Here is a 57671-nt window from a genome sequence, read left to right on the forward strand (position 1 = left end):
AACCGAAGCTCGAATCCGTTCCTGGGAAATTCGACCCGAAACCACCGCATCGCAAACCGAACGAATTGCCACCTCAGGATCAACCGGCATTAATATAATATCAGCCCCCGCCTCAACTGCCAACACCGGCGCCTCTTCCGGGCTATACTGATTGGCAATTGCACCCATCACCAACGCATCGGTAACAATCAACCCATTAAATCCGAGCTTTTGACGCAACTGACCCGTTAAAATCGAACGAGAGAGCGTTGCAGGTCGTTGGTCATCCCAAGCCGAAATCAACAAATGAGCGCTCATCACCGCATCAACCCCGTTAGAAATCGCCTCTCGAAAGGGTTGTAATTCCAATTCATCCAATCGTTGAGCAGAATGCGGAATTGTCGGTAATTCTAAATGAGAATCAATCGCCGTGTCACCGTGACCGGGAAAATGTTTGGCTGTGGTCAAAACCGGGTAAGACTGACAACCCTCAATAAAAGCGCTCGCCAACCGACTCACTGTAGCGGGAGTCTCCCCAAACGAACGCACGTTAATCACCGGGTTGTCCGGGTTGTTATTGACATCGACTACCGGAGCCAAAATCCAGTTTAAACCAATCGCCTGGGCTTCTAAAGCGGTAATCTTCCCCATTTGTTGAGCCGCTTCTACAGCCTTCTGAGGTTGAGAACCCGCCAGCGCCCCCAAAGCCATCGGGGGTGGAAACCAAGTCGCTCCCGCAAAGCGTTGACCCACCCCTTCTTCAATATCTGCGGCTAACAGCAACGGGAACTTCGCCCAAGATTGGAGTTGTTGGGTACGAGTTGCAATTTCTACGGCGCTCCCATCGACCAAGAGAACCCCTCCCACGCCCAAGTCCTGCAACCAATGTTGTAACTGTTTGGCGGGAGGTTCCCAAACCGGATAACGAATTTGATGGTCAAACAGATAACCGGAGGCTCGTACCACGACCATCTGGGCCACTTGTTCTGCTAGCGAGAGATTCATTCGAGTTCGGAATTATCAGAGATGTACTGCTCTGAAACATTTTCCAGAGGTTCCCCCTCTTCATCCGATTTGCGGTTTTTGGAAATTTGATTCAGCAGTGCCAACATTTTATCACCTCGCTCCAACGAACGATCTTCAAAAAAGACAACTTCTGGAGTTCGACGCAAACGCACCCGTTGACCCAGAGAGGAGCGAATGTAACCCGTCGCCGCCCGTAAACCTTCCATCGTTTCTTGGCGAGCTTCTTCGGTGCCGTAAATGCTCACAAAGATTTTAACGTGTTGAAGATCACCTGCAACATCGACATCCGTGATACTCACCATACCACTTCCAACCCGATCATCTTTGACTTCTTGCATTAAAATTTGGCTAACCTCCCGTTTAATCAGCGCAGCAACCCGGGAAACGCGACGATCTGTAGGCATGATAATCTTCACCTAAGCTAGACTCTTACCAGTGTAACGTGAGGTCTTCCCCTGTTTGTTCTATCTGGGGAACTCTTTTGTTAGTCTACAGAGTCAAAAGGGTTAATAGATGTTTTCATTATTTCTCAGCCATTACAAATTCTGGCACAGGTCATCTGTTCAAATCGCATGAATTGTGGTTTTATTCTCTCAACAATAATCGGCTTTTTCAAAAAATTTTAATAAGTTGCCAATCCGAATTAAACACCCCTTTAAAAGGTTTTTATCGTCTTCTATGAGGTTTGCCTCAAAAACCCGGTTTTTTGAAAAAACCGGGTTTTTATTCCTCAATCAAATTTCAAATCCATTCATTTAATTCTCAAAATTGCCGGAAACGCTCAAAACTTCAACGAAACTCAATTCATAAGGGAGTTAAGAAACCATTCATAAAACACTCCCAATCGGAGTACAAAATCTGCCGAATTTGAATTCTGAGTAAGTTTCTCATGTCAATTCAATTCCTTGCACTCTCCCTACCTATGGTGCAGGTTGGGATAATCTTTTTCTGCCTGTTCATCATCGGACTCAAACTGATCTTATCCTCCAAAAAGAATATGAATAATCTCAACGATCAATTCTTCTTCTCCTCCAATCCTATAAAAAATTTGGAGTTTTTCAAGTCAATCAAAATCCGACGAACACAGAAAAAAATCTTCGCAATCAGTTTAGCAATTCTTACCTGTATAGCGGTTTTGAATCCTCTAACCAGCCTGAAAGCGGTTGCCGGTTATTCTCAATTTCCCAATAGTTTACAACGACAAATCCCCACAATTCAAGCTGAAAAAAACTGGCCCTGGGAAGGAACAAGTATTCATCCCCTCGTTACTCAAATGCCCCTCGCCGCAGAAACCAGTATAGCAGCAGTCGCCCAATATATTACTCAGCGAGAATCAGATCCTCTTTTGGTGGCTAAAGCTTTCCATGATTATATTGCCACAAAAATTGATTATGATTACGCCGCTTATAAACGCGGATATTATGGTCCGCAAGATGCCCAAACTGTTTTTAGAAATCGCAAAGGAGTTTGTTCGGGATATGCGAGATTAATGAAAGCTTTTGGAGATGCAGCCGGTATAGAAGTTGCTTATATTACTGGAGATTATCGAGATTATACTGGCGGTTTGAGTGGTGAAGGTCATGCCTGGAATGGAGTTAAAATTAATGGTCAATGGTATTTAATGGATGCTACTTGGGATGCGGGATATTTAACCAGTTCGGGGTATGTTAAAGAGTACAGAACTAATTACTTATTTCCGCCTGCGGATGTGATGATAATGACTCATCTTCCGAATGACCCCGCTTGGCAGTTATTATCCCGTCCGATATCGCGTCCTCAATTCTCTCGAATGCCTGCATTACAAACTGACTTTTTTGCAGAAGGATTTCAGTTAATTTCGCCCAAACTTTCTAATATTCGGGTTAGAAATTCTATTGACATTCAGTTAAAAAACTCAAAAAATCGTTGGGTTATGGCGGAAGTTGTACCCCAAGGAAGCAGACAAACGTTTCTCTGTAGTCCTCCCACCCGTCAAACGTCTAATATTCCTTGTTCTTTACCGGGTACTGGAAGCCATGAAATTCGACTTTTTAGCAGTCAAGAACAATATGGAACTTATAAATATTTAGGGACGTTTCGTTTTACAACTTAATCGCCGTTCAAAAACCCTTATTTAAAAACTCGGTTTAACAAAAGTTACCGGGTTTTTTGCATCGGGTTTATTGGGGTTATTTGTGAGTTGTTTAAATTTTGGCTGAACCCGCCCCTACGAGGTTTTTTTTGGGTTGTTTGTGAGGGTGGGGCGGGTTTATTAGAGTTATTGGTGAGTTGTTAAAATTTTGGCTGAACCGGGTTTTTTGCATCGGGTTTATTGGGGTTATTTGTGAGGGTGGGGCGGGTTTATTAGAGTTATTGGTGAGTTGTTAAAATTTTTTGCGGAACCGGGTTTTTTGCATCGGGTTTATTGGGGTTATTTGTGAGGGTGGGGCGGGTTTATTAGAGTTATTGGTGAGTTGTTAAAATTTTTGCTGAACCCGCCCCTACAGGCGTTATATTTTTAAATTATTTTATTCGGGAGTTTCAAAATCAACTTTATCGTAAATTTCTAATAATTCTAATTGAACGGGAACCGAACTGAAAGATAATATTCCATCCGAACTTGTATATTCTAAAAACGTCCATTTTTGCGGTTCAATTCTGGTGTATTGTTCAACTTGCAGGGTATACTGATTAATTAATACATATTCTTGAAAACTGGAAAAAGTTCGATAGGCGGCGAACTTGTCACCCCGATCATAAGCTTCCGTTGATTTTGATAATACTTCCACAATCATCAACGGATTTGTTAATGTATCTCTGCGTCCTTCTGCATATTCAAGCGGGGGAATCATTACCATAATATTGGGATAAGTGTAGATGCGTTTTTCAGGAATCCACAACCGTTGATCGGTGACAAAAACTTCATAGGGTTGTCGTTTTAAAGCAAAGTTTAAATGGGCAAAAAGATTGCCTGCTATTTTATTATGATTGGGAGTTCCGCCGGACGCTTGAATAATTTCTCCGTTAATATATTCGTGACGTTCTTCTGAATTTACCTCAAATTCGAGATATTCGTTAGCTGTATAAGTTCGTTGTTCTAGTGTTTGTGTCATAATTTTAGCTTGACCTTGTGTTATTATAATAGAATAACAAAATTATCAACAAAGAGAGGTAAAATGTCAGACCCCTCAAACTATAGTATTACACTGGAAAATCAGGAAATTGTTGTTCGGTTGAATCGAGAGTTAATTGATGTAGATTCGCTAAGAGCATTTTTAGATTATCTAGAACTTGAATCCATTCGGAAGCGAAGTCAATTAACAGTAGAACAAGCCACCGGATTAGCTGAGGAAATTGATCGGGCGATTTGGGATAGTATTCAATCAAAGTTTACTGAAAATTCGTGATGTCGATTCAGCCTCCGATAATTATTGATACGAATATCTTGTTTTCCTCACTTTTGAGTATTAATTCTCCTTTCACAGAGTTAATTTTCAAATCCGAATACAACTTGTTTGTCTGTGAACTGGTATTGGTTGAACTGTTTAAGCGAAAAGAAAAAATTATTCGGCTCAGTCAATTAACAGAAAATGATATCATTCAAGTCTATCATATTCTATTGAGACGGATTAATCTCTATAAGGAAGATCTCATTACAATAGAAAATCGATCATTGGCTTATGAGTTCTGTCGAGATGTAGATGAAAGTGATACACCTCATGTAGCTCTAACATTGCAACTTCAGGGTTTATTATGGACGGGAGATAAGAAACTTAAAGCCGGATTGAAACAGAAGGGATTTGAAGATTTTTTTGAACCATAGTTATAGATATTTATAATTTAATTGTACTCAACAGAGAAATTTTTACTCCGGTCTTAACAACCAAAACCCGGTGAAAGTCATCCCAGAATCATCCGGTTGAACCAACAAAAAATGCAATCCCTTTGTTAACTGTTTTCGTTCGCTAAACATCTTCGCGGCTTCGGCAACTTCCGCATCTTCAAAGGTTGCCAATACCCAACGATCTACCAACCCCGCTTCTAAAATTAAACCATCAGGAGAACCGGGAATATAATGTAAAGAAATCGGTTTATTTTCCGCCAACCAACGCGCCAATTGCATCGACTGACGCCCGCCATTAATTACAATACCCGGAACCCGAACCGTTGAGGGTATTTTTAAATTAATCGGATACAAAAAATCCGGCATTTCTAAAATGGGAATGGGGCGATCGCTAAACCCGTCTACAATATCTTTTGCGGGTAACGTTGCAAACCGCCAAACCTCCCCCCACAAATTCTCGGGAATGGGAACCGGAGGCGGTTTATCAAGTTCTGCGGGTTTGTAGGGTTCGTTGGTGTACCCTGGAAGTTGGGAATATTCTTGGCTGCGTTGCTGTAACCACTGTTTGAGGGTAGAAGTTCGACGGTTGGGTTCAACCCGAATTCCTAACGCTGTGGCTGCGGTTTCGATTAAACTAAGAGATTGGGGACGAAACACCCAAATCACATCGGGTTTCTCAGCAGTGGTGGCCTGCTGCAACTGTTGGGTTAACCAAGTAGAATTGGCTTGAGACTGGGGACAAAAGGCGAGATATTCAATATTGCGACTGCGATCGCAGATTAACAACTCCCACAGGGGTTGTCCGGTGGTATCTTGGAGAGGACGGCGATAAAAGTCGGCTTGCCAAATCAACATGGGAAATCAGGAATTCAACCCGTAATTGCTGTAACTGTTGAGATCAAAGCTATCATCAATCTCGCTATTCGTAAAAAAATCTATATTTTATTTTTGATACTTCCCCATCTTGGCCGACTGTGGTTAAGATTAATTCATTGTCAATCGATTACGTTTGCTGCGCTATGGATCTGGCTTTATCTAAATTTGGCAATCGTATGTCCCATCTCAGTGGGGTGCGAGCTATTATGAAAGATATTATTGAAACCCTCAGATCGGGTAAGGGGAAGGATTTTATTAATTTAAGTGCGGGTAATCCGGTTATTTTACCCGAAGTTGAACAGTTGTGGCGAGATTGCACCGATCAACTGCTTTCCTGTCCCGAATATGGCGAGGTGATCTGTCGCTACGGTTCGAGTCAAGGCTATCAACCTTTTATCGATGTTATCGTTGAAGATTTTAACTCGCGCTACGGACTGAATCTCAACGATCGCAATATTTTGATTACTCCCGGAAGTCAATCGATTTACTTTTTTGCAGCAAATGCTTTCGGAGGCTACACAGAAGACGGCACGCTCAAAAAGATTGTTTTACCTTTAAGTCCTGATTATACCGGATATGGTAGCGTTAGTTTGTATCCTGAAGCAGTGGTTGCTTATCAACCGAAATTAGAGACTTTTCCTGAGGCGCACCGGTTTAAATATCACCCGGATTTTGAACGATTTGCGGTTGATGAAACGGTGGGTGCAGTTATTTTTTCTCGTCCTTGTAACCCGACGGGAAATGTGATGACTCCCGAGGAAGTTAAACAAATTTCCGCGATGGCTGCTTCTTACAATATACCTGTTTTTATTGACTCCGCTTATGCCCCTCCATTCCCGGCTTTGAATTTTACCGATATGGAACCGGTTTTTGGAGAAAATATCGTTCATTGTATTAGTTTATCGAAGGCGGGACTTCCGGGGGAACGCTTGGGAGTGGCAATTGGAGATGAAGGGATTATTCAGGTTTTACAAGCGTTTCAAACGAATATTTGTATTCATTCTTCTCGCTACGGACAGGCGATCGCGGCGAGGGCAATTGGTTCGGGTATGTTGGCCGATATTTCTGTTGAGGTAATTCGCCCTTATTACCAAAATAAGTTTACCGTTTTAGAGACGACTTTGGATCGCTCAATGCCGAAAAATTTGCCCTGGTATTTGCATCGGGGAGAAGGTGCTATTTTTGCTTGGATATGGTTTGATAATTTACCGATTTCTGATTGGGATTTTTATCAGGAATTGAAGCAAGCGGGTGTAATTTGTGTGCCGGGAAGTTCTTTCTTTCCGGGTTTATCAACAGATTGGCCGCACAAACAGCAGTGTATTCGCATTAGTTTGACGGCGAGCGATGAGGAAATTGAAGAGGGAATGGAACGTTTGGCAGAGGTGACAGAACGAGTTTATCAGGGTGTGATGATTAACGCTTAAAGGAGTAAAAAAAAGTTCGGGGGTAATTGTATAAACTTCCTATGATTCCCGATTTTGAACTGTTGTTAATTGGGTTCTAAAGGCTTGATGTTCTGCTGAGGCTAATCCTGCTTGTAAGGTGGTCAGCACTTGAGGCATTTCTCCGGCTAAAAGTGCCGCAAGGTCTAACCAGAGTCCGGGGAATATTTGACTGCGAATGATTCCATTTTCTGGCATCAACGAGAGATAATCTCCCCCTTCTAATTTAAACCAGTCCAACTGGCGATCGCCAACTTGCCAAACGATATATTCTTTTACACCATTGCGACGATAAGCCCGTTTTTTATCCCTTAAATCAATGGTTGCTGTACTTGCAGAAATTTCGGCTACAAGTTCCGGTGCGCCCTCAATATAACCATCCTCACTCAAGTGAGATTGTCCCCCATATTGGCGATCAATTAACAACACGATATCGGGTTGCGGTTCGTTATCTAAATCGAGTCGCACGGTCGGATTATCGCCCAAACGAAGACCAGGAGTTGCTATTTTATATGTTCCTAACCAAATCATTAAATTAGCATGAGGTTCGGCGTGAGGTTCAAAGCGTAAAGGTGAAGCCATGTAAACAATTCCTTCGATGAGTTCAGCTTTTTTCAGGTGAGGCATAGCGTTATAACGTCGTTCAAACTCTGGGCGGGTTAGAGAATCTCCATTTTCTAGGGGAGGAATGAAATTATTTTTTTTATTGGTCTGGGAAATTGCTCTCATCTTCATAATTTGTAATCAGTAATTAGTAATCGGTTGAACAGATTGAACTCTACTTTCATCTATTATAGAGTAAAATCTCTACCTTGAAAACCCTTAAAAAATGATCAGAAAGCGACGAAAAAGACTCGATTGGTTAACCCTGATTTGTTTGAGTTTATGTTTGAGTGTGGCGGTGACATGGACTCGTTTTTATCCGGCTGAAATCTCTCAAACTACGGTGACGGCTAGCGAAGAAATTAGGGGAGTTTGGATTACCAATGTTAACAGTGGGGTGTTGTTTGTTCCCGGTGGAACTCAACGAGCGCTCGATCAACTTTCCCAGTTAAATTTTAATACAGTTTATCCGGTTTTTTGGAACCGAGGAACAACCTTTTATCGCAGTGCGATCGCCCGACGGGTGACGGGACGTTTTCAAGATATCCTGTTGAATTTCGTACATTTAGGGGAAGATGTTTTCTCGGATATAATCAGCCAAGCACATCAACGAGATTTAAGAGTAATTCCTTGGTTTGAATATGGGTTGATGGCGCCGATCAATTCTCAATTGGTTAAACGTCATCCCGAATGGGTGACTTTACCGCAAAGCTTTAGATTTTCAGCCACTCCCTCTCTAAAGGAATTAGAAAATGCTTTGCTTCCCAATTATCCACCGAGTAATAAAAATGCGGGATGGTTTGGAATTAAAAATGTGTGGTTAAATCCTTTGCATCCTCAAGTTCAGAGATTTATTGAAGATTTAATTATAGAAGTTGTGATCAAATATGATGTCGATGGCATACAATTTGATGATAATTTTGGAATGCCGATAGAATTGGGTTATGATTGGTATACCCGCAAAGTTTATAAAGAAGAACATGGCGGTAAACTTCCCCCAAATAATCCCGCCGATCCCGAATGGATGCGGTGGAGGGCGAATAAAATTACAGCCTTTATGAAAACCCTGCACGATCGCATTAAAGCGGTGAAACCCGACTGTCTGATTTCTTTGGCACCCAACCCCCGAGAATTTGCTTATAATGAATCTCTACAAGACTGGCAAACTTGGGTAAAACAGGGTTTAATTGAGGAGTTAATCTTGCAAGTTTATCGGGATAGCCCGCAAGCGTTTTTGAGCGAATTAGAAGACCCGGCTATTCGAGAAATTCGGGGTAAAATTCCGGTGGGAATTGGGATTTTAAGCGGAACAATGGCACACGCCGTTGATATCGAACAAATTCAACAACAAGTTCAAGTGGTTCGCGATCGCCAATTTCAAGGAGTATCGTTTTTCTACTGGGAAACACTGTGGAGTTATTTTACTCCAGATGCACCCCGAGAACGTCGGAGAGTATTTGAAACGCTATTTTCGCCTTCCCCCTCCTAACGTTCTACCGTTGTTTTATTATGATTGATTCCCCTTCAAAAACTGCTATTTCAATCAAGAATTAGATTGATTTAAGCGTTGTTGCCATTCCGCATCTATTTTATCGGCTTGTTCGAGTTCTTGTTCAACCAAATCCGATTCTGTGGTGTAGGCTAAATTGTTTTGAGTCACCACAGTTTCCGCAGCAAATTGACGAGCATAATTCAATTTTTGCTGTAGAGAATCTTTGGCTTGATTCAACATTCCCACCCGTTCTTGTCGGTGTTGGTTGCGAACTTCAATCCGACGATTCCGCCATTTTATCCAAAGATAACGCAGGAAAGGAACGGTTAAAAACCCAATTCCATAAACCAACAATAGGGGAAAAATAACATCTACAAATCCAACCAATCCACCCAATGCTTGAACAAGACTCCGTTGTTGTAACAAATTCCCCAAAATAATCGCCCCAAAAATATTGACGACTCCCAAACCGGCGGCTAACATAATTTGACCGGAAGTTGCCTCACTAAATTTCCAGAATTGTTCTTTTAAATAACTGGCAATGGGTTGAGGACGAAACTGAGTTGCAGTGGTTTGTAAATCGGGAAAATGGTAAACGATTTGACCTTCGGGGCTAACTTTTGGATAACCGTTAAACCGAGTCAAAACGGGCAACATATAATCTTCATACTCTCGTTGTTGGGGGCTAATTTCATCGAGATAGGGCGCAACTTGTTCGGCAATAATCGCCCCCTGATTGTTGCGAATTAAAGTGGCAATAGTTTTCCAGCGTCGTTCTTCTAAATTCGCGTTAGGATTGCCATCTCCAAACAGAAAAGAAAAGACCGCTTCTAAAAAATTGTACTGATTGTTTTGGCTGTTGGCAGAACGTTGACGTCGGCGATAATAATAATCATCATCCCAATAGAAAAACCAAAACAAATCCGGGCCGAACCAGAAGTGGGGAACAAAGATAAAACCTCCGCCCCCCATATCATTACCGCCGCCGGAATCATCGCCATCTCGACTGGAATTAACCGCAATTACAATCAGGGTAATGCTAAGAAAAATTAGCACAATAGAAGCAATCAGCAAAATTCCAAAGGAAATGCGGATCAGATAAAATAACACCCGCCAAACTTTTTCCCACCATTCTTGTAATTTTAATCGCCAAAATTTATTGCGGAGAATGGTACGAAAATCTTTGGGAAATTGAAACGCAATTTCACCGGACTCGGCGACTTGAAGATGTCCACCTGCATCCGAAGCAAGTGCGAGAAGTTGCTGTTGAGCGAGATTGAGATCAATTCCGGCTTGGGCCGCTACGTCCCCAGTGGTGACGCGATAGCCCAACTGCTCAACCGCTTTCATTATTGAAGGGTTTGGTATCATAGCGCGTTTCTTTCGCCTGCAAGCTATCTATAAATCTACTTCTAGTATAAATTTTTCAGCAAGGCTCAGAAAGAGTGAAGGACGAGGTAACATAGAGAACAGGCTGTTTTAACGGCTCAAGTACAAACTCAAGGGTAATTGAGGGCAAATTTAGGATAAATTAACCAATGGGTTCAATTTGTACTGAGTTCACCCTCGCCTGCTCGCTCAACTCTCAAGCACTGGAGATTTAACCAAATGCCGAGATCCCAACGTAACGACAACTTTATCGATAAAACTTTTACGGTGATGGCGGATATTATCCTTAAAATTCTGCCAACTAACCAAAAATCTAAAGAAGCTTTCGCCTATTATCGTGATGGAATGTCCGCCCAAGGTGACGGCGAATATGCAGAGGCTTTGGATAACTATTATGAAGCCTTAAAACTCGAAGATGACCCGAATGATCGCAGTTACATCCTTTATAATATTGCCTTAATTCATACCAGTAATGGCGAACATGATAAGGCGTTAGACTATTATCATCAGGCGCTCGATCTTAATCCGAGAATGCCGCAAACTTTGAATAATATTGCGGTGATTTATCATTATCGGGCAGAAAGATTAAAAGAGGCGGGAGATGAGGATCAAGCCGAAGAATATTATCGTCAAGCTGCCGAACATTGGATACAAGCGATTCGTCTGGCTCCCAATAATTATATTGAGGCTCAAAACTGGTTGAAAACTACGGGAAGATCGAATCTTGATGTGTACTTCTAAGTTGGATTTTTTGAGGTCAGTGACTTTTAATTCTGTACAATTTTTGCAGTCAGCACTGACTATTTTCGCTTTGATTACTGACTATTTTCTATCTGTATTTAACAATGATTGATCGCGAACAAGTCCGCAAAGTAGCTCATTTAGCTCGGTTGCAAATCACGCCCGAGGAAGAAGAAAAGTTTACCTCGGAGTTGGGCGGAATTTTAGAATATTTTGAACAGCTTAAAGAACTCGATACCGAAAATATTCAGCCAACAACTCGGGCGATTGATGTGAGTAATATTAGCCGAGCCGATGCGTTAAAACCCTATGAAAATCGAGATTCTCTGTTAGGAAGTGCGCCGGAGTCTGATGGGGATTATTTTAAAGTTCCCAAGATTTTAAAAGAAGAATAAAGTTGAGGCGGGTTCGGTTCAGTTATCAGTTTGACAGCGAACAGCGCGAAGTGCGGTCTTAGGGTTTCCCCAAGTGGAGCGCGAACTCGCGACTTGGCGGTTTCCGTCGAGAGCGAAGTTCGTAAGAGAGCAACTTCGCAAGAGAGTGAGCGGTGTTTTCTGGGGTCAGTTATCAGTTAGATTTAAACTTCTGCACTTCTGAATTTATACTGTTCGCTGTTCATACCATTTCTTTCTAATCATACAACTTTTTCTGTTCGCGTAGCGTGCCGTCAGGCATCCCCCCCAGGGGATTGGGGGTTGGGGGGATCAATTAGATCCAGCTTCATAAAGAATTGGTATCACAAGCATCTACTTTCTGACTTGTCAATTGCTCTTTTTTTAGGATAATTGTATGAGTTCTGCATTGGATTATGAAAAGATAGCCCATCTGTATGATTCTTACTTACGTTTTACAGATGATTTGCCTTTTTTTATTCAAGAATGCCAGAAAACAAAAGGTTCTGTACTAGAATTAATGTGCGGAACTGGGCGAATTTCTATTCCTCTTTTAGAAGCAGGTGTTCATTTAACCTGTGTGGATGCTTCCCCCGCAATGTTGGCGATTTTTCGTCAAAAACTAACCGAAAAAAGGCTGAACGCTTCGGTTATACAAGCCGGTGTTACGGCGTTAAAATTCTCCTCACAGTTTGATTTAATCCTGTTACCGTTTCAGAGTTTTCACGAACTCAAATCAAAAACTGAACAACGACAATTTATTGATAAAATTGCAGAATTACTAAATCCTAACGGACGGTTTATCTGCACTTTACATAATCCAGAAGTTCGGCTAAAATCGATAGGTAAAACCGCCACAAATTACGGCCAATTTCCGCGAGTTGATGGGGCGGGTTTTGTTAGTTTATCCGTTGAGTTGAACGCTCAACCGGAAACGGGGATGGTGAGCGGATATCAAACCATTTACGAACTCGATGAAGCCCAGAATAAAGTCGCCGAACATAAACTTCCGGTTCAATTTTCACTCATCGAACTTGATGCTTTTCAAGAACTTTTAAAGTTAACAGGTTTTGGAATAGAGGAGGTTTTTGGAAATTATGATTATTCTCCCTTTATTCGGGAAACCAGTCCCTATATGATTGTTTCCAGTTGCAAGTTAAATGATTAAAAGGAAAATCAACTCTGAATTTCCATCATTTTACTATTGTTTTCTTGAGTTTCAAGAGAATAAAATTGTTGAGTTGTTGGACGAAGTAAAATTAACCGTTCCGGCGCCAGATGAACAAACCAGGGAAACGGACGCTCTTTTAATTTTGCCCATTTTTCCTTAAAAACTTCCGCCTGTAAATGATAATCTGTGGGGCTATTTGGGGGTTGATGTAGTTTCAAATAAAGCGTCATTCGGTGTTGAGTTTCGCTCGTCATCGCCAACCAACAGGGGAAAGTATTGGGATGATTTTTATCTTCTGGAAAGCTAAATTGATGGGCGCGAAAGCCGATATGAGAAAGGGTTTCTGGAATAGGTTCAACGGTTTGTAAAATACATCCCCAGTCTAAAGCCTCAATTTGAGATTGACTTTGAGGTTTATTCGCAGCAATAGCAGGAGAGAAGTTTTTACATCCGGTTAATTCTGCAACTCGTACAACAGAAGGATGTTCAAAGATGTCTTGTTTGTTTCCTTCGGCGATAATTTTACCCCCATCAATAACTAACAAATTTTCACAAACGCGATAGGCTTCTTCTAAGTTGTGCGTGACAAATAATGTAACCCCTTCGTGTTCATCTATCGTGGAAGTCAGAAGTTTTTCGAGTTGATCGCGCAGATGAGTATCCAAAGCAGAAAGGGGTTCATCAAGTAATAACGCTTCCGGTTCACTCGCTAACGCCCTCGCTAACGCCACCCGTTGCTGTTGACCTCCCGAAAGTTCGCGAGGATAGCGATCGCCCATACCCCCCAACTGAACCGAAACAAGCTGTTGTTCAACTCGTTGTTTAATCATTCGAGATGATAACCCTTTGGGTAAACCAAACGCAATATTTTCAGCAATAGTTAAATGGGGAAATAGAGCATAATTTTGGAATAAATAGCCGATATTTCGCTCACAACTCGGTAAATTAATTTTGCGTTCGGAGTCATAAAGTACCCGTCCGTTGAGGATAATTTGACCGCGATCCGGTGTTTCTAAACCCGCAATACACCGCAAAATAAAGCTTTTTCCCGCACCCGAACCGCCCAACAATCCTAACGGTTTTTCGTCGGTACTAAACGACACATCTAAAACAAAATTTTGCAGTTTCTTTTGGATATTAACAATTAATTGCGGTTGGGAAGTTTCGTTAGAACTTGGCAAGGAATTCGAGCGAGAATTTAAAGAACGATGCTTTAATTGTTTTCCTTTTACTTTCCTTCCCGAACTCGCTTCTTCCGACCAATTGACAGCAGTAATAATTCCCAAAGAAATCAATAAAATCACAATAACCCAGGCAAAAGCCTCATCCATTCTGCCGCCTTCTGCCGCAAAAAAGATAGCAACGGGGATGGTTTGAGTGCGTCCGGGAATACTTCCTGCTAACATTAAAGTTGCCCCAAATTCACCCAAAGAACGGGCAAAAGCCAGCATTGTTCCTGAGAATAATCCCGGTTTAGCCAAAGGAAGCATAACCCGTAAAAAAATCGTCAATTCAGAAGCGCCTAAGGTTCTCGCACAAGCTAATAGACTGCTATCAATTTGTTTGAATGCACCCAAAGCCGTTTTATACATCAACGGAAAGGCGACAACGGTTGCAGCAATAACGGTTGCATACCAGGTAAAAATTACCGAAAAATTAACCGTTGCTAGCAGTTTTCCTAATGGGCCGTATCTGCCAAATAAAACTAATAGGAGAAAACCGACAACGGTAGGCGGTAATACAAGAGGAGCGGTTAAAATGCCATCAATTAAACCTTTGCCTTTGCCGTGATAACCGAACATTAAACGGGCGGCAAGTGTGCCTAAAAAGAAAGTAATAATTGTGGCAATAATTGCGGCTCGAAAGGAAATCCAAGCGGGAGAAAGATCGGAAAAAACTTCTTCAAACATTAATCTAGTGATAGGGTTTTCAAACTTATTAAAATCTTACTTTTAGACTTGACCACCTCAACTAATTTGCCAATCCAAAACCGTAGCGTTCAAATACAGATTTGGCAGTGTTACTGGATAAAAAGCTAATAAATCCTTTGGCTGCTTCTGGGTTTTTGCTATCTTTAATAACAGCAACCGGATAGATAATGGGAGAGTGAGAACCGGCGGGCGCTGTGGCGACAATAGACACTTGATCGGAGATTTTGGCATCGGTTGTATAAACCATTCCCGCATCAACATTTCCCCCTTCAACGTAGGTTAAAACTTGACGAACATCTTTCGCAAAAACCAATTTTTGCTGAAGTTTATCGTACATATTCATAGACGTTAGAACTTCTTTAGCATATCTTCCCGCCGGAACACTTTCCGGTTCACCAATGGCAACTTTACCGACTTGACCATTCGTTAAGTCTTGAAAAGTTTTGACGCTTGAATTTCCCCTTTTCGGAACGACTAAAACAATCCCGTTATTCAATAAATCTTTGCGAGTTCCTGATAGTAACAAGCCTTTTTGTTCTAATTCGTTCATTTGTCGGGGAGCGGCAGAAATAAACACATCAACGGGTGCGCCTTGTTCTATTTGTTGTTGCAAAGAACCGGAAGAAGCAAAATTATAAGTTAATTTAACACTGGAATTCTGTTGTTGATAAACGGGTTGAATTGCTTTCATTACGTCGGTTAAACTGGCAGCAGCCGAGACAATCATTTCAGTTTGGGCGGCTTGGGCAACCGGAGAAAATCCCCAGTTAATTTGATTAAAAACGGGGGGAATCAGGGTTAAAATTAAAGCAAAGAAAAAACAGACAATCCCGCCTATTTTTTGGTTTAACTTAAACATTTATTTGTTCCTCTCTTAATTCTTTTAAAATTCATCCAGTTTTCAAGAAAATCTATTTTTCAAGAATCCCAAATCCGTATTGTTCAAACACGGCTTTGGCTTGTTCGCCGGAAAGAAATTGAATAAAATCTTTTGAAACTTCCGGGTTTTTACTGCTTTGAATCACTGCAACTGGATAAATAATCGGAGAATGAGACTCTGCGGGTGCAGTTGCCACGATTTCCACTTGGTCAGAGATTTTGGCGTCGGAACTGTAAACAATTCCCGCATCAACATTCCCGCTTTCAACGTAAGTTAAAACTTGACGGACATCTTTGGCATAAACTTCTTTGGGTTGTAGGGTTTCGAGAAGATTTAGGGATGTTAATACTTCTTGAGCGTATTTTCCGGCCGGAACACTTTCGGGTTCACCGACTGCTATTTTTTCGACTTGCTCTGTGGTTAAATCCTCAAAAGTTTTAACGGTATTTTCGCCTTTGGGAACGATTAAAACCATATCATTTTTAAGTAAATCTTGGCGTGTTCCCGATAACAAAAGTTGTTTTTCTTCTAAGGCGTTCATCTGTTTGGGAGCGGCAGAAATAAACACATCAACGGGTGCGCCTTGTTCGATTTGTTGTTGCAAAGAACCCGAAGAAGCAAGATTATAAGTTAGTTTAACTTGGGGGTTTTCTTGTTCGTAAATGGGTTGAATGGCGTTCATCGCATCGGTGAGACTGGCGGCGGCTGAAACGGTTAATTCGGTTTGTTGGGTTGAACTGACGGGGGAAGCGGTTTGTTGAGGTTCTGTGGTTTCGGGAGTGGTTTGGCTACAACCAACCGCTAACAGTAGCGACAGGACAAAGCCACAGGCTAGGTTAAGGATGCGACGACGGTTCATCAGGTTGCTAGTTTTTTTGACACTTGTACAAAATACTTGACATCCTAACTGAAAAAATTTGGCAATTTTGTATTTTATGATACATAAACTTGATGAAAAACCCGGTTTCTCTGAGAAACCGGGTTTTTAGGGGTTTGCAGTTCCCTAAAAACTGGTGAGGTGTAAACAGGGACGGGTTTACAATAGTTGTTTTTAGGAAATATACATCAATTCAGAACCCGCCCCTACTGGTGAGGCGGTGACGGCTGAGGTGTAAACAGGGACGGGTTTACATGAGTTTTCTCTAGGAAATATACATCAATTTAGAACCCGCCCCTACTGGTGAGGCGGTGACTCTAAAAAATATTCTTTTCAAACCGTTAATTAGGCTACGGAAGCTTTAAAGGGAGTTGATGTATTTTGATAGTAGAGTTCAAATCCTATTTTTCAATCCTCAAAATAGAACTCCGTGTCCATAATCTGAACACGGAGTCTACTTCAATGGAAAATAGCAAAGGTGAAGTTAAGGTTTAAGTGTGATCTGGTAGAGGCGCTGACAGAGGGCAAGAAGAACTAAAGAAATCAGAAGTTTTATTGAGAATGGAGCTAATAAAAACCCCCAACCCAGAATCACACCTCCCGATAAAATCAGCAAAATATGATGAATTTCATCGGAGTCAACAAACTTCACCAAAAAAGTGCCAAGGACAGCGATTAATAAACACAAATAAAGAACAATCACGATAAATAACCTAACTCCAATTTCAAGGTTAGTTAGTCAGAAAATGATGTTGAGTTGCAACCCAATACAACTCCAACCAAAATCGAGGATTGTCCTTTTTAAGTTTGGACATGGGGTCGCGAACGAGGCGGGTTGCATTAATACAAACCACCTCAATTAACCCCATATTTTCAGAAATATCCTTGAATGCGTGTTGTTGAGCCTGCAATTCTCGTCTTCTTTCTTGAGGATAATAAATCCCCAGATAGTAGAATTGTCGGCCCGAACGTTCGAGATAGCATTCAAGGATTTTAACGTGACAGAACTCTAAAACCTTTCCGGCTTCAGGATAGTAATTCTCGACAAGATGAACAAACTCTTGAACGAGATAGTCTCGACTAATCATCATAGGCGTTGATAAGTAAGCCAACTTGGTCTTACATAGGGTAAACACCAAACTTTAGTGCAAGGAGTTTTCAGCTTCTTACATTTGTTTTCAAATGTATTAAATCGATGCTGATAATCCTCATGTTTGGAGACATCATCAGGAGTTTTAACCGTACTCACCGGGCAAAATTCCTGAATTTCTTTACAATATTGTGGCGGAAAATTGGAGATTTTGATGGTACGATGATTCTTGAGTGCAAGTTCTTCCTCTAACTCTTGATCGACCAGAAACTCACTATAGTTAGCCAAGTCGTCCAAGCCTAAGATATTCATCCAAATTTCGGTTGTGACCCAAAAGCCAGCCTTAATAAAGAATTTTTTCCATCGAATTTCCATTGACCCTAACCTTCTCGTTACAAAATCCGATCTCCTTCACTCGGCTGACTGGTACCCTGATTCAATCAGTTATCATGTGATTTCAGAGAAGTTGGCACTGAACCGACATTTTCGAGTGAAGAAAGAACGGAATTTACTCAACTTGACCTGCATTGAAATTAATCCGAACTAAATTCAGATATGAGATAACTGTTGGAAGTCATAGTCGTGGGTAATCACTACAACTTCCAACTGCTGTTTCATCTTTTACTCGCCAATCTTAGACGAGATAAGCTTCTTGATGAGTTCTAATTGTACAATTAGAACGAGGATAAGCTACACACAGCAGAACATATCCTTTGCCCATTTGTTCATCATCCAAGAAGCTTTGATCTTCTTGATCGATCTCACCTTCTTCGATGCGACCAACACAGCTAGAACAAGCACCAGAACGACAGGAGGAAGGTAAATCGATACCAGCTTCTTCAGCCGCATCCCAGATATAAGTATCTTCTGCAACATCAATGGTCACATCCATTTCTGGCGGCTTTTTCTTTTTACCTTTGATCAGACGAACTTGGTAAGTTGCAGTCATAATAATACTCTCCGCAAATAATGAATTCGTTGACAAATTTAGCCGTTCAAGAGCAATAAAATACCCTTGAACCTGGCGAACTTAAACCCTAGCTACAAGACGCAGCAGAAGGGGTACAGTCACCCGCAGCAAAGGATTTACCACAGCCGCAGGTTTCAGTCGCATTCGGGTTCTTAAAAACAAACCCGCTTTGCGTCAAGCTTTCAACAAAGTCAATCACAACCCCGTTCAAAAGTGGCGCACTTTTGGGATCGATATAAATATGAACTTTGTCCTGCTCGAACACGAGATCATCTGGTTTGGGGTTGTTGGTTATATCCAATGAATATTCGTAACCATTACAACCGCCATCAATAACACCCAGACGAATACCTTTTTGAGTTGCAGTGCTGTCCGCACTACCCCGTATAAAAGTTCTTAGCCGAAAAGCCGCTTTTTCTGTCAAAATAACAGTCATCCCAATCTCCTGAACAGTGATGAGGGGAAATTTGTTGAGGTTAGCTCGCCAACTTCTCTAAAGTTGGGTATAAAAGCTCGCGAGCCGATCTCATCTGATGCGATTTACCTTGACCACAAATTTGACAATTTGGATCGTGGTAAGGGCGAAGTTTGCTAAATTTAGCGTTCCCTAAGTCCATCGTTAGGAGTCGTCCTTCGAGCGTTTCTCCTAACCCCGTGATCAGCTTGACCGCTTCCAAAGCCGTCAAACAAGCAAGCGTTCCAGAAACCGCACCCAAAACACCAAATCCCCAACGATCCCAATTCGGTTTTTCAGGAAAGATGCACGACAGACAGGGAGTTTGACGGGGGATAATCGTGGTCAGGTAAGCCTCCATCCCGCTCATCGCCGCTTCGATCATCGGTTTATTCCACAAGACGCAAGCGGCGTTGAGTAAATCCCGTTCGTCAAAGTTGTGAGCGCAACTCAGGGCGATATCAGAGCGTTTGACCAACCCATCGACATTATCGGAGGTAATGAATTCGGGAATCGCCTCAATTTCGACATCGGGATTGATTTGAGAAAGGGTTTCTTTCGCCTTGAGTACCCTCGGTTGACCCACCCAATCGTGGGTCATCAAGATTTGACGGTTCATGTCATCGAGGCGCAAGTCTCCTCCCCGGACCAGGATTAATTTGCCAATCCCGGCAACCGCGAGGTACAGTGCTACCGTTCCCCCCAATCCACCCACGCCTGAAACCAGAGCAGTTGAGGCTTTGAGTTTGGCTTGTCCAGCTTCTCCGAAACCGGGAAGTTGCATTTGCCGCCGATAACGTTCGAGTTCTGTTGGTGTCAGTTCTAATCCGCCCATGATGTTTATGACTCAGTACCGATGTCTTTGGTTAATACAACGTTTTTGGGTGCGTCTTTGAAGACTTTAAAGAGTTTGGTTTCTAGCGGGCTAGAGGTCTTAAAGACTTCATAAGCTTCCTCTAGAGCGAGTTTGTATTTGTCTAGTTTTTCGGCTTCGCTGAGATCGGGAAATGCTTTGTCAATTTCTGTAATTAACAGCGAGAATTGCTTTAAAATGTGAAGGCGATTGACATTGACAAAGGTTTGATCGTAGGGCAACTCAAAGAAGATAAAATATTCTTCGGCATCTCTGAGTTGCTTGAATTCGGCGAAGCTTTTGGGTGTCGAAGTTGTAGTGGTCATTTGAGTTGAGCCTCCCAGGTTTTGAGTTGTTTTTTGAGATCCGAAAGTTCACGAAAGATTTCGTAAGTTTTAGCCGCTTCTTCTGGCAGTTTTTCAAAATCGGTCGGTAAACCTTCTGCCAGATCGTGCAGGTCCATTTTGCTTTGACCCGCTTTGCTATTGAGGCGTTTGATTTTGCTTTTCAATTCCTCAACAGCTTCAGGAGTTGGAATTTCTTGGGTTTGAGTCATTGAATCTAGAGAATATCTTCAGTTACTCAGCGCTACAAGAAACAGGATCGTTTCCGTTTTCAGGTGAGGTTATTTAAGCTTTAGCCGCATCTGAAAAACGCCGACAGCAATCAAGACCGGACTTGACCAGTTTTTCGCCTTGGGTTGCTAATTTTTCCAAGGAATCAAAACCATAACGTTGAGCGTCCCGTAGCGTGCGGTTCACCACAATTAACCGGCCCGTCCAAACCAGCGCCCAGCCAAACCCTTCGTGACTTAAATCAATCACCACTTGGCATAAGTGTCCGGTTTCGGTTTCGACACAAGTCGCCACCGCTCGATAGAAACACAGAATCCGCAGTCGGGTCGCCGGATCGACTTCTCCCTCGACTGAAATTGAGCGTTTCTTTTCTTTGCTGACAATAAACGGAGAGAGAACCAATTCATCAGACCAACTGCGATAGACACCGTAGTGATCTTGAGCGCGAATTTGTTGGACTAAAGCCTGTAAAAAGGGGTTGGATTCAACTATATTCGAGCCGCTTTTTGGAACTGCTGTTTGTGTTGAACTCATGGTGGGTTTGTTCGTTGTTACTAGATTAGGCAAGTTTGGAGACATCCGTACATGAATGTCTATTTTTGTCTGAACTGGGCATCAAGTTTCAACGGATCGGAAGCGAAAAAACGGATTGCCTTGTTCGGCTTGATGCTCGGTTTTATTCTTGTAATTAGAATCAACCTAATCCGTTTTTTATTCCCCAGGAATTAACCTCAAACTCCTAGAATTAACTCGATCCGCTTCCTAACAGATCTAGACAATTGTCAGCAAGGTTGAATACTCCGATCCAGAGATTTATTCGTCGTCGTCTTCAAATCCGGCGTAAGCGAATTTCTCTTCTTCTTGCTGAATGACTTTCCGCAACCAGGGCGGCGGATTGCCATTGAGGGTTTTGACTAATTTATCGAGAATTGCCAAAATTTCCTCTTCCTCTGATTGGGCTTTAACGGGCGTTATTTTTTTACGAATTAAACGCGCCGCCGCACTGCCCCCAATTGCCGAAACATATACAAGAGTACAATCCGATAAAGCCTCGATTTTGGGGACTAGTTTATCCTCGTTCCCATCTTCTTTTAGATTATCATCAAACTCCAGAGTATTCAAATAATTATAACCCTGTTTTGAGACTTCATAAACATCAATTTTTTGCGCCCAACCAAAATGAGCATTGATGTGTATTCGATCCTGAGTCGTGAAAGCAACTTTCATCACATATCTCCTTTAGCTTGCTCTTTTCAACGGAACAGAAAGCCCGAGTATGGGAAAGTCAAAATATTCTCTCGCCCGTTCCAAAGCCTCTTCAATTACCCGTTCACCAACCTCTCCCAGGTGTTCTACCGATTCAAAACGAAAGCGATTCGCATCCCGTAAGAATTCAGAAATCACCAACAGGCGACCACAAAAAACCAAAATCCAGCCGACATCATCCTGACCGAGATTCATAAACACCTCAGCCATTTGACCCGTTTCTTGCTCAAGCCGAGACGCAACCGCCCGATAAAAAGCCGAAATCTTTTGTAGGCTCGGGATATCGTTATCCCCCCCTAAAGTTGAATGACCAATTAAAGATTTCACCAACAATTCATCGGATAAATCCTGATAGGCGATCCGCGTATCTTGAAGCCGAACTTGGGCAACGATCTCTCTGACAAAATAGGAACTGTACAGAGAAGGATTTGAGTAGGAAATCGTGGTCTGAGGAATCATAGTTCTAAGTCTTCCGATTCAGTGTAGGAGGTGAATGATTCGTAATTCTTGTCAGAAACATTGGAGAGAATATAGACTTAATTCAGTCAATTCGGTCGGGGGTTTGTAATTAAAATTCTACCGAATTAAAAGCCCTTTATTTCGGCTTTTAACAATCATTTTAGGATTCTTCAGCTTCGATAAATAGATTGCCCAAATCCATCAAAAACTGAATCGTTCCTCGATAACCAACCAGGCATCGATGACCATTTCCAAAACGGTCAAAAATGGGATAACCCATGCGATAGAGCGGAATATTTTGACGTTCGGCGATTGCTCTCCCGTGAGAATTTGCAATCAACAAGTCTGACCCAACCGCCAAATTTTCAAAATCTTCTAAATCCCCAATCGTTACCGTTTCAACCGGTAAATTTTCCAGAAGTGGAGATTTCGTCGTCGTCACCGCCGCCTGAATTTCCGCACCCATTTCGTGCAGTAACCAACTGGTTTGATACAACAAATCCGGTTCTAAAGCCAAAGAAATCCGCTTGCGACCAAAATAGAAATGCGTATCCAACATGGCATCCTGCAACTGACGCCGCTGACGATTAAACTTCTCCGGCACCTCATAGGGCTGAACAAAATGAGCATCCTGGCGAGAATGAACAATCTTCGACAGCCTCAACACCAAGCGATCCATCGCCTGCAAACCGTTCAAGCGGGGAAACACTTCATAATTGGTGCCGTACTTCTGCTTCAACACCTCCGCCGCCTTCCGCATACTTTCGCCGAGTGCGATCGTAAAAGAAGATTCTCCCAGACGGCGCAAATCCTCCAACGTCGTCCCCCCAGTCGTCACACTGTTGAACCCATCATCGAGATGTCCATCCATCGATCCCGACAAATCCGGTACCATCACAGGCGTCAACCCAAAGGCTTCGACAATCGCCTTCACTTCTTCCACATCACCCGGACCGAGGAGCGAACCCGCCAAAATTGTCACCCTCGCCTTGCAATCGTGATCGCAATTGGGTATAATTTCCTCGGATTCCACCATCGCCCCGTAATAGGTGGAAACAATCTGCTCAACGGTAGCCGCATAACCATCTTGCATCGCCCCCTTGTAGTCGGGAGTCGAAACCGAGATAATCGGCAGCCAGTCTAACTCGGGATGTTGATTGCGGAAGGTTTTCAGGATGCGCTGCATATCATCCCCGCGAGTTTCCGTTAACCCGGTTGTCAACAAACCGATCACATCCGGTTTAGCTTTCTCAACCAAAGTTAAAATCGCAGTCGAAACATTATCCTCACCGCCCAAGATTGTACTGACTTCCGTCATCGCCGTCGTAGACAGAGGAATCGCTTCTCGGAAGTGACGCACTAAAATCACCTTCGCAAAAGCCGTACAACCCTGAGAACCGTGAAAGAGTGGAATCATCCCCTTTAGCCCGAGAAAAGCCAAAGACGCGCCCAAAGGAGAACTTAACTTCAAAGGATTAACCGCCGCCGCCTTTTTCGGCTGAGTAATCATCGTCATCTTAAACACCCCCCATCGAGAGCGATCACTTCTTTTTCACTGTTGGCTATCTCTTGCTCACTGTCCACCATTTCCTGTTCCCCGTTCCCTGTTCCCTGCTCACTGGTAACTGTAAAACTGGTGACTGATGAAGGTTCCCCAATTCCCGCTTCCCAAGGCGCAGGCTGACGGAGTTGTTCCCAAATCGGAGAATAAAGCGCCTCTTCAAGTTCTTTAGCCATCTCAACCATCCCGTCATAACCCGCATAAGCATGATGGCGTTCTTGGTTAATATCAAGGAAAGGAACCCGAGCCTTCAAAGCCGTATACTGGTTACGACCTCCCGCAACCAACATATCCGCCTTAGTTTGCTCAATCACCTTCAGCAATTCTTGGGGACTTCCCTTTTCAATCATGATCCCGTCTTTACCCAACAAGGTTTTGATCCGAGCCTTATCTTCCTCGGTGCTTTTCTTGGTGCTGGTCGCCATCACCTCAATCCCCAAATCCTTCGCCGCCGAGATAATCGACCAACTCTTAACACCCCCGGTATAAAGAACAATCCGCTTACCTTTCAGTCGGGCGCGATAAGGTGCCAATTTTTGATCCAAAGCCGCCGTTTCCGATGCGATCAACTTTTCAACCCGCTGCTTCAACTCGGCATCGCCCAACTTGTCGGCAATATTTCGCAGACAATGGTTCATGTCTTCGATACCGTAGAAAGACTCCTCGATGTAAGGAATGCCGTATTTTTCCTCCATCTTTCGCGCCATATTGATCAACGCTTTCGAGCAGATCATCACGTTCAACTTGGCACGGTGAGCGTAAGAAACCTCTCGGTAGCGAGCATCTCCGGTAATTTTTGACAGTACCCGAATACCCACCTTTTCCAACAACGGGAGAACATTCCACATTTCCCCGGCGACATTGTACTCACCAATGAGATTAATATCGTAAGGTGTGGTATAATCCGGTTCAGACGTACCGACCACATGATCGAGCAACGCTTCTCCGGCCAGTCGGTTCCCCAGATTTTTGCTACCCACGAATCCCGCCGCATGAACCGGAATCACGGGTGTACCGTATTTTTGAGCGGCCGCAGCACAAACCGCATCGAGATCGTCACCAATCAAAGCCGTCACGCAGGTCGAATACACAAACACAGCGGCCGGTTGATGCTGTTTAACGATTTGAGCGATCGCCTGATAGAGTCGCTTTTCACCGCCAAAAATGATATCGTTTTCCGATAAATCGGTAGTAAACCCAGTTTTGTAGGTCACGGGACCCGAAGAAAGACTTCCCCGACTTCCCCAGGAATTTCCTGAACAAGCAATGGGGCCATGAACTAGGTGAGCCGCATCGGTAATCGGTACCAGTGCAATAGAAGCACCGTCAAAAGCACAACCCCCTTGAGCCGCTCCAGGTTGGGCTTGTTGTTTACAGGCTTTTTTATTCGGTTGTCCGGCGTGAGAATGATTGTGTTCGCAACCTGGCTCGTTGACCAGTTCGGTGATTTTGCCTCGGGTAAGTTTCATGGCGGGGCGGTGTAAGTGGTCAGTCAGAGAAAAGGTATTGAGTCCGGCGGGGCGCGAATCTGTTGCGATCGCGGAGTTGATTAATAATCAACAAATATACTTAGAGATATCTTCGCCACACTCCGAAGCAAGGTAGCTCAAAGCCCGAAAACGCGATCGCGACAAACTCGTTATAAAGCGGATTCAATTCGCACTTCGGGCGTTCGGGTGAAACAGTTTGCGTGCCTTTGAGAGCAACCCAAGCGATCAAACGGACAATCACAGGGAATCAGTCGGCACAACAGATGAGCTCATTGCAGCGCTTTTGACTTCGATGCGATCGACCATTCGGCGCAGGGGAGCCAAGCTTTTCCCGTTCGGGTTGGGGGCGAGATACGGGAGCCGGATGGGAATGGGGGTGGGAGTGGGTGATTGTCATAACAAAGACCAGTGTTTTCAGTTATCAGTGACCAATTATCAGTGACCAGTATTTTCAGTTATCAGTTCTTCTGTTATCTGACACCTGAGACCTGACACCTATTGACTGTTCACTGGTGTTGCAGCGCGGTCTTGGGGGTTTCCCCCATGAGCGCGAACTCGCGACTTGGCGGTTTCCGTCGAGAGCGAAGTTCGCAAGAGAGCGACTGCTCAACCCGAAGGGTCACTGGTCACTGGTCACTGTAAATGAGCCTCTACCCCTTGATTTAGCGAACCAAGTCGAAGGAAATATCGGTCTTGGAGGGGATGTTGGTGTTGTAGTCTAGGTCTTCAAAGATGGTATTCACAATCCAGTTAAGCAGGTTAATTGCACCCGAGTAACCGATTGTGGAATAGCGGTGGAGGTGATGACGATCAAAGATCGGATAACCAATGCGAACCAACGGAGTTTTGGTATCACGCCACAGGTACTTACCGTAGGAATTTCCAATGAAGAAATCAACGGGTTCAGTAAACAGCAGTGAGCGTAAATGCCACAGGTCTTTGCCGCCCCAAACAGTACCTTGTTGACCGTGAGGACTAGAAGCCAGCAGTGCTTTCGCTTCTTCTTCAAATTGGTTGTTACTGTTGGTCACCAGAATGTGAACCGGTTCAATACCGAGTTCCAGCATGAACTGCAACATTCCCATCACTAAATCGGGGTCGCCGTAGATAGCCGCACGCTTACCATGAACCCAAGCTTGAGAATCAGTCATGGCGTCAACCGCACGACCCCGCTCGAATTCGAGTTCTTCCGGAATCGGTTTGCCAGTCACTTCCGACAACTGCATCAAGAACTCATCAGTTCCGCGAACGCCCCAAGGACGAGCAACGGCGGTCTTTTGCTTCCATTTCTTCTCGATATATTTCCGAGTTTGAACAGTCGGATAAGCTTGCAGGGCAAAGGTAAATTCAGCGTTGATCGAATCTGCCCCATCTTCTAGAGTTGTACCGCCTTGGTACATCTTGAATTCACCGGTGTTCGGAGAATCGAGATAGAGTTCGTTGTCAGCCAAGATAGTGGCATCAATATCCATCACTTTCAGGATATTTTTCAGTTCCCGCAGGTTGCCCATGTAGGTTTCAAACCCGGGAATGATGTTGATTTTGCCGTTGGTGGTTTCTTTCTTCTTACCTTCGGTGAGGTTAGACAGAATGCTCTTGAGCATATTGTCATAACCTGTAACGTGAGAACCCACAAAGCTCGGAGTATGAGCAAACGGAACCGGTAACTCAGCCGGGATAACTCCATCGGTCTTGGCGTGTCCGATGAAGGAACCCAAGTCATCTCCAATTACCTCTGCCATACAGGTGGTGCAGACGGCAATCATTTTCGGATTGTAGAGGGCGTAGGAGTTTTGTAGACCGTCAACCATGTTCTTCAGACCGCCGAAGACCGCAGCATCTTCGGTCATGGAGCTAGAAACGGCGCTGAAGGGTTCTTTGAAGTGACGGGTAAAGTGAGTCCGGAAGTAGGCCACACAACCTTGAGAACCGTGTACAAAAGGCAGTGTACCTTCAAAACCAACGGCCGCTAAAATCGCACCTAAAGGCTGACAAGCTTTTGCGGGGTTGATGGTCAGGGCTTCACGATTGAAGTTCTTTTCGCGGTATTCCCAGGATTTCGTCCACTCTGCTATTTTTTCAACTTCTTCAGCAGAGGGCATACCTTCGGCATCACGCTTGCGAGCGAATAGCTCTTGGTATTCGGGTTGGTGAAATAACTCAACGTGGTCTTTGATGTTCTCGACGTTCTGAGACATGATATTACTCTCCGTATCTGGGGATTTTACTTGAACTCAATAGGGGTTAGGTTTTAGGGGGTTAGGAGTTAGGGTTTAGGTTTGAGGGGGTTAAAGCATCGACCCACTGCCCAATTCCCAACTCCCAATTCCTGACTCTTATTTTTTCCAGGGAGCGCCAATTAAGCCCCAGGTCGGACTGTTGAGTGCTAAGTCCATGTCACGGGCGAAGATAGCGAACCCGTCATAACCGTGGTAGGGACCAGAGTAATCCCAAGAGTGCATTTGACGGAAGGGTAAGCCCATTTTCTGGAAGACGTACTTCTCTTTAACGCCTGCTGCAACCAGGTCGGGTTTGAGTCCTTCTGCAAATTTCTCGAACTCATATCCGGTTACGTCATCATAGATTACGGTTGCATCTTTGACGTAGTGGGTTGTCCGTTTGTAGTCGTCGTTGTGAGCAAATTCATAGCCTGTACCGACGATTTCCATTCCCAGGTCTTGGAAAGCGGGAACAACGTGGCGAGGACGTAAGCCACCAACCATCAGCATCACTTTCTGACCTTCAAGGCGAGGACGATATTTAGCGATTACATCGTCAGCTTGCTTCTGGTATTGAGCAATTACACGCTCTGCACCTTCTTTGATTTTGTCATCGAAGTTTGCAGCAATGGCTCGCAGAGATTCAGCAATTTTGGTCGGACCGAAGAAGTTGTATTCAAACCAGGGAATACCGTACTTCTCTTCCATGTGACGGCTGATGTAGTTCATCGACCGGTAGCAGTGGATGAGGTTCATTTTGACTTTGGGAGTCATTTTCATCTCATGGAGCGTACCGTCTCCGGACCACTGAGCCACAATCCGCAATCCCATTTCTTCTAACAGGATACGGCTTGCCCAGGCGTCTCCACCGATGTTGTAGTCACCGATGATGGCTACATCATAGGGGGTGGACTCAAATTCTGCGTTTTCGGCGTCGGCTTGGGGGAATACCCAGTCACGAATGATGTCGTTGGCGATGTGGTGTCCTAAGGACTGGGAAACACCCCGGAAGCCTTCGCAACGAACGGGAGCAACGGTTTTACCGATTTCTTTAGATGCTTTACGAGCAACGGCTTCAATGTCGTCTCCGATTAATCCAATCGGACATTCTGACTGAACACTAACACCACCATTGAGGGGGAAGAGTTCTTCGATTTCTTCGATAATTTTGGTGAGTTTCTTGTCACCACCGAACACGATGTCGCGTTCTTGGAAGTCGGAGGTGAAGTTCATGGTACCGAAGGTGTCAACACCTGTGGTACCGATGTAGTAGTTGCGACGACCTGACCAGGAATAATAACCGCAACCGACAGGACCATGAGAAATGTGTACCATGTCCTTGATCGGACCCCAAACCACCCCTTTGGAACCTGCATAGGCACAACCGCGAGCGGTCATTACACCGGGAAGGGATTTGACGTTGGATTTTACGCCGCAATCTGTCTTACCTTCTTCATGGACGTTAAGGTGCTTTTCCCGTTTTTTCTTGGCTTTCTCGGGATAGGCTTCTAGAACGTCCTTAATTAACTGTTTGTTTTCCTCTACAGTTGACATGGTGTTCCTCTGTTGTTGGTGATTAGCGATTTTTGGTAACGGACTTTCCTGCTTCTGTAAGTATTAGAGATTTTTCGGTTTTACAGTTCAGTTAATCCGTGTGCGGGCGGGGCTGACAGTGAACAGTTTTCAGTTTTCAGTTATTACTGGTCACTGGTCACTGTTCACTGTTTACTGTTACTTACTTGCGGGTATTGGTTGCTTTAAGAGATTCTTGCTCTTTAGCATCCGCTTCGATAACTTTCTTGTACTCTTCTTCGGAACCGAGCAGACCGTAGTTGATCAGCAGTTCTTCGAGAGTGTCGTTGTCGATGGGGGTCGGGATGGTCAGTTTGGTGTTTTCTTCGACCTTCTTCGCCAGTGTGCGATATTCTGCTGCTTGTTCGTGGTCGGGAGAATATTGAATAACGGTCATCCGACGCAGTTCTGCTTCTTGTACCTGCTTGGAACGAGGTACGAAGTGAATCATTTGGGTGTTTAACCGTTCTGCCAATTCTTCAATCAGGTCAACTTCACGGTTAACGTTACGGCTGTTACAGATTAAGCCACCTAAGCGTACTCCACCTGTATGAGCATATTTCAGAATGCCTCGGGCGATGTTGTTGGCCGCGTACATTGCCATCATTTCCCCGGAGGTTACGATGTAGATTTCTTGGGCTTTTCCTTCACGGATAGGCATCGCGAAACCACCGCATACAACGTCACCTAGTACGTCGTAGGATACGAAGTCTAGATCTTCGTAAGCACCTTCTTCTTCGAGGAAGTTGATGGAGGTGATAATACCACGACCCGCGCATCCAACTCCAGGCTCGGGACCACCGGATTCTACGCACTTGATGCCTTCAAATCCTTCGAGCAGTACATCTTCGAGTTCTAAGTCTTCTACAGAACCCCGCTCTGCGGCTAAGTGCAGAACTGTGACCTGAGCTTTACAGTTGAGGATCAAACGGGTAGAGTCAGCTTTCGGGTCACAACCAACAATCATAATGCGATTGCCGTTTTGCGCCATTCCCGCCAGGGTGTTCTGAGAAGTAGTGGACTTACCGATACCGCCTTTTCCGTAAAATGCAATTTGTCGCATGGTGTGTTTCTCGCTTTAACTCGACTTAAGTTTGACAGGATCGAAAACGAATTCATCGGAAATTCACCGGATTCTACAAGCCTTAATCTGAGTTGAGATTAATGGCTTTATTAGAGTTCTAGATTGCTGACCGTGATTTCGTTTTTGTAGCTAGACTTTAGAACTGAATGCTTGAGAACGGATTCAAGATTTCGGTGTTGATCCTATATAGGATTTTACTCCGGTTAAATCTTGAGTTTCTGTTGCAAATGTAACTAAAATCTTGAGAGAGATGCACAATTAAAATGTGCTTTTTGCTTGAGTTGAGTAATCGGTAATGAACCGATTGGGGGTTGAAAGGAGGAGTCTGACTTTGGTCTGAGGATTGGGTGGAAATTTTGTTAATTTCTATGAACTTCAAGAAATTACATTCCTTACGAAATCCTTAAACTTAGTGCCGACTCTATCATCGAACCTCCCGGCTGAGAAAGCGACGCTTCGGGCGGCGATCGCTCTCGCCTTTTATCATCATTAAGTAGATACATCAAGGTATAAACCCTAAGAATTTACAATTGCAGAGAAGTCTTAAATTAAAGTAAAATTTCTTCAATTTCAAACTTCTGGGTGTAAACTAAATCAAACCGATTCAACAATAATGTTGGGTGAAACTTGTTGGCGCAATGTGCCTTCTATCGCAATCTTCAACGTTTCGGTACTGCTGGCACAACTGCTACAAGCCCCTTTGAGAATAACTTTGACGTTATCGCCATCTACATCAAACAGTTCTACACTGCCGCCATCTTGAGCTAAAACGGGCTTGATTTGTTCGGTAATAATCTGCTGAATCAAAGTAATTTTTTGCAGATTGGTGAGAACTTTCGGCGGGGCCAAAGTCGCCGTAGCCGAGGCAGCTTGAGAAGCAGAACTTGACGAAATTCCGGCAATTCTCGCTTCGGAAACTTCAATCAAAATATCATCAATATCCGCCAAACAAGACCCGCAACCGCCGCCAGCTTTCACGTAGTTTGTCACTTGTTCCGCCGTCTCCAAATTATTCTCTAAAATAATCCGGCGAATCCGGGGTTCACTAATCCCAAAACAAGAACAAACTAAACGACCGTCATCTTCTTCGTGGGTTTCAATCGGAATCCCTTTGTAAGTATAAATCGCCGCTTCTAACGCTTCCTGTCCCATCACAGAACAGTGCATTTTTTCTTCAGGTAATCCACCCAAATATTCAGCGATTTGACGGTTCGTTAACTGCATGGCTTCTTCAACCTTTTTACCCTTCAGTAATTCAGTTAAAGCCTCAGAAGAAGCGATCGCACTGGCACAACCAAACGTTTGAAATCGAGCATCAGTAATCGTTTGTGTTGCTTCATCAATTTTGAGGTGAAGACGGAGAGCATCCCCACAGGCGATACTACCCACTTCTCCAGTAACAACCTTTTCGCCTTCAGTCGTATCAGTAATGGTTCCTTGATTGCGGGGATTTTGGAAATATTCCATTACTTTTTCGGTGTAGTCCCACATGGCAACCTCTTGTACAGTAATCAGTTATCAGTTATGCAGTGAGAAGGCAAGAGGCAAGAGGCAAGAGGCAAGAGGCAAGAGGCGGGCATTGTTCCCTGTTTCCTGTCCCCTGTCACTTCTTAGGCTAACGCCGTAGCCTTTTCTTGCTCTTGCAACCATTCGGCGTCGTCGCTGTTGAACGGAGACATCGCCCGTAAACGTTCAACCACTTGTGGCATTACCTCTAACACCCGATCAATTTCAGCTTCGGTTGTGTAGCGAGAGAGTGAAAAACGAATTGATCCATGTAGGACACTATAAGGAAGTCCCAAGGCTCGTAAAACGTGAGATGGTTCTAGAGAACCCGAAGTACAAGCCGAACCGGAGGAGGCACAGATGCCAAACTGGTTCAGTGATAAGAGTATCGCTTCTCCCTCGATATACTTAAAGCCAATATTGGTGGTGTTGGGTAAACGTTTTGTGGGATGGCCGTTAACAACAGTATTGGGAATGCGGCTGAGGATACCTTTTTCCAGGCGATCGCGAAGGCGCTTCTCTTGTTCAATCTCAGCCAAATGCGCTTCGGCCAATTCCGCCGCCTTGCCGAGAGCAACAATTCCCGGAACATTTTCCGTACCGCCCCGACGACCCCGTTCTTGGTGTCCGCCAATCATAAACGGACGGAAGCGAACACCGCGACGAACATAGAGCGCTCCAATGCCTTTCGGTGCGTGGATTTTATGACCCGATAAGGTCAACATATCGATGGTGCTGGTTTTCATGTTGAGGGGGACTTTACCCACCGCCTGCACCGCATCGACATGAAAGATCGCGCCTTTTTCTTTAACGATCCGGCCAATTTCCTCAATGGGGAAAATCACACCGGTTTCGTTGTTGGCATACATGACGCTGACAACAGCAGTATTGCCGGTCAGAGCCGCTTCGAGTTCGTGTAAGTCAATTAAACCTTGATCGTCAACGGAAAGATAAGTAACGCTGTAGCCTTCTTTCTCCAAGCGCTTGCACAAATTCAGAACCGCCGGATGTTCAACAACAGTAGTGATAATGTGCCGTTTGTTGGGTTGGGCGGTCAGAGCGGCGCGAATGGCTGCATTATCTCCTTCGGTACCACAACTGGTAAAAACAATTTCAGAATCTTCTGCCCCCAAAAGGGAAGCAACTTGAAGTCTGGCTTGTTTAACCGCCCGTCCGACTTGTCCTCCGAAGGTGTGCATACTGGAGGGATTTCCGAAATAGGTGGTCAAGTAAGGGAGCATGGCCTCAATGACCGCTGGATCAACTTGGGTTGTGGCGTTGTTGTCAAGATAAATACAGTCTTTCATTACCCTCTCCGTGGTGACAGTGAGCCGTTTTTTCTCGTGCCGTTATCCGTTTTTTCGTTTAGTATCCGTTTTCAGGGAGTTATCAATCGGTGTTGATCGGCTGTGGTCTTTGGGTAAGTCCAGGCTCGATCGCAATAGATAGGGTATAAGCCATAACTCGACTCCTGATAACGATAGGTAACGGCACTGTACGGCATGAGATCATTCAAGATGGGGGTGGAGATCGAAAACAAGGTCGCCGGGTATTTTTTTCGGGTTAACTCCGACCGTCCCCCCTGTTATTAGTTCTTTACCGTTTCTGCCTTTTCGATGTACTGCTCGTAGAAATCTAGAGCAACTTTATCAATCGTGTCGTAAGCTTCAAAGGTTTCAATTCCGGCTTCGAGCAACTCTTTTTTGGGGCAATCGCCAATCTTAGAAACCAGTACCCCTTTACAGTCAGCGATGGTTTTAATGATATTCTCTAGGGTTGCGTCTTCGCCGTATCCACCTTGACAGAAATGATCAATTTTGCGGTGTCCGACAAAAGTAGCTTGGGTGCCATCTACTTCATAAATTTGGAACTCTTTAGCATGGCCGAAGTGCTGGTTAACTAACCCGCTGCCTTTTGTGGCGACCGCAACCAAAATCTTGGGTTGATCTTTGGCGGGTTGCTTTTTGGCGTTTTGTTGCTCTTTGGCTGCTTTGAGTTGTTCGCGGAAAGTCTCAATGCCGGCGTGAACTTCCTGGCGTTGTTCGAGGTTGTATTCCTCGGGCATTTCCATGAATTTATCTTTGGTAAATTCTTGGCTGCGGTCTTCTCCGAGAAGTCCAACGGCATCGGCGCGACATTGACGACAGTGGCGCATCAACTTCAGACCATCTGCACAGTTGTCTTGCAGAGTTTTCAGTTCTTTCGGTGTCGGTCCCCGCTGTCCGGTTAATCCGAAGTGGGTGCCGTGTTCGGGAGCGGAAATCAAGGGCATAATATTGTGGAGGAATGCCCCTTTGGAACGAACGACTTCGTGAACTTCTTGGAGGTGTTCGTCGTTGATTCCCGGAATCATTACCGAGTTAACTTTGCAGAGGATATCGGCTTCTCTGAGGGCGTCTAATCCTTCCATTTGACGTTCGTGGAGGATTCTGACCCCTTCAATGCCCCGATAGCGACGGCGGCGGTAGTGAACCCAAGGATAAATCTTTTCGCCGATTTCCGGGTCAACCATGTTGATGGTGATGGTGACGTGATCGATATTTAATGCTTTAATGCGATCGATGTAATCGGGTAGCATTAATCCGTTGGTAGACAAGCAGAGTTTGATATCTGGGGCTTTGTCTGCGATGAGTTCAAAGGTGCGGAAGGTTTTTTCCGGGTTCGCCAACGGATCGCCAGGACCAGCAATTCCCAAGACCGTCATTTGAGGAATTTTACCTGCAACCACCAGGACTTTGTGCGCCGCTTCTTCTGGGGTGAGGAGTTCGCTAACAACTCCGGGACGGCTTTCGTTTGCACAGTCGTATTTACGATTACAGTAGTTGCACTGAATGTTACAAGCGGGCGCAACGGCAACGTGCATCCGGGCGTAGTGATGATGGGCTTGTTCGCTGTAACAGGGGTGCTTCTCAATACGCTCTAATAGCTTTTCATCTGTGATGTTCTGAGGAGAAGAATCACAGCCACAGTTTCCAGATTTTTTGGTGGAAACCGGAGAGGGGGTAGCGGTCTGAGTGTCGAGTGTCAGAGTGCCTTTAGGATGTAACATTGAATTCCGTAAATAAGTGAGAAGGACTTTGAGATCAATCAAAAGGAACGGAAAAATCGGAAAACAACCTTAGTCGGTCGTTGTGAGTGAGCATCGAGAATCGGCTAAAAACTAGCCTCGATCTACTCCGAGGAGTATTTTCCGTATTCGCTATCCGTTTCTTTGGAATTCATCATGCTTGTCATGATGAGGATAAGCCACCCCGCACCTTCACTCGAAGGAATTTGGGGAACAAGAAACTAGAAAAGAGCAAACTGAACACTTATCAAAATAATATGCTTTTGAGTTAGCTATCATTGGTGAGTCAGTTGCTTTTTCTGATTCTCCTCACTTGAAGTTTTCGGACTCATCCCGCGCTGTGGGCAATTCCAAATTCCGCGCCTCCAGTAATGGTCGTACTTGTTTTTCAGCGTTAAAAACTTTATACCATTGGGGCAACTAGACGCCTTGAATTCGGCATCCGGTTCAGGTTTATTGGATTAGTTAAGGATGTACTCACCCTCTCAAAGTTAGAGAGAATCAGGGTAAAATATTTTTTCTAGGGTGGGGTTCTAGTATTTTTTAGGTTGGGTTCTAGTCTTTTTCAACCCACCGAGGGGTATTTCTGTACTCACCCTCAAGCCTTGAATTCATCAGGGCTTGACGCTATTATTTCCTTTAAATCTACTCCCGCTGAAAGTGTACTCATCCCCCTAAAAAAAACTGGAGTAAGCCTCTCAAGCTCCCCCAGTGCTGTCACGGAATTCAATTCTGTATCTAAGTTAACATTTTTCTAAAGGGGGGTTTGATATACGTGTCTATGCCCTCAAAATTTTCCACCTCAAAAAGCTGGAAACCTAGAACTATCAAAGACTTCATGGGTGGGTATCCCCCAGATTTTTGAGTTCACCTCGGATCGGGTAAAATTTTCCCCTCAAAATTCCCTTTAAACTCTTAGTCCGCTTACACTTGAGGGTGAGGCTGAAAATACTCATTCCCCTACCCATAAATACCCTAACCCCTCTGCAAAAATATCAGCCCCCCACCCCAAAAAAATTTTTCCAGACCCTTGAAAGTGTTTTGTACTCTATTATTAAATGATTTGAGTACAGCTTTAACTAATCAAATAAATCTAACTGGGTTGCTGCACAGTGGGAGGAAGTAAGTTACTTGGTATAAGCAGTAGAAACGAAACCTGTTCTAATTGACTCACGGAATCTGATGCTACAGCCCATCACACTCAGAGAACGTCGAAGACGGGAGACACACCAGCCAGAAAAGACTTCATCGAGTCCTGCGGTAAGTTGTCCCCCCACTGCGTCAACCCCATTCGTCAAAGGGTCAAAGTCTCGGACTTCCCGGACTCTGACTGAGGGATTAAACGCTCTTTGGAATGATTTCCAAATTGTTTTTGAACGAGATCCCGCCGCTCGCAATTGGTTAGAGGTGCTTTGCTGCTATCCGGGTTTACACGCTTTGGCGATTTACCGGATCGCCCACTGGATGCACAATCGTCATTTTCCCTTCTTCCCTCGATTTTTATCCCATTTAGGACGGTTTTTCACCGGTATTGAAATTCATCCCGGTGCAACCATCGGTAAGGGAGTTTTTATCGATCATGGCATGGGAGTTGTAGTCGGTGAGACAGCAATCATCGGTGATTATTGTTTAATCTATCAAAATGCAACTCTCGGAGGCACGGGAAAAGAAAGCGGTAAACGCCATCCGACCTTAGGCAATAATGTGATCGTCGGAGCCGGAGCCAAAGTTTTAGGCAATATCACCATTGGCAATCATGTGCGTGTGGGTGCTGGTTCGATAGTTCTCAATGATGTTCCCGATGACTGCACTGTAGTTGGAATCCCCGGTCGCGTGATTTCTCGTTCCGGTCGGGGTTGTCCGTTAGAACATGGTAAACTTCCCGATGTGGAAGCGAAGCTGATTCGGACTTTACTCGATCGCATTGAACAATTGGAAGAACAAGTTCAACAAATTCGTCACTACGAAGTGGGAATTCGCAATTGATCGCTGGATCTTGATTTTTTGATGAATGCGTCCTGAAGTTTCGGAGTAAGCCTCACACCATGTTTGAATCTTCTTATCCTAGTGCTGTCATTAGTCCGGTTGCTGTTCTCGATGGCGATCGCTGGATCGTTTATCGTCGCTTACAAGAGTTGATGATTCCCTGCTGGTGTCCTTCTGATGGACGGCTGTGGGTGGAAATTCAGCATAGCAACCAGGCTATTCTACTCAGAAGTGTTATCCAACAGTTTATGGCTTCTCGGCCTGAATTAGTGGATTGGTTACACCGCTGTTGGGAAACGGATATTTCTCCCCAAGGAGTTCAAAATTACGAGTTTCACGGAGAATTAGAACGTTAAGTGGGAAAATTGAAAAACAGGAGCGGTGATTTGACTGACCAGTCACTCCGGTATTGCCTCACCAATTCTTGTTACTCTGGCTGAGGATGCGCGGGTTTTTTGATTGTTTCTAATTTCCCTCCGTTTTCAATTTTTCCCATCTAGCTTCTTTCTCTGGGAAACCAATCTTGTTTCGCTCTTGACTCAAGTTTTCACTCTCTAGAAGGTTATGAGTTTAGAGCAACGGGCTAAAAATTTAACCCCGTTCCCGATATTTTCTCAACAGTCAAAAATTCAATTCTTTGGGTCAATTTCTTACCCAATTTCTCCAGGTTTCGCTTTGAAGGCAAGGTTACAAGTTCTACACGCAGGGGAAATTTATCAGACCGGACTGGGTTTCAATCTTTGAGTTTTCACAGGCCTCTTAACACGGTTCGCGATCGCCAAATCAAATTATTACTTGTAAGTTTCGCGCGCGCCAAAGATTGAATACTGCTCTCGATCGACTTCAGGGTTCAAGATCTTCTCAATCTTCACCCCGATCTGAAGGCTCGAAGGTTTAGCGATTAAGGTTTTCTCTACAGTTTATTCTCCAACTCCTTTTTGTAGAGAAAAATTCAATTCTCCATTCATGCAATGACTGAAAGATTGATCTTAATCCATAATACCTTCACGATCGCGATCGCAACCGAGCAACAGTCATGTTAATGATTTCAAGCCTTCAGATCGCCTTGATAAGGGCTTGAACGGAGTCTGTGCGATGAACCGGAAAGGGAAAACATGAATACCTGAGAAAAGTTTCCTCAAGACTTAATCAGTTTCATTGTTAACCCTTTCCCCATTTTCCCAATTCCCAGACCAAACCTCAACTGAAGTGCTGTCATGGAACACAATTCTAATTTTACGGAATTCTGCCGATTTTTACAGGATGAACTGGCTGTTTCTCACGATGAGTTAACCGTTGTCATCCAACGCAGAAAACAATCAACCGATCCGCTGCCGATGCTGCTTTGGCAATACGGATTTATCTCGATCTCTCAACTTCAGAAAATATTTGATTGGCTAAAAAACAAGCCCCAATTTGATTTCTCGTGAACAAACCGCAACAACAAAACTCAAACCGCAGACAGCAGGAAAGGGACAAGGTAACTCGGAAATAAACAGACAACGAGGCTTCAACTAAACGCTATGCCTAAAACCAACAGATGCGCTGACTGTCCATCCTCAATCCCGAACCCCTACATCCCTGCATCAATCCTCGCTTATTTTGGGGAAATCGTCAAACCCAACGGGGAATGATTGAAAACGCTGCGAGTTGTCAAAGTGCAACGTCCGCGTGCATTATGCCAAATCTGTTTCTCAATTGTGGGGAAGTCTAGCCATGAATGAAATTTCAATCAATGATACAACCTTGCGCGATGGCGAACAAGCGGCCGGCGTCGCTTTCACGGTCGAAGAAAAAGTCGCTCTGGCGTCTTTGATGGATGCGATTGGCGTCCAGGAGTTAGAGGTTGGTATCCCAGCGATGGGAAGTGAAGAAGCCCGTGCTATTTCCGCAATAGTAAATCTTGACTTGCGGACTTCACTGATTGGCTGGAACCGAGCGGTACGCTCTGATATTGAAGCGTCTATCGCCTGTGGTCTTAAACGGGTTCACATTTCTATCCCTGTTTCTGAGATTCAGATAGCAGCGAAATTTCAGGGAAATTATCAGGCGGTTTTACAGCGACTTCGAGACGCGGTGGAATTTGCCGTTGACCGGGGGTTATACGTTGCTGTCGGTGGCGAAGATTCTTCGCGAGCGTCTGAAGCTTTTCTGCTGGATGTGGCTCTGTCTGTTCAAGAGTGGGGCGCAAGTCGTTTTCGTTTTTGCGATACTGTGGGCATTCTTGACCCGCTCAAAACTAGCCAAAAAGTCGCCAATTTAGTCGGTGTGTTGTCTATTCCGGTGGAGATGCACACTCACAATGATTTTGGCTTGGCAACGGCTAATGCGCTATCCGGGTTGCAGGCGGGGGCGACTTCGGTGAATACCACCGTTAACGGCTTGGGCGAACGGGCCGGAAATGCGGCGCTCGAAGAAGTGGTGATGGCTCTTAAGCAAATGTACGGGGTTAATCTCGGGATTGATACTCGGCGTTTGCGGGAACTTTCGGGCTGTGTGGCTCGGGCTTCGGGTTTCTCGGTCCCGCCTTGGAAGGCGATTGTCGGTGAAAATGCTTTTGCTCACGAGGCGGGTATTCATGCTCACGGTATTTTAAAGAATCCCAACACTTACGAACCTTTTGCACCCGAGGAGGTGGGTTGGGAACGTCGTTTGGTTGTGGGGAAACATTCGGGACGACATTTGGTTTCGACTGTCCTGCAACAAAATGGCATTACGTTAACCACAGAAGAAATTGCAACGGTTTTAGAAGCGGTGCGAAATCTTTCTGTGCAGTTTAAACGCAGTTTAACTGTGGAAGAATTGTTAAATTTAGTACCACAAAGGAGGATTGCTCATGGGGTTAGTTAGAGTTGATGAAGTTGAAATTAATGACCCGCCGAAGTACGACCTTGAACAAAAGGTTAGGGTGAAGAAAATGATTCGCAATGATGGCACTTTTCCGGGGAAAGAACTCGGAGAAAATTTGGTCAAAAAAGGCGAGGAGGGTTATATTGTAAGTATCGGTACTTATTTGCAAGCTTATTACATCTATGCCGTGCATTTTTTGGAAAGAAATGTTATTGTAGGATGTAGGGCAAAAGAATTAGAATCGGCCGAGTAAAGTTTTGATGAAAAGATTGTGAAGACTCTACAGTGTACGATTTCACAATCTTTAATTCCAGTTTTGTAGGTTGTCAGTCAGTGTGAGCGGGTAGATTGAATCTTAATCTCTGTCTACTTGGGAACCCTTTAACCTACGATTCAATACAAAATAAAGGAGGTTTTACGATGAAAGTGATGTTGCGTAAAAATGCCGCCGGAAATCTATCGGCTTACGTTCCCAAGAAAGATTTAGAAGAAGATGTGGTAGAAGAAAAAATGGGTGAAGATGGCAAAATTTTTGTCCTGGCTAATGGTTGGGAATTGATGTTCCCGCAATTGGAAGAACCCTTTGATTTACCGTTAACCGCAGAAGCAAAAAAACTGTAATTGAAGGCAATCATGCAAAAGGCCAGGAGTTCAGTAGGGGCGGGTTCGGCAAGAATTCATACTTCCCAGCGATAACTGACATAAACCCGCCCCGGAGTTCAAGAGTCACCGAAAAAACTCTTGTCTGTTGCCTATTGCCTGTAGCAAGATTGCCTATTGCCTAAAAAGATTTGAGCGCGTGACAGGCTCCATTTGTAGAATTTAAACATTGTACAAGTGTTGCTGAACGTTGATGTAAAACCTGCGGGTTGAGAAGACTTCAGAATCCCTGCTTTGAGAATAAAATTCTTGAGGTAACAGGGAAAAATCCCATCAGCAAATTAATCTAAAGTTGATGTGGGGCTGTCATCAAAAAGAAGGCGGGAAACTCAAGAGAGATGTTTATTTCCTATTGAGTTTTTAAGGAGTTGGAGTAATGTTAAAGGCATCTGACATTATGACGACAGACGTCGCCACAATTCGCGGTTCTGCAACTGTAGCCGAAGCTGTAAAGCTAATGAAATTTAAACAGTTGCGTGCATTAATTGTGGAGACTCGCACGGGTCAGGATGCTTACGGTATAGTCACCCAAAACGATGTTGTAACCAAAGTGGTGGCATACGGTAAAGATCCGGCAACAATGCGCGTGTATGAAATTATGACCAAGCCTTGCATCGTGGTTAATCCCGATCTGGGTGTCGAATATGTGGCGCGGCTGTTTGCGAACACCGGAATTCGCGTAGCACCGGTCATCCAAGGCGATCTGCTTGGGATTATTTCAGAAAGCGACATTCTCTATAAAGGCGATTTCGTTGAAAACCCGAAATTACCGTTACTGCAACGGGAATTTAAACGGGCGCTCGAAGAAGCCAATCAAATTAGCGAAAACTTCGGTGCAACCTCTGCCGAAAGCTTAAAAGCTTGGGAATTGGTTGACGAACTCGAAGCGGAAGCCGCCTATACTGAAGGCGTTAAACTGCCCGATCCAACGGCTTTCCAACAATTCTGCGATCGCTATCCGGAAGTGCTGCACGTTCGCCACGATCAGCTTGTAGCCAGCAGTGGCGGGGCTGTTCCGGCCGGCGTAAGCTAAAGAACTTGGGTTTAGGAATAAATCGCCGTTCGCGATCTTTAAGACTGTGCAGGGGGGGAGAAAAGGAAGGGTAAGTTGGGTGCATCAATCGGATTAATTCCTTCTTTTTGGCGATCGCTTCCCCCTTTGTACGATCCTCCTAAGTTCTAAAGCTATGGGGCGCGAACTGTGTTGATTATTCCTAAAACCAAGAACCATGAATGACTTAACGCGAGATCCAAATCCTCAACGAATTTCCGACCCTTTGGTTTCTGAAGGGTTAGCGCATCAACAATTGGAAAACGCCTGTCGTCAACAGATTTATGCGGCTTCTGTGCGTCAATCAAATTTACGAGAAAACAGCACCGTTCTGTCCGAGGAAAAGGGTTCAGTTGCAACATTATTCGCTCAATGCGAGTGGAATGTTAACCAGATCGCAAACACAAATACATTGGCAATTCAATGCCCGGATTTAAACTCAAACTTGCTCGTTTTTGAGAAAGTGATGCGTTTTGCGGGGGCGTTGAAAGCGTTTGCAATTAGTAAAGTGCGTGTCTGTTGTCCGACGAACCCAGAAACACCTTTGGAAGTTCGAGTTGATGATTTTTCGGTCAATCGAGATTGAGCGGTTGCCGGATGAATTGTTAAATCTGTTGGGTCAGTTTGTTCTGTCCAAAAACCCATACTGTTAGGAGACTTGTATTATGGCTAAGATTGCTATTTTCTACGGTTCTACATCCGGTGTAACTGAAGAAATCGCAACCGCATTGCGGGATAAGTTGGGTGAAGATCTGTGCGATCTTTACAGCATGGAAGAGGATTTCGACGAATACAGCCAATTGCTGGAGTACGATTATTTGCTCCTCGGCTGTTCCACTTGGGGAGCGGGCGAAGTGCAGAATGATTGGCGAGATCCATTGTTTGAAATGGAATTGGACAAGCCGGATTTTTCCGGTAAAACGATCGCTCTATTTGGCCCCGGAGATTATGTCAGTCACGGTATGCACTTTGTAGGTGCTTTGGGCGTGATGTATGACATCTTTACCAAACTGGGTGCAACGGTTGTCGGGGCGGTATCGACGGATGACTATACCTTTGAGCATTCTACTGCGATTCGGGATGGTTTATTTGTCGGATTACCTCTCGACGAAATTAACGAAAGCGAAAAGACGGATGAACGTCTCAATCGCTGGATTGAAATACTGCGTCCCCATTTTCCGATTGAAGATCGGGTTTTGGCGGGTACAAGCGCCTAGAACAAATCTTCAATTGGTTTGCTGAGAACACTTCCTTTAAGGATATCTGACTGACGACCTTTGTTAGGAGAACACACATCATGGTTGCAACATTAACGAGCGTTACCAAGAGCGGTAAAACTTGGGAACCTAAATTTGTGGAGTCGATCGATCAAGAAGATTGTTTAGGCTGCGGTCGATGCTTCAAAGTCTGCGGTTTCAACGTTTTGGGCTTGATTGCTCTCAACGAAGATGGCGAAGTTGTCGATGAAGACGAAGATGAAATTGAACGCAAAGTAATGAATATTGAGCATCCTGAAAATTGCGTTGGCTGTCAGGCTTGCTCGCGGATTTGTCCGAAAAAATGTTATACTCATGCTACGGTAGCCGTTTAAGACGTAGCGATACAATATCCTAACAGTTATTGGTGAACAGTGGGCGGTTAAGTAATAATGGTAAAACTAGAGTTTATCACCGTTCACTGTTTTCTGCACAGAATATTGATTTTTATTGTGCAGACTGTTAACTTTTAGCACCTGGAGTTATAACGATGCGTGTCGCTCATAATATCACCGAATTGGTGGGTCGGACTCCCCTCGTTCAACTTAATTCTATTCCCCAATCTGAAGGCTGTGTCGCCCAAATCCTGGTAAAATTGGAAGGGATGAACCCGGCCGCTTCTGTTAAAGACCGGATTGGCGTGAATATGATTAACGCCGCAGAACGAGATGGTTTGATTATTCCCGGTCATACAATATTAGTTGAACCGACTTCTGGAAATACTGGAATTGCCCTGGCTATGGCGGCGGCTGCGAAAGGATACCGCCTCATTTTAACTATGCCGGATACCATGAGTCTAGAGCGGCGTTCGATGTTGCGGGCTTATGGTGCCGAGTTGGAATTGACTCCCGGTTCGCAAGGGATGAAAGGCGCGATTCAAAAGGCGCAGGAGTTGACGGAAGCGATTCCCCACGCCTATATGTTACAACAGTTTAGCAACCCCGCCAACCCCGAAATTCACCGCCAAACCACTGCTAAAGAAATTTGGGAAGATACCGACGGACGGATTGATTTTTTAATTGCAGGTGTGGGAACGGGTGGTACAATTACGGGGGTTGCTGATGTGATTAAGCAATATAAACCTCAGTTTAAAGCGATCGCCGTTGAACCGACAAACAGCCCGATTTTATCCGGTGGAAATCCTGGTCCTCATAAAATTCAAGGAATTGGGGCGGGTTTTATTCCCGAAGTGTTAAAAAAAGAGTTAATTGATGAAGTTGTTCAAATTACCGATGATGAAGCGATGAATTATGGTCGCCGTTTGGCCCGAGAAGAAGGGATTTTATCGGGGATTTCGACGGGTGCGGCTTTGGCTGCGGCGATTAAAGTTGCTCAACGTCCGGAAAATGAAGGTAAACTGATTGTGATGATTCAACCGAGTTTCGGCGAACGTTATCTCAGCACGCCGATGTTCCAAGATTTGGAAGAACAAAAAGAACCGGCTTTAATTGGTTAACATCGCCCCCAAACCCCCAATTGGTGGGGGCTAAAGTTAATTAATTTTTTTACAACTGGGAACTAACTAAAAAACCCGGTTTCTCAAAGAAACCGGGTTTTTGGCTTGTACCAACGGGGAACCCGCCCCTACAAAATTGATATAGCAGTACGCGAATACGTGTTTGACATTTCTAAATCCTAAAACCCCTTCACTGTCTACTGATCCGGTGTTCCGGTGTTCCGGTGTTCCCGATTCAAGTAGCGCTATAACTGTTTATTTATGGAGAAACAAGAACATTTCACACCCCAACCTACCGCAGATGGTTCTTACACCTTCTTCTCGACAGAGTTTAATGAGTCTTTTCATAGTCAGTTTGGGGCGAAACAAGAAGCTGAACTTAAATTTGTTGAACCGTTAAATTTACGTCAACGCGCCCGAAATTCTCCCGTATTTTTGCTTGATATTTGCTACGGTTTGGGTTATAATACGGCTGCGGCATTAACAGCAATTTGGGAAACTAATCCCGATTGTAAAATCGAATTAATCGCTTTAGAACTCGATGAAACCGTGCCGAAAAGTGCGATCGCCCATCAGGTTCTAGAAAGTTATCCGGCGGAAATTGTAGAAATATTAGCGGAATTTTCAATAACTCATTCTTTCCAAAGCGATCGCTTAAATGCTAAACTGTTACTGGGAGATGCTCGAATTACGCTACAACAGGTTCGATCTTCGGGGTTCAAAGCCGACGCTGTTTTTCTCGATCCGTTTTCGCCGACCGTTTGTCCGCAACTGTGGACAGTGGAGTTTTTAAGCCTTGTCGCCCAATGCTTGAAACCGGATGGAAATTTAGCCACCTACTCTTGTTCGGCTACGGTTAGAAGCGCGTTAGTCGCCGCAGGATTAAAAATTGGTTCAACCTCTCCCGTTGGACGACGCACACCCGGAACTGTTGCGGGGTTTTCCTCTGCTGCGTTACCGGCTTTATCGACATCGGAACTCGAACATTTACAAACTCGCGCTGCCGTTCCTTATCGCGATCCGAATTTAAACGATAACGCTGAAAGTATTATACAACGCCGCTACCAAGAACAACAGTCTTCGACGTTAGAACCGACCTCTCAATGGAAAAAACGCCATCGAATCAGTCACCACCGAACCCGTCACCACCGAACCCGTGAAGACACTTTTTAATGGTGAAAATTCTGAATACTGGGCTGATCTTATGAAATTATAGTTTAATGATCTGACATCAGATCTGTAACTTGAACAACTGAAACCGAAATTTTTTTTAATGGTAGCAGTAGCAATTTTAGCAGCCGGACGGGGAACCCGCATGAAATCCGATCTCCCCAAAGTTCTACATCAATTAGGCGATCGCACACTTGTTCAGAGAGTTCTCGATAGTTGTGTGCGAGTTCAACCTTCTCGACGATTGGTTATTGTCGGTTATCGTGGCGATTTAGTCAAGGAGTCTTTACTTGAAAGCCAAAATACTGAAGATGATCCTAATGATTCTTCTCTTGAGTTTATCGAACAAACGGAACAATTGGGAACGGGTCATGCTGTTCAACAATTACTTCCGCATTTAAAAGGGTTTTCGGGTGATTTGTTAGTGTTAAATGGGGATGTACCGTTGTTGCGTCCCAACACGTTGGAAGAATTGGTTAAAATTCACCAACAAAATGGGAATGCTGCCACTATTTTAACAGCACATTTACCCAATCCGCAAGGCTACGGGCGAGTATTTTGTGATAGTCAAAACATCGTTAATCAAATTGTTGAAGAACGAGACTGTACCAATGCTCAACGCCAAAATTCTCGCATTAATGCCGGGATTTATTGTTTTAATTGGCCGCAACTTGAACAGGTTCTTCCCCAACTTACCACCAATAATGATCAAAAGGAATATTACCTCACGGATGCGGTTTTTTTCCTCAACCCGGTGATGGCGGTGGATGTGGAAGATTATCGAGAAATTCTGGGAATTAATAACCGAAAACATCTGGCAACGGCTTATCAAGTCTTGCAAGAATGGGTCAAAGATGAATGGATGGCGGAGGGTGTAACGTTACTCGATCCTGATAGTATTACGATTGATGATACTGTAAAATTAGAACCGGATGTTGTGATTGAACCTCAAACTCATCTGCGGGGAAATACAACGATTAAAACCGGGAGTCGCATCGGTCCGGGTAGCCTAATTGAAAATAGTCAAATCGGCAAAAATGTGACGGTTTTGTTTTCGGTTGTGTCCGATAGTATTGTAGCAGATGGGACTAGAATCGGCCCTTATTCCCATTTGCGAGGTCATGCAAATGTGGGGGAAAATTGCCGGATTGGTAACTTTGTGGAACTCAAGAAAACTCAACTCGGCGATCGCACAAATGTTTCCCATTTATCCTATTTGGGAGATGCAACGGTTGGCAATAAAGTTAATATTGGTGCAGGAACAATTACCGCTAATTACGATGGGGTAAACAAGCATCAAACTATTATTGGCGATCGCACAAAAACGGGTTCAAATAGTGTTTTGGTTGCGCCTATTACTTTGGGGGAAGATGTTACCGTCGCCGCAGGTTCAACGGTTACAGAAGATGTTCCCGATGATTGTTTGGCGATCGCCCGTGAACGTCAGGTGGTGAAACCGGGTTGGCGGATGAAACCTCAAAAAACAGAACCACCCAAAACCGAATAAAATTATGATAGGGGCGCAGATTTTGCGCCCTTATCTGTAGGTTTGGTTAAGCGTAAGCGCAACTGAAAAAAAGTAAATTTATGTTAGGTTTTATCAAGCCAAGCTACAGGATTTCGGGTTTTGAAAGGTGTTGAAAATTAAACAGTTTTTGAATGCGTTGACGAATCCAAACTATAGGATTATGATGGTTTTCTGATTCTTCCATTAACCCTAACGCTTTCAATTTGATCTGACAATTGGCGACAATTTCTTGACGTTTGGCGAGTTCTTCTGCTAAAATATTAACTAAATCCGGCTTGTCTTTGATAAAGGCTTGAAAGTTATGTTTGTGAATAATAAATAACGTTGTTTCTTCCAAACAGCGAATGCTAGCCGGTTGAGGAACACCCAACATTAAAGAAAATTCCCCGAAAAATTGGTGAGTTTTAAGAACATCAATTTGTCGGTCAACCTTTTCGAGATAAGCTTCCACAGAACCGGATAGAATAAGATAAAATCCATTCCCCGTTTCTCCTTCGCGAAAGATAACTTCTGAAGCTTGAAACTTTTTCCGATATCCCAGTTCTATTAACTGTCTGAGATGGAAATCATTACAATATTTAAAATAGCAGACCTTTTTTAAAATATCTTTCAAAAATATGGGTTCGGGGGGAATTTCAGTCGGAGAGGGAGAAGCAATAGAAAGTTTTCGTTTCTGGGGTTCGAGTTGGGGGGAAAAGGTTAAACTTTCGGAATTTCTCACCCATAAATCTCTTTGAGGAAAAGGAATAGAAATTCCGTGCTGACGAAATTGATGTTCAATAATGTAGAGAATTGAACTTTTAACCGAAATTCGAGTATCAATTTGATTGACATAAACCCAAAGTTCAAAGTCTAAAGAATTATCTCCAAACCCGATAAATTTAACTTTTGGCGAAGGATCGTGTAAAACATTGGGTTCGTTATAAGCACAGTCTAACAAAATTTCGGTAACAATAACCGGATCGCTTCCATAAGCAACACCAACGGGAATTTTAATCCGTCCCCGGAAGCTATCTAAACTCATATTCACCAAACGATTTTCAACGAGTTGACTGTTGGGAACAACCACATCAAATTGATCGAACGTTTCAATTAAAGTCGAACGAATCGAAATTTCTTTAACATAACCACTCATCCCATCTAATTCGATAAAATCTCCAACTTTAATTTTTCGTTCGAGTAAAATCGTTAAACCGCTAACAAAATTTTTAGTAATATCTTGTAACCCAAACCCAATCCCAATACCCAAACCGCCGGCTAAAATAGCGAGAGAAGCAACATCAATACCGTTAGCTTGTAAAACTAAAATACAGCCTAAAACCCCAACTCCATAACCCAAAATTGTTGAAAGAACTTCTCGGTTACTCGCATCTATTTTTAATTTTGTCAGCAGTTGTTGTTTTAACAATTGCTTGAATAGCCGAGAAAGTAAAATGGCAACAATTAATGAAATTGTTAAATTTAAAACGGCTAAAATCGAGACAGATTTATTACCAATTTTGAATAAGGGATCGGTCAAAAAGGCAAACTTTAAAGAATAATTTACAGCTAAAATTTGCAGCACTCTTGGTTGTATCATATTTTAAACCTACTGACAACATTAAACTCAACGAATTATAGATGAGGGAAGATACGATGAAATTAAATCAAGTCACGATTGGTGTGACAGACATGAATAAATCCATTCAGTTTTATCAAGGATTGGGATTGATTCAAATTGTCGCCACAGAAGACTTACATTATTCTCGGTTTTTGTGTCCCGATGGAGAGGCGACTTTTTCTTTAGAAAAGGTGGAATCAGTTACAGCAAACCCAACGACAACCATTTATTTTGAATGCGATCACCTCGATGAAAAAGTTAAACAATTACAAGCTGCTGGATATGATTTTGAAAGTGAACCAACAGACCAAAGTTGGCTGTGGAGAGAGAGTTATTTACTTGACCCAGATGGGAACAGAATTTGTCTCTACTCGGCGGGAGAAAATCGAATTAACCCTCCTTGGCGGTTAAAATAATTAATAGTTATTAGATTGTAGGATGGGTTAAAGCTAAACCCGAAAAACCCGGCTTCTTCTGCGAAACCGGGTCTTTTAGTCGATTCAATTAAACGGGGAATTAAACGAGCGCCAAGTTGGGATAATTTGCCAACATATCATCAGTAGAAAGTGTATCTCCTTTGGCTTGGGGAGTCCATAAAACTTCTACTGCTAACAATTGTTCCGGACCCACAGAACCCAAACGGCTAACAGCTTGACGCAAATCTTGAGCGCTATTAACCTTCGGTAATTCTAACTTACCAACCGTTCCCACAACCAAAGTTACAACAATATATTCTCCCGGCGCTTGACTTTCTTGGGGAACAATTTCGCCGTTACCCGTTTCAGCAGATTTGATTGCGGGTGCGGTTTGACCGGAAAGTTGGTTATTATAATTAGAGAGCGTTTCTTCGGTGAATTTGCTGCGTTCCGCGATCGCCCACTGATTAAATTGAGACTCAGCAGATTCCATTCCGGCGCGTGTGGTTTCAGCCGCACCATAAGCCCAATATTCGGGATGGCGCAACAGGGCTAACGTGGCTTCCTGTAAGACTTGGGCGCGACCTTCAGCCGAACCGGTATCTGCGTTTTGAGCGATGCGATCTAAGTCATCTTGTAAGCTGCGACCCTCGGCCAGCAAACCGACCTGTACGCGCCCAACAGACACGCCCATGCGTCCGTAACCGCCTGTTTCTTCGCCTCCGGATGCCGCCGACTGGAAGCTTCTCACCAGGAAATTCGCGATCGCAATAAAGATGAAGACTGTAAATAGGCTACCAAATCCCCCGAAACCAAAGAAAGGAATCAGGAAGGGGAAGCCAAAGCCGCCGCCACCGTAACCCCCCGGCGCTCGGGTTGGGCCGGGTGCGTAGGTTCTCGGGGTTCTAAAGGAACCACCGCCAATGCGTCCACCACTGCGGGCCGCCAGTGCAAAATCGGCCTGTGAGAAGATTAAAGTAAAAACTATCCCGAAAGCTACTAAGGATTTCAAAATTGATTTTATTCGAGATTGTTGTTTTTCGTTCTTCATAGAGTTTTCTATTTTAACTTCGGGTTAACCTTGAGGGGATAACCGACCTCACCTAATACTGTAACGTTTCTTGGGTACCGTTTTTAACCTGCTGATGGGGGGATTTCCGCAATTTTTTGGGTTATACCCGTCTGGAGTTAACAAAGTTTGAGGTTTCAGGTTTGGGGTTTGGAGTGACAGCCGACGAACCCATTATGATAAACAGGTAAGCTGATGTCATCTATTGATTTTAGATTTTATCATTTTGTTAACCCGAGGATTGAATTTTTGAGGAAAACACAAGATTTTTTTAAGGTTCTGAAACTTCGGAAAATTACCCGTCTATTTTTTATGAGCGTTATTGTTTTTGCAATTGAGATTAATACTGTTACTCCTCTTTCGGTCAGTGCGTTAACGGTTTCTCGAACGATTATTCGTCCAAATTCTGTTAATCAACAAACTTGTCCGGCTGATTTACAAACCTTACTCGACGAAATGTTACCGGATTTACCCAGTTATACCAATCGGGTGATTGAACGTCGGAGTAACAGTCGTGATTCTAAACGAGATACTTCTATTTTACTCGCCGGAAAATTAGATGAACTCGAACCTTTACCGTTTAACGTGAATTTGGATTATCCCGATGAAACTTTCCTCGTTTATCTAAAAACTTGGCAACGACAATATTATAACAATAAAGTGATTCGAGTTCAACAATATCATTGGTTATTTTTGCGAAAAAGTTCGTCGGGTTGGGAGTTTGAAAAGATGTTTTCTAAGTCGAGTTCTTATCCGAGATATGGATTTTATCCGGTTCCCGGTGAAACCAGCAAAAGTGCGATCGCCGAAGCGATTCGGTTGTGGTTGCGCGACTGTAAAGCTAAATAATTTCTGTTTGTTGTTGGGCTTCAGCCCAAAATTATCGATGCCGCATTGCAACAACGAAGTTATTCTTTTTTATCGGTTTGTTGTTGGGATGAGCGCCCTATAAATCTGCGCTAAAGCACCACAACGAACTTACTTTTTTATCGGCTTGTTGTTGGGATGAGCGCCCTATAAATCTGCGCTAAAGCACCACAAAGAATTAATTTTTTTCTCGATTTGTTGTTGGGATGAGCGCCCACAGTCTTTAGATCATTATAAACTGCCAGCGCCAACCCAGTTGAAATTTTTTAAAATATAACAATAATACACAATAGTCTTTAACCCCTAACTTAGAATTCCCGTGAATCATTCAACTTCATCTTCTCAACCTTTACCGAATCAGTTGTTTTCCAACTATCGGAGCGATCGCCCGTTTAAAACCCTACTCAACCTCTATCAAAAAGATCGGGGATATATTGGGCTATCAATGCTATTTTACATCATCAAACACAGCCCGGAATGGATTCGCCCGTTAATTATAGCCAATATCATCGATATTATCACCAATCCCAACAATCATAGTTTATCCCAATTGTGGATTAATGGGGCAATTTTAGCCTTTTCAATTTTACAAAATACTCCGACTCATTACTTGCATATTCGGTTGTTGAGTACCGCAACTCATACAATGGAATACAACCTCAGATCGGCAATTACCCGTCAGTTACAATACCTTTCAATTGGTTTTCATAAACAGCGCAATTCCGGCGCAATTCAAAATAAACTCCTGCGGGATGTCGAAGCCGTCGCCCTGTTAACAAATCATATTTTTCAGTTTCTCCCGTCGGCGATTTTAACGATTTTAATCGCAATTACCGTTACCGCCATTCGTGCGCCAGGATTTTTGATATTTTTCTTAGGAACAATTCCGGTAGCGGTTATCTTAGTCCGCAATTTTAGAGGGCCAATTCGTTCTCGAAATTCGGTTTTTCGCCAACAAATGGAAACCACATCAGCCTATTTAATTGAAATGCTGAAATTGATTCCCATTACTCGCGCTCACGGCGTTGAAGAAGCGGAAATTTATCGCACAGAAAAACGCTTAAAAACCCTCAAAGAAGCCAGTATTCGACTCGACTCAATTAATGCTTTAGCCAATTCCGCATCTTGGGTCAGTTTGCGTTCTTTTAACTTGGTTTGCTTGCTGAGTTCCGCTTGGTTAGCCTATACCGGAAAATGGGGAATTACAGTCGGAGATGTGGTGTTATTAACCGGATATTTTGATTCAATTACAGGTTCAGTTGTGCAGATTTTGGGGGTACTTCCTCAAATTGGAAAAGGGTTCGAGGCGCTGTCAAGTATTGGGGAAGTTTTAGAATCTCCCGATGTCGAACATAATCACGGAAAAACCCCTATTAAACGGCTAAAAGGTGAGTTTAGTTTTGAGTCGGTTTCTTTTGTTTATCCCGAAAGCACACAACAAACCGCCATTACCGATTTTTCTCTACACGTCAAACCCGGAGAAACTATCGCCATTGTTGGGCCGTCCGGGGCGGGAAAATCCACATTGTTAAACTTAATTATTGGGTTTTTGCGTCCAACTTCGGGTAAAATAAAACTGGATGGACAGGATATGAACTCTCTAGATTTAAGAACTTACCGCCAGTTTTTATCTGTGGTTTCTCAGGAAACAATCTTATTTGAGGGAACGGTTCGAGAAAATATTTTATATGGAAAAGATTCTGTTGGGGAACGACGGTTAAAGCAAGCCATTCGCGAATCAAACGCCGATGAATTTATCCAAAATCTTCCCTACGGATTGGAAACTCAAATCGGTGAAAATGGCGTTAAACTCTCGGGGGGACAGCGCCAACGCATCGCCATTGCACGGGCTTTAATTCGCGATCCGCGCGTGTTAATTTTGGATGAAGCAACCAGTTCTTTGGATACGGTTTCTGAGTCGTTAATTCAAGAAGCGTTAGATCGGTTGATGGAAAATCGAACCACGTTTATTGTCGCCCACCGTCTCTCCACTATTCGCAAAGCAGATCGAATTGTTGTCTTAGAAAACGGTAAAATTGTAGAAGTGGGAAATCACGAACAGTTATTAGAAAATCAGGGTTTATTTGCAATTTTACACGCTTTACAAAGTTAGTTGATTGAAAAAAACTGTTCACAGTTATAATAAATAATCAAAATGTGGAGTTGTTCGCCATGCCTAAGTTGTAAATCAAAATAGAGATTATCTCAAAAATTACGATTTCAACTTAAACTTAAGTTCGGTTTCGACCCTCCCAAATTTCAAGCTGTCTTTCTGCCGCAAAAAAAGTATTAATAGAAGTCGGCGGATAAACAAAATGGTCGTAAGCTAACGCCATTTGACGGGCGGCTTCCGAATAAGGAACTTTACCAATTCCCGTCCCCAAACCCGGACAAAGAACCGATTCAATTTGTCGTTTATGATGTAAATTATGACGGCGAATTTCCAACAACATCGCCCACATTGCCGTATAAGGAATATCGGTTCCGGCGATCGACATCGGAACCCGCATGGTTGGCGTATGGGCTAAAAAAGGATGTTTGAGATGTTGGGTTTCAACAATTAAAGATGTTCCTACCGGTTGTTCGCCGAGATATTCTGTTAAAATCTTTTCTTGAACTCGCACCATTAATTCTTTGCCAAAATAACGAATAATTGCCGCATCTATTCCCCCATCCATCAGCCCAAAAGAATTGGCGGGACTCACCAAACAATCGTACTCCGATACCGCCTCAAAAGAGCTATTAATAATTTGGACATCCGGTAAATAATGAAAATGTTCTCGAAAAGCCGCAGTTAAAGCGGGGTTGGGCGCCACTAAAATCAGTTTCAAGGTTAATCACTCCATTGAACTTCTACTTTTATTTTAGCTGAATTTACACGCAAACTCAGTTATAATAGAAGTTAAAGGTAAAATCGAGTTGACCACAGCGAAACAACTGGAGAAATTCTCTACACGAGGTAATTTAATTATGGCTTATGACTACGATCTATTTGTAATTGGTGCCGGTTCGGGTGGCTTGGCTTCTTCCAAACGGGCGGCTTCCTACGGGGCAAAGGTGGCGATCGCAGAAAATGATTTAGTCGGCGGAACTTGCGTCATTCGGGGCTGCGTTCCGAAAAAATTGATGGTCTACGCTTCCCATTTTTCCCACACCTATAAAGATGCACTCGGCTACGGTTGGAGCGAAGTTGAACCCTCTTTTGATTGGAAAAAATTAGTCGATGTCGTCGATAAAGAAGTGCGACGTTTGAGCCAATTACACATTAGTTTTTTGGAAAAAGCCGGGGTTGAACTGATACAGGGATACGCCAAATTTATCGATCCGCATACTTTAGAAGTTGGCGATCGCAAAGTTACGGCCGATAAAATTTTAATCGCCACCGGAGGGCATCCCGTTAAACCGGAAATCCCCGGAATTGAATATACAATTTCCTCGGATGATATGTTCCTTTTAACCGAACAACCGAAGCGGTTTGCCGTTTGGGGAGGGGGTTATATTGGCGTAGAATTTGCCTCGATTCTCAACAGTTTGGGGAGTGAAGTTAGCCAAATTATTCGCCGCGATTATATCTTGCGGGGATTCGATAAAGATATTCGCAGCAATATTCAAGAGGGAATGAGCAAACACGGCGTTAATTTTCTCACCAATACCACAATTCAAAAGATTGAAAAAACCGATGAAGGCTTGAAAATTACCCTCAGCGATGAACAGGCAGAAAAACCTTTAATTGTCGATCAACTCCTCTGTGCAACCGGTCGAAAACCCAATTTGGGTGGATTAATGTTAGAAAATGCCGGCGTTGAAGTCAACAATGGTGCGATCGCCGTTACCCCGGATAGCCAAACTTCTCAACCTCATATTTATGCCGTCGGAGACTGCACGGATCGGGTAAATTTAACCCCGGTTGCTATTGCGGAAGGTCGGGCTTTTGCCGATACCGAATATGGTCATAATCCTCGATTTATTACCTACGAAAATATTGCCACAGCCGTTTTTTCTCAACCGGAAGCCGCAACAGTGGGAATGTCCGAAGAACAAGCCAAAGCAAAATTTGGAGAGGAAATAAAATGCTATACGGTTCGTTTTCGTCCCCTGTTTCATAGTTTAACAGGCTCCGATGAAAAAGTGTTTATGAAGTTAGTTGTTGAAACCAACACCGATCGCGTTTTAGGGGCGCATATGGTTGGGAAAGAAGCAGCGGAACTCATTCAAGGAGTGGCGATCGCCGTGAACATGGGAGCGACGAAGAAAGATTTTGATAATACAATGGGAATTCACCCCACGAGCGGTGAAGAATTCGTAACCATGCGCTAAAATTAAACTACAATTAAAAAAGGAGAGAATGGAAAATAAACAAATTCATTCCTCCTTTTTGCTGTCCTGCTTGATAGCACGACTCTATTAATCGTTATTTTCTGTTCAAACTTTATTAATGGAAAAATTAAACCAGTTTAATCTTTTAGCCCGCCTCAAACGGGGTCAAAAAAAGCCATTCAAAATCTTTTTTGCCCTGCTATTGATCGGTTTTACATTAGTTACCTTTTTCAGCCAACAATTACCAGTTTTTGGACAAACTCAAGCCACCGTTACCATTGATTTTGGTGCGCCCGTCCGGGGAATTCATTCGATGAGCGGTTTTTTATATGGAATTGGGGATAACAAGCCGCCCAATAATATGATAAGCCCGTTGCAACCAAAATTATGGCGATCATCAAACTTAAATCAATATCCTCGAATTACCGGCTTGGGTTCCGAATTTCAGTTATTATTAAGTGATACTTGGGGCTACGGTAATGCAGGTAGACCCTGGCCTTATGAAAACTATAGTCAATGGGAAGAACACGTTAGAAAAGTCGCTCAACAACATAAAAATAAAAACATGACCTGGGATGTTTGGAACGAGCCGGACATCAAAGATCCCTTTTGGCGAGGAAGTCGAAAACAGTTTTTTGAAACCTACAAACGAGCTTATACTGTAATTCGTCAAGAATTGGGGCCAAACGTATTGATTGGAGGGCCGAGTATTGCCAAGTATGATAAACGTTTTCTCCGAGAATTTTTAGATTATTGTCAAGAAAATAACCTGGAAGTGAACTTTATTTCTTGGCATGAACTCAACGATCAAGACATTATCCGAATTAACGATCATGTCGATGAAGTTCGGCGTTCATTTATCCAAAATCCCAAGTATCAAAGCCTAAAAATTCAGAAAATTTATCTCAATGAAATTGTCGGGCCAATTGCTCAATATCGCCCCGGAGAAAATTTAGGATATCTAGCGTATACCGAACAAAGTCGAGTTGAGGGTGCTGCAAAAGCCTGTTGGGAACCCCTCGGAGGCGGACGCAATAATTGTTTTAATGAAAGTCTCGATGGTTTGGTCAGCCCCGATCAATCAGCCCCGAGGGCCGTTTGGTGGGTGTACAAAGCCTATGCCGACGGCCTGAGTTCTCGGGTCAAGAGCGAGTCGAGCAACCCCCGGGTCGTCGCCTTAGCCAGTCAGTCCAACCCCAAAGGTGAAGCTCAAATTCTGCTCGGTTATTTTCAACACTTAGCCTCACCGGGAACCGCAACCGTTGTCCTGACGCTGAGAAATTTACAACAGCTTGAAATTGCTCGCTCTCAAAAACCGTTAACCTTGGCGGTGGCGAGAATTCCCGACTCAGGAGAGAAAATAATTCCCCAACTTAGCACCATTAAACAAGAGCAATTTTCTCTCAATAATCAAACTGTGCGGTTGACAATTCCCAATATTAAATTGCACGAAAGTTATTTGCTAACAATTCGTTAAAGAAAAAGTTGTCAATCCTGTGTTTTAGGATACTATCTCCGGGGAGTGATTTTTGTTAATTTAACCAATATACTTCTTTAGATGGATGCGTATTAACAAAACCACTCTCCGAAAATGTATTAAAAGTTTAGAAAATGTTTGAGAACTTCAAACTCTCCCCAACATTAGCCTCAGATTCTCCGAAATCGATTTGATTTCACTCTCAGTTTACATAAGAATTGTAAAGAACTATAAATAAAGTTCACTCGCTGACTTATCCTAGATCCTATAACCTCTATTTAATCAAGAAAAAAAAGGAGGAGGTGAGTTGGAACCGTGCATAAGTTTTTATGTCCATGCTGTTCTGAACCCCTATTGGTTCATATTAGCGGTCACAAAAAGATCGGATTCTGTATACAGTGTCATCAAGAAATGCCGCTGTTAGAAAATTATGGTTCCTCTGGAATCACAGCTTATTCGGAGGTCGAGTACAGTTCTGTTGATCCCCTGGTTAATTTCAACGATATTCAACAGCTATCTCATCAATTCCTCGGAACCCGACTCGAAGGAATCGTAATTTTAGACCGAGATAAAAAGATCGCATTTTTAAATCCCAAGATGGCAGAAATGCTCGGGTACACAATAGAAGAAATGAGCGGAAAATCGTTTCATTTTTTCTTGGATCGAGATCATCCGGCATTTTCTCAGCTTTGTTCCTATAAAAATCTACCCAAAAAAGAAGAAACTTACGAAATAAAATTGCACCACAAACAAGCCCAATTAATTTGGGTTAAGTTGTCAATTAACGTTCTCCGAAATCAAGAAAATCAGTTTAAAGGCTATCTTTGTCGAGCAATTGACATCACCGATAGCAAACTCATGGCTTTAGAAATCAAACAACAAAATCGACGGGAACAAGCGCTCAACCGTCTGACTCAAGTGATCAGATCCTCACTCAACCTAGAGATCGTTTTTGCAGCAGCCGTCGAAGAAATTGGTAAACTCTTTCCCGTGTTATCGGTGCAAATTGTTGAATATCTCTCCGATGAACAATGCTGGTTGAGTCGAGCCGAATACCGTTCTCCCGATGCCGAAACCGTCAATTCTAGAGAAAGTTTAGAACCGATTAAAAGATTAGTTCATCCGCGATTATTGCGCTTTGATTCTCGCAGTTTCGTTAAATTAGCCCAAGAGAAAG

Annotated in this window: 59 protein-coding genes (2 of these 59 only partly in view); 27 read left to right on the forward strand and 32 right to left on the reverse strand. The window is 43.7% G+C overall.

Features of this window, described 5'->3' with window-relative positions; genetic code table 11:
- Together ACL6C3_RS10240 and rbfA are read right to left on the reverse strand one after the other, a co-directional pair.
- Positions 1–984 carry the 5' portion of a glycoside hydrolase family 3 N-terminal domain-containing protein gene (locus tag ACL6C3_RS10240; RefSeq protein WP_413167066.1) on the reverse strand. Its footprint begins 624 nt before the window's first position, so 984 of the gene's 1608 nt are visible here — the first part of the coding sequence; it begins with the start codon at positions 982–984; the stop codon falls past the left edge of the window.
- Positions 981–1409: a 30S ribosome-binding factor RbfA gene (gene rbfA, locus ACL6C3_RS10245; RefSeq protein ID WP_413167067.1), complete on the reverse strand. Its 429-nt coding sequence runs from the start codon at positions 1407–1409 to the stop codon at positions 981–983. The genes ACL6C3_RS10240 and rbfA overlap by 4 nt, the downstream gene beginning before the upstream one ends.
- Before the next feature lie 731 nt (positions 1410–2140).
- On the opposite strand from rbfA, the gene ACL6C3_RS10250 reads away from it, so the two are divergent.
- Positions 2141–3097, forward strand: coding sequence for a transglutaminase domain-containing protein (locus ACL6C3_RS10250; RefSeq protein WP_413167068.1), 957 nt, complete (start codon positions 2141–2143; stop codon positions 3095–3097).
- 415 nt (positions 3098–3512) lie between these two features.
- Here ACL6C3_RS10250 and ACL6C3_RS10255 read toward each other — a convergent pair whose 3' ends face one another.
- The gene (locus ACL6C3_RS10255) at positions 3513–4097 is read right to left on the reverse strand and encodes a Uma2 family endonuclease (RefSeq protein ID WP_413167069.1); all 585 of its coding nucleotides are present in this window, start codon (positions 4095–4097) and stop codon (positions 3513–3515) included.
- A 63-nt stretch (positions 4098–4160) separates the two neighbouring features.
- On the opposite strand from ACL6C3_RS10255, the gene ACL6C3_RS10260 reads away from it, so the two are divergent.
- On the forward strand, positions 4161–4391 hold the full coding sequence (locus tag ACL6C3_RS10260) for a hypothetical protein (RefSeq protein ID WP_413167070.1): 231 nt from the start codon (positions 4161–4163) through the stop codon (positions 4389–4391).
- Complete coding sequence (locus tag ACL6C3_RS10265; RefSeq protein WP_413167071.1) at positions 4391–4807, forward strand: PIN domain-containing protein; 417 nt, start codon at positions 4391–4393, stop codon at positions 4805–4807. Before ACL6C3_RS10260 ends, ACL6C3_RS10265 begins: the two co-directional genes overlap by 1 nt.
- A 42-nt stretch (positions 4808–4849) precedes the next feature.
- Here the strand turns inward: ACL6C3_RS10265 and ACL6C3_RS10270 are convergent, their stop codons facing one another.
- Positions 4850–5683 carry a Tab2/Atab2 family RNA-binding protein gene (locus ACL6C3_RS10270; RefSeq protein ID WP_413167072.1) on the reverse strand — a complete coding sequence of 278 codons (834 nt, stop codon included), beginning with the start codon at positions 5681–5683 and terminating at the stop codon, positions 4850–4852.
- Positions 5684–5847: 164 nt separating this feature from the next.
- Here ACL6C3_RS10270 and ACL6C3_RS10275 point away from each other — a divergent pair, with 164 nt between their 5' ends.
- Positions 5848–7131, forward strand: coding sequence for a valine--pyruvate transaminase (locus tag ACL6C3_RS10275; RefSeq protein WP_413167073.1), 1284 nt, complete (start codon positions 5848–5850; stop codon positions 7129–7131).
- A 39-nt stretch (positions 7132–7170) separates the two neighbouring features.
- Here ACL6C3_RS10275 and ACL6C3_RS10280 read toward each other — a convergent pair whose 3' ends face one another.
- Positions 7171–7884 carry a Uma2 family endonuclease gene (locus ACL6C3_RS10280; RefSeq protein ID WP_413167074.1) on the reverse strand — a complete coding sequence of 238 codons (714 nt, stop codon included), beginning with the start codon at positions 7882–7884 and terminating at the stop codon, positions 7171–7173.
- Between the two features lie 94 nt (positions 7885–7978).
- Here ACL6C3_RS10280 and ACL6C3_RS10285 point away from each other — a divergent pair, with 94 nt between their 5' ends.
- Positions 7979–9241, forward strand: coding sequence for a glycoside hydrolase family 10 protein (locus ACL6C3_RS10285; RefSeq protein WP_413167075.1), 1263 nt, complete (start codon positions 7979–7981; stop codon positions 9239–9241).
- A gap of 54 nt (positions 9242–9295) precedes the next feature.
- Here the strand turns inward: ACL6C3_RS10285 and ACL6C3_RS10290 are convergent, their stop codons facing one another.
- Complete coding sequence (locus ACL6C3_RS10290; protein ID WP_413167076.1) at positions 9296–10615, reverse strand: hypothetical protein; 1320 nt, start codon at positions 10613–10615, stop codon at positions 9296–9298.
- A 237-nt stretch (positions 10616–10852) separates the two neighbouring features.
- Here ACL6C3_RS10290 and ACL6C3_RS10295 point away from each other — a divergent pair, with 237 nt between their 5' ends.
- The 3 genes from ACL6C3_RS10295 to ACL6C3_RS10305 all read left to right on the forward strand — a co-directional run bounded on the left by ACL6C3_RS10295 (position 10853) and on the right by ACL6C3_RS10305 (position 12934).
- Positions 10853–11374 (forward strand): photosystem I assembly protein Ycf3, encoded by a 522-nt coding sequence (locus ACL6C3_RS10295; protein WP_413167077.1) that lies wholly within the window; start codon positions 10853–10855, stop codon positions 11372–11374.
- 104 nt (positions 11375–11478) lie between these two features.
- Complete coding sequence (gatC, locus tag ACL6C3_RS10300; protein ID WP_413167078.1) at positions 11479–11769, forward strand: Asp-tRNA(Asn)/Glu-tRNA(Gln) amidotransferase subunit GatC; 291 nt, start codon at positions 11479–11481, stop codon at positions 11767–11769.
- Positions 11770–12163: 394 nt separating this feature from the next.
- Positions 12164–12934 carry a class I SAM-dependent methyltransferase gene (locus tag ACL6C3_RS10305; protein WP_413167079.1) on the forward strand — a complete coding sequence of 257 codons (771 nt, stop codon included), beginning with the start codon at positions 12164–12166 and terminating at the stop codon, positions 12932–12934.
- 8 nt (positions 12935–12942) lie between these two features.
- On the opposite strand, the gene modB is transcribed toward ACL6C3_RS10305, so the two are convergent.
- The 23 genes from modB to nifB form a co-directional block, all read right to left on the reverse strand.
- The gene (modB, locus tag ACL6C3_RS10310) at positions 12943–14847 is read right to left on the reverse strand and encodes a molybdate ABC transporter permease subunit (RefSeq protein WP_413167080.1); all 1905 of its coding nucleotides are present in this window, start codon (positions 14845–14847) and stop codon (positions 12943–12945) included.
- A gap of 61 nt (positions 14848–14908) precedes the next feature.
- Positions 14909–15727 carry a molybdate ABC transporter substrate-binding protein gene (modA, locus tag ACL6C3_RS10315; RefSeq protein ID WP_413167081.1) on the reverse strand — a complete coding sequence of 273 codons (819 nt, stop codon included), beginning with the start codon at positions 15725–15727 and terminating at the stop codon, positions 14909–14911.
- A gap of 52 nt (positions 15728–15779) precedes the next feature.
- Positions 15780–16607 carry a molybdate ABC transporter substrate-binding protein gene (gene modA, locus ACL6C3_RS10320; RefSeq protein WP_413167082.1) on the reverse strand — a complete coding sequence of 276 codons (828 nt, stop codon included), beginning with the start codon at positions 16605–16607 and terminating at the stop codon, positions 15780–15782.
- 502 nt (positions 16608–17109) lie between these two features.
- Positions 17110–17328 (reverse strand): hypothetical protein, encoded by a 219-nt coding sequence (locus tag ACL6C3_RS10325; protein ID WP_413167083.1) that lies wholly within the window; start codon positions 17326–17328, stop codon positions 17110–17112.
- Positions 17329–17356: 28 nt separating this feature from the next.
- Positions 17357–17716 (reverse strand): hypothetical protein, encoded by a 360-nt coding sequence (locus tag ACL6C3_RS10330; protein ID WP_413167084.1) that lies wholly within the window; start codon positions 17714–17716, stop codon positions 17357–17359.
- On the reverse strand, positions 17713–18090 hold the full coding sequence (locus tag ACL6C3_RS10335) for a hypothetical protein (RefSeq protein ID WP_413167085.1): 378 nt from the start codon (positions 18088–18090) through the stop codon (positions 17713–17715). The genes ACL6C3_RS10330 and ACL6C3_RS10335 overlap by 4 nt, the downstream gene beginning before the upstream one ends.
- A 259-nt stretch (positions 18091–18349) precedes the next feature.
- Entirely contained in the window at positions 18350–18664 is a 315-nt protein-coding gene (locus tag ACL6C3_RS10340) for a 2Fe-2S iron-sulfur cluster-binding protein (RefSeq protein WP_413167086.1), read from the reverse strand.
- Positions 18665–18752: 88 nt separating this feature from the next.
- Complete coding sequence (locus ACL6C3_RS10345; protein ID WP_413167087.1) at positions 18753–19121, reverse strand: iron-sulfur cluster assembly accessory protein; 369 nt, start codon at positions 19119–19121, stop codon at positions 18753–18755.
- A 40-nt stretch (positions 19122–19161) separates the two neighbouring features.
- Entirely contained in the window at positions 19162–19974 is an 813-nt protein-coding gene (locus tag ACL6C3_RS10350) for a HesA/MoeB/ThiF family protein (RefSeq protein WP_413167088.1), read from the reverse strand.
- Positions 19975–19979: 5 nt separating this feature from the next.
- On the reverse strand, positions 19980–20318 hold the full coding sequence (gene nifW / locus ACL6C3_RS10355) for a nitrogenase-stabilizing/protective protein NifW (RefSeq protein WP_413167089.1): 339 nt from the start codon (positions 20316–20318) through the stop codon (positions 19980–19982).
- Positions 20315–20548 (reverse strand): CCE_0567 family metalloprotein, encoded by a 234-nt coding sequence (locus ACL6C3_RS10360; RefSeq protein ID WP_413167090.1) that lies wholly within the window; start codon positions 20546–20548, stop codon positions 20315–20317. The genes nifW and ACL6C3_RS10360 overlap by 4 nt, the downstream gene beginning before the upstream one ends.
- 73 nt (positions 20549–20621) lie before the next feature.
- Complete coding sequence (locus tag ACL6C3_RS10365) at positions 20622–21101, reverse strand: NifX-associated nitrogen fixation protein (protein ID WP_413167091.1); 480 nt, start codon at positions 21099–21101, stop codon at positions 20622–20624.
- 279 nt (positions 21102–21380) lie between these two features.
- Entirely contained in the window at positions 21381–21794 is a 414-nt protein-coding gene (gene nifX / locus ACL6C3_RS10370; protein WP_413167092.1) for a nitrogen fixation protein NifX, read from the reverse strand.
- A 12-nt stretch (positions 21795–21806) separates the two neighbouring features.
- On the reverse strand, positions 21807–22292 hold the full coding sequence (locus ACL6C3_RS10375) for a DUF269 domain-containing protein (protein ID WP_413167093.1): 486 nt from the start codon (positions 22290–22292) through the stop codon (positions 21807–21809).
- Between the two features lie 160 nt (positions 22293–22452).
- The gene (gene nifN / locus ACL6C3_RS10380; protein ID WP_413167094.1) at positions 22453–23808 is read right to left on the reverse strand and encodes a nitrogenase iron-molybdenum cofactor biosynthesis protein NifN; all 1356 of its coding nucleotides are present in this window, start codon (positions 23806–23808) and stop codon (positions 22453–22455) included.
- Positions 23805–25322, reverse strand: coding sequence for a nitrogenase iron-molybdenum cofactor biosynthesis protein NifE (gene nifE, locus ACL6C3_RS10385; RefSeq protein ID WP_413167095.1), 1518 nt, complete (start codon positions 25320–25322; stop codon positions 23805–23807). Before nifE ends, nifN begins: the two co-directional genes overlap by 4 nt.
- A gap of 87 nt (positions 25323–25409) precedes the next feature.
- The gene (locus tag ACL6C3_RS10390; protein ID WP_413168293.1) at positions 25410–25487 is read right to left on the reverse strand and encodes a Mo-dependent nitrogenase C-terminal domain-containing protein; all 78 of its coding nucleotides are present in this window, start codon (positions 25485–25487) and stop codon (positions 25410–25412) included.
- A 518-nt stretch (positions 25488–26005) separates the two neighbouring features.
- Positions 26006–27541: a nitrogenase molybdenum-iron protein subunit beta gene (gene nifK, locus ACL6C3_RS10395; RefSeq protein ID WP_413167096.1), complete on the reverse strand. Its 1536-nt coding sequence runs from the start codon at positions 27539–27541 to the stop codon at positions 26006–26008.
- Positions 27542–27679: 138 nt separating this feature from the next.
- A complete protein-coding gene (gene nifD, locus ACL6C3_RS10400; protein WP_413167097.1) occupies positions 27680–29116 on the reverse strand; it encodes a nitrogenase molybdenum-iron protein alpha chain in 1437 nt (478 codons plus the stop codon).
- A 181-nt stretch (positions 29117–29297) separates the two neighbouring features.
- Positions 29298–30197: a nitrogenase iron protein gene (nifH, locus tag ACL6C3_RS10405; protein WP_413167098.1), complete on the reverse strand. Its 900-nt coding sequence runs from the start codon at positions 30195–30197 to the stop codon at positions 29298–29300.
- Between the two features lie 615 nt (positions 30198–30812).
- A complete protein-coding gene (gene nifU / locus ACL6C3_RS10410; protein WP_413167099.1) occupies positions 30813–31709 on the reverse strand; it encodes a Fe-S cluster assembly protein NifU in 897 nt (298 codons plus the stop codon).
- A 119-nt stretch (positions 31710–31828) separates the two neighbouring features.
- Entirely contained in the window at positions 31829–33031 is a 1203-nt protein-coding gene (gene nifS / locus ACL6C3_RS10415; protein ID WP_413167100.1) for a cysteine desulfurase NifS, read from the reverse strand.
- Positions 33032–33312: 281 nt separating this feature from the next.
- Positions 33313–34773: a nitrogenase cofactor biosynthesis protein NifB gene (nifB, locus tag ACL6C3_RS10420; protein WP_413167101.1), complete on the reverse strand. Its 1461-nt coding sequence runs from the start codon at positions 34771–34773 to the stop codon at positions 33313–33315.
- 1200 nt (positions 34774–35973) lie between these two features.
- On the opposite strand from nifB, the gene cysE reads away from it, so the two are divergent.
- The 13 genes from cysE (at position 35974) to glmU (ending at position 46727) form a co-directional block, all read left to right on the forward strand.
- Positions 35974–36777, forward strand: a complete 804-nt coding sequence (gene cysE / locus ACL6C3_RS10425; protein ID WP_413167102.1) for a serine O-acetyltransferase — start codon at positions 35974–35976, stop codon at positions 36775–36777.
- Positions 36778–36836: 59 nt separating this feature from the next.
- Positions 36837–37133 carry an Asr1405/Asl0597 family protein gene (locus ACL6C3_RS10430; protein WP_413167103.1) on the forward strand — a complete coding sequence of 99 codons (297 nt, stop codon included), beginning with the start codon at positions 36837–36839 and terminating at the stop codon, positions 37131–37133.
- A gap of 861 nt (positions 37134–37994) precedes the next feature.
- Complete coding sequence (locus ACL6C3_RS10435; protein WP_413167104.1) at positions 37995–38207, forward strand: DUF2949 domain-containing protein; 213 nt, start codon at positions 37995–37997, stop codon at positions 38205–38207.
- A gap of 286 nt (positions 38208–38493) precedes the next feature.
- Positions 38494–39627, forward strand: a complete 1134-nt coding sequence (nifV, locus tag ACL6C3_RS10440; RefSeq protein WP_413167105.1) for a homocitrate synthase — start codon at positions 38494–38496, stop codon at positions 39625–39627.
- Positions 39614–39880 (forward strand): nitrogen fixation protein NifZ, encoded by a 267-nt coding sequence (locus tag ACL6C3_RS10445; protein ID WP_413167106.1) that lies wholly within the window; start codon positions 39614–39616, stop codon positions 39878–39880. The genes nifV and ACL6C3_RS10445 overlap by 14 nt, the downstream gene beginning before the upstream one ends.
- Positions 39881–40047: 167 nt before the next feature.
- Positions 40048–40248 carry a putative nitrogen fixation protein NifT gene (gene nifT / locus ACL6C3_RS10450; RefSeq protein WP_413167107.1) on the forward strand — a complete coding sequence of 67 codons (201 nt, stop codon included), beginning with the start codon at positions 40048–40050 and terminating at the stop codon, positions 40246–40248.
- 415 nt (positions 40249–40663) lie between these two features.
- Positions 40664–41320 (forward strand): CBS domain-containing protein, encoded by a 657-nt coding sequence (locus ACL6C3_RS10455; protein WP_413167108.1) that lies wholly within the window; start codon positions 40664–40666, stop codon positions 41318–41320.
- A gap of 196 nt (positions 41321–41516) precedes the next feature.
- Complete coding sequence (locus ACL6C3_RS10460) at positions 41517–41924, forward strand: hypothetical protein (protein ID WP_413167109.1); 408 nt, start codon at positions 41517–41519, stop codon at positions 41922–41924.
- 79 nt (positions 41925–42003) lie between these two features.
- Complete coding sequence (locus ACL6C3_RS10465) at positions 42004–42555, forward strand: flavodoxin (RefSeq protein ID WP_413167110.1); 552 nt, start codon at positions 42004–42006, stop codon at positions 42553–42555.
- Positions 42556–42635: 80 nt separating this feature from the next.
- Positions 42636–42929, forward strand: coding sequence for a ferredoxin III, nif-specific (fdxB, locus tag ACL6C3_RS10470; protein ID WP_413167111.1), 294 nt, complete (start codon positions 42636–42638; stop codon positions 42927–42929).
- Between the two features lie 155 nt (positions 42930–43084).
- Positions 43085–44050 (forward strand): cysteine synthase A, encoded by a 966-nt coding sequence (gene cysK, locus ACL6C3_RS10475; protein ID WP_413167112.1) that lies wholly within the window; start codon positions 43085–43087, stop codon positions 44048–44050.
- 261 nt (positions 44051–44311) lie between these two features.
- A complete protein-coding gene (locus ACL6C3_RS10480) occupies positions 44312–45223 on the forward strand; it encodes a tRNA (5-methylaminomethyl-2-thiouridine)(34)-methyltransferase MnmD (protein ID WP_413167113.1) in 912 nt (303 codons plus the stop codon).
- Positions 45224–45323: 100 nt separating this feature from the next.
- Positions 45324–46727: a bifunctional UDP-N-acetylglucosamine diphosphorylase/glucosamine-1-phosphate N-acetyltransferase GlmU gene (gene glmU / locus ACL6C3_RS10485; protein ID WP_413167114.1), complete on the forward strand. Its 1404-nt coding sequence runs from the start codon at positions 45324–45326 to the stop codon at positions 46725–46727.
- A 103-nt stretch (positions 46728–46830) separates the two neighbouring features.
- Here glmU and ACL6C3_RS10490 read toward each other — a convergent pair whose 3' ends face one another.
- A complete protein-coding gene (locus tag ACL6C3_RS10490; protein ID WP_413167115.1) occupies positions 46831–48327 on the reverse strand; it encodes a mechanosensitive ion channel domain-containing protein in 1497 nt (498 codons plus the stop codon).
- A gap of 56 nt (positions 48328–48383) precedes the next feature.
- Here ACL6C3_RS10490 and ACL6C3_RS10495 point away from each other — a divergent pair, with 56 nt between their 5' ends.
- Positions 48384–48764 carry a VOC family protein gene (locus ACL6C3_RS10495; RefSeq protein WP_413167116.1) on the forward strand — a complete coding sequence of 127 codons (381 nt, stop codon included), beginning with the start codon at positions 48384–48386 and terminating at the stop codon, positions 48762–48764.
- Between the two features lie 100 nt (positions 48765–48864).
- Here the strand turns inward: ACL6C3_RS10495 and ACL6C3_RS10500 are convergent, their stop codons facing one another.
- Positions 48865–49815: a DUF1517 domain-containing protein gene (locus tag ACL6C3_RS10500; protein WP_413167117.1), complete on the reverse strand. Its 951-nt coding sequence runs from the start codon at positions 49813–49815 to the stop codon at positions 48865–48867.
- A gap of 330 nt (positions 49816–50145) precedes the next feature.
- Here ACL6C3_RS10500 and ACL6C3_RS10505 point away from each other — a divergent pair, with 330 nt between their 5' ends.
- Both ACL6C3_RS10505 and ACL6C3_RS10510 read left to right on the forward strand, forming a co-directional pair.
- On the forward strand, positions 50146–50682 hold the full coding sequence (locus tag ACL6C3_RS10505; RefSeq protein ID WP_413167118.1) for a hypothetical protein: 537 nt from the start codon (positions 50146–50148) through the stop codon (positions 50680–50682).
- Between the two features lie 337 nt (positions 50683–51019).
- Complete coding sequence (locus ACL6C3_RS10510; RefSeq protein WP_413167119.1) at positions 51020–52813, forward strand: ABC transporter ATP-binding protein; 1794 nt, start codon at positions 51020–51022, stop codon at positions 52811–52813.
- A 118-nt stretch (positions 52814–52931) separates the two neighbouring features.
- Here ACL6C3_RS10510 and ACL6C3_RS10515 read toward each other — a convergent pair whose 3' ends face one another.
- Positions 52932–53531, reverse strand: coding sequence for a macro domain-containing protein (locus tag ACL6C3_RS10515; protein ID WP_413167120.1), 600 nt, complete (start codon positions 53529–53531; stop codon positions 52932–52934).
- A 139-nt stretch (positions 53532–53670) separates the two neighbouring features.
- Here ACL6C3_RS10515 and gor point away from each other — a divergent pair, with 139 nt between their 5' ends.
- The 3 genes from gor to ACL6C3_RS10530 form a co-directional block, all read left to right on the forward strand.
- Entirely contained in the window at positions 53671–55017 is a 1347-nt protein-coding gene (gene gor / locus ACL6C3_RS10520; RefSeq protein WP_413167121.1) for a glutathione-disulfide reductase, read from the forward strand.
- A gap of 118 nt (positions 55018–55135) precedes the next feature.
- Entirely contained in the window at positions 55136–56494 is a 1359-nt protein-coding gene (locus ACL6C3_RS10525) for a GH39 family glycosyl hydrolase (protein WP_413167122.1), read from the forward strand.
- A gap of 411 nt (positions 56495–56905) precedes the next feature.
- Positions 56906–57671, forward strand: the beginning of a protein-coding gene (locus tag ACL6C3_RS10530) for a diguanylate cyclase domain-containing protein (RefSeq protein ID WP_413167123.1). Its footprint extends 818 nt past the window's final position; 766 of the gene's 1584 nt are visible here — the first part of the coding sequence; the start codon lies at positions 56906–56908; the stop codon falls past the right edge of the window.

Source organism: Capilliphycus salinus ALCB114379 (assembly GCF_047276495.1).
Classification (GTDB): Bacteria; Cyanobacteriota; Cyanobacteriia; order Cyanobacteriales; family Microcoleaceae; genus Capilliphycus; species Capilliphycus salinus.

Coding starts and splice junctions, on each gene's coding strand:
- nifX (WP_413167092.1), bottom strand. CDS start 21,794: ATGAAAGTTGCTTTCACGACTCAGGATCGAATACACATCAATGCTCAT.
- cysE (WP_413167102.1), top strand. CDS start 35,974: ATGCTACAGCCCATCACACTCAGAGAACGTCGAAGACGGGAGACACAC.
- ACL6C3_RS10360 (WP_413167090.1), bottom strand. CDS start 20,548: ATGACTCAAACCCAAGAAATTCCAACTCCTGAAGCTGTTGAGGAATTG.
- ACL6C3_RS10275 (WP_413167073.1), top strand. CDS start 5,848: ATGGATCTGGCTTTATCTAAATTTGGCAATCGTATGTCCCATCTCAGT.
- ACL6C3_RS10335 (WP_413167085.1), bottom strand. CDS start 18,090: ATGGAAATTCGATGGAAAAAATTCTTTATTAAGGCTGGCTTTTGGGTC.
- modA (WP_413167081.1), bottom strand. CDS start 15,727: ATGTTTAAGTTAAACCAAAAAATAGGCGGGATTGTCTGTTTTTTCTTT.
- gor (WP_413167121.1), top strand. CDS start 53,671: ATGGCTTATGACTACGATCTATTTGTAATTGGTGCCGGTTCGGGTGGC.
- modB (WP_413167080.1), bottom strand. CDS start 14,847: ATGTTTGAAGAAGTTTTTTCCGATCTTTCTCCCGCTTGGATTTCCTTT.
- rbfA (WP_413167067.1), bottom strand. CDS start 1,409: ATGCCTACAGATCGTCGCGTTTCCCGGGTTGCTGCGCTGATTAAACGG.
- ACL6C3_RS10345 (WP_413167087.1), bottom strand. CDS start 19,121: ATGACTGTTATTTTGACAGAAAAAGCGGCTTTTCGGCTAAGAACTTTT.
- cysK (WP_413167112.1), top strand. CDS start 43,085: ATGCGTGTCGCTCATAATATCACCGAATTGGTGGGTCGGACTCCCCTC.
- ACL6C3_RS10375 (WP_413167093.1), bottom strand. CDS start 22,292: ATGATTCCTCAGACCACGATTTCCTACTCAAATCCTTCTCTGTACAGT.
- ACL6C3_RS10290 (WP_413167076.1), bottom strand. CDS start 10,615: ATGATACCAAACCCTTCAATAATGAAAGCGGTTGAGCAGTTGGGCTAT.
- nifN (WP_413167094.1), bottom strand. CDS start 23,808: ATGACGATGATTACTCAGCCGAAAAAGGCGGCGGCGGTTAATCCTTTG.
- ACL6C3_RS10285 (WP_413167075.1), top strand. CDS start 7,979: ATGATCAGAAAGCGACGAAAAAGACTCGATTGGTTAACCCTGATTTGT.
- gatC (WP_413167078.1), top strand. CDS start 11,479: ATGATTGATCGCGAACAAGTCCGCAAAGTAGCTCATTTAGCTCGGTTG.
- ACL6C3_RS10490 (WP_413167115.1), bottom strand. CDS start 48,327: ATGATACAACCAAGAGTGCTGCAAATTTTAGCTGTAAATTATTCTTTA.
- ACL6C3_RS10255 (WP_413167069.1), bottom strand. CDS start 4,097: ATGACACAAACACTAGAACAACGAACTTATACAGCTAACGAATATCTC.
- ACL6C3_RS10260 (WP_413167070.1), top strand. CDS start 4,161: ATGTCAGACCCCTCAAACTATAGTATTACACTGGAAAATCAGGAAATT.
- ACL6C3_RS10430 (WP_413167103.1), top strand. CDS start 36,837: ATGTTTGAATCTTCTTATCCTAGTGCTGTCATTAGTCCGGTTGCTGTT.
- ACL6C3_RS10480 (WP_413167113.1), top strand. CDS start 44,312: ATGGAGAAACAAGAACATTTCACACCCCAACCTACCGCAGATGGTTCT.
- nifK (WP_413167096.1), bottom strand. CDS start 27,541: ATGTCTCAGAACGTCGAGAACATCAAAGACCACGTTGAGTTATTTCAC.
- ACL6C3_RS10305 (WP_413167079.1), top strand. CDS start 12,164: ATGAGTTCTGCATTGGATTATGAAAAGATAGCCCATCTGTATGATTCT.
- ACL6C3_RS10435 (WP_413167104.1), top strand. CDS start 37,995: ATGGAACACAATTCTAATTTTACGGAATTCTGCCGATTTTTACAGGAT.
- ACL6C3_RS10465 (WP_413167110.1), top strand. CDS start 42,004: ATGGCTAAGATTGCTATTTTCTACGGTTCTACATCCGGTGTAACTGAA.
- ACL6C3_RS10265 (WP_413167071.1), top strand. CDS start 4,391: ATGTCGATTCAGCCTCCGATAATTATTGATACGAATATCTTGTTTTCC.
- ACL6C3_RS10460 (WP_413167109.1), top strand. CDS start 41,517: ATGAATGACTTAACGCGAGATCCAAATCCTCAACGAATTTCCGACCCT.
- ACL6C3_RS10505 (WP_413167118.1), top strand. CDS start 50,146: ATGAGCGTTATTGTTTTTGCAATTGAGATTAATACTGTTACTCCTCTT.
- ACL6C3_RS10270 (WP_413167072.1), bottom strand. CDS start 5,683: ATGTTGATTTGGCAAGCCGACTTTTATCGCCGTCCTCTCCAAGATACC.
- ACL6C3_RS10280 (WP_413167074.1), bottom strand. CDS start 7,884: ATGAAGATGAGAGCAATTTCCCAGACCAATAAAAAAAATAATTTCATT.
- nifV (WP_413167105.1), top strand. CDS start 38,494: ATGAATGAAATTTCAATCAATGATACAACCTTGCGCGATGGCGAACAA.
- ACL6C3_RS10340 (WP_413167086.1), bottom strand. CDS start 18,664: ATGACTGCAACTTACCAAGTTCGTCTGATCAAAGGTAAAAAGAAAAAG.
- nifD (WP_413167097.1), bottom strand. CDS start 29,116: ATGTCAACTGTAGAGGAAAACAAACAGTTAATTAAGGACGTTCTAGAA.
- ACL6C3_RS10350 (WP_413167088.1), bottom strand. CDS start 19,974: ATGGGCGGATTAGAACTGACACCAACAGAACTCGAACGTTATCGGCGG.
- modA (WP_413167082.1), bottom strand. CDS start 16,607: ATGAACCGTCGTCGCATCCTTAACCTAGCCTGTGGCTTTGTCCTGTCG.
- ACL6C3_RS10365 (WP_413167091.1), bottom strand. CDS start 21,101: ATGAGTTCAACACAAACAGCAGTTCCAAAAAGCGGCTCGAATATAGTT.
- ACL6C3_RS10455 (WP_413167108.1), top strand. CDS start 40,664: ATGTTAAAGGCATCTGACATTATGACGACAGACGTCGCCACAATTCGC.
- nifE (WP_413167095.1), bottom strand. CDS start 25,322: ATGAAACTTACCCGAGGCAAAATCACCGAACTGGTCAACGAGCCAGGT.
- ACL6C3_RS10495 (WP_413167116.1), top strand. CDS start 48,384: ATGAAATTAAATCAAGTCACGATTGGTGTGACAGACATGAATAAATCC.
- ACL6C3_RS10295 (WP_413167077.1), top strand. CDS start 10,853: ATGCCGAGATCCCAACGTAACGACAACTTTATCGATAAAACTTTTACG.
- nifS (WP_413167100.1), bottom strand. CDS start 33,031: ATGAAAGACTGTATTTATCTTGACAACAACGCCACAACCCAAGTTGAT.
- nifB (WP_413167101.1), bottom strand. CDS start 34,773: ATGTTACATCCTAAAGGCACTCTGACACTCGACACTCAGACCGCTACC.
- glmU (WP_413167114.1), top strand. CDS start 45,324: ATGGTAGCAGTAGCAATTTTAGCAGCCGGACGGGGAACCCGCATGAAA.
- fdxB (WP_413167111.1), top strand. CDS start 42,636: ATGGTTGCAACATTAACGAGCGTTACCAAGAGCGGTAAAACTTGGGAA.
- ACL6C3_RS10330 (WP_413167084.1), bottom strand. CDS start 17,716: ATGATGATTAGTCGAGACTATCTCGTTCAAGAGTTTGTTCATCTTGTC.
- ACL6C3_RS10445 (WP_413167106.1), top strand. CDS start 39,614: ATGGGGTTAGTTAGAGTTGATGAAGTTGAAATTAATGACCCGCCGAAG.
- ACL6C3_RS10500 (WP_413167117.1), bottom strand. CDS start 49,815: ATGAAGAACGAAAAACAACAATCTCGAATAAAATCAATTTTGAAATCC.
- nifU (WP_413167099.1), bottom strand. CDS start 31,709: ATGTGGGACTACACCGAAAAAGTAATGGAATATTTCCAAAATCCCCGC.
- nifH (WP_413167098.1), bottom strand. CDS start 30,197: ATGCGACAAATTGCATTTTACGGAAAAGGCGGTATCGGTAAGTCCACT.
- nifW (WP_413167089.1), bottom strand. CDS start 20,318: ATGACCACTACAACTTCGACACCCAAAAGCTTCGCCGAATTCAAGCAA.
- ACL6C3_RS10525 (WP_413167122.1), top strand. CDS start 55,136: ATGGAAAAATTAAACCAGTTTAATCTTTTAGCCCGCCTCAAACGGGGT.
- nifT (WP_413167107.1), top strand. CDS start 40,048: ATGAAAGTGATGTTGCGTAAAAATGCCGCCGGAAATCTATCGGCTTAC.